The following is a 55,426-nucleotide window of genomic DNA, read 5'->3' on the forward strand; positions in this document are numbered from 1 at the left end:
GGGCTTGCAGGCGTCATGGCCCTCAGCGGGCCATATTCTGGAACGGGTCATACTCCGAGACGATCACGACCTCGTCGCCGTCGATTTCATCGGCGGGGACGGCACCGAAGGTTCCATCCCCGGCCTGGAAGACGACGATCGAGACCATGAGCGTGGCGGCGAGGGAGGCGGCGAAAGCGTGTGCATCTTTGCGGGACATCTGTTTGGCTCCTGTCTTGGAGGCGGGGGACCATCCCCCGCGCGACAGGACCCCGCAGGCCCGAAGACTGGCTGACATCACCGGGTGCGTTCGGCTCGCCCGAATCCACCCGGCGGCACGGGCTTGCCCGTAGTCCGACCCCTCGCGGGTTGATCTCGAAGACGGGATTCGGGGCAAGGAAGGGAATGGCGAGCGGGGGATGGTGCCCCAACGTCAGGAGCCGATTGTCCTGCTGATGCTTTGAACGCCGCCAGCCTCCCGGGCCATGCTCTTGGTCGAAGACCTCCGTATTGGGGGATGGATCCTTTGGCGCCCCGCGATTTCGCGGGACGAGGGTCTGGTCGGTGAGAGGCCCGCCTTTCGGAAGGCCCCTCACGCATTGTCAGGGCTCAGGCGGCCAGGTCTGCGTCCCCTGCCCTATCGCCGTCCTCGGCACCGACGATCTCGAGCCGCGCGTTTCGGTAGCCCTCCCGTGCGATCCAGAGCTCGGCCGCGGTGATCGATTCCGCCAGATGCAGGAGTTCGGTGTTGCCACCAAAGTCCAGAAGCACGCGGACCTGCCCCAGCTGTGGTTCCTCGGCGACCTCGAAGACCAACCGGCTGTCCGCTGAATGGCTGCGCATGATGGTGACGAGGATGACCCCGTCCGAGGAGAAGTTCCCTTCATGCAGCGTGAAGGAGGCCGGGGCCGTCCAGGTCGGATAGACCCGGGGCGGCTCCTTCTTCACAAGACGGCCGACGCCGTTCGAACGCTCCCAAGCCGCCAGCTTCTTGGAGAAACGTGCCGGCGGCTTGGGACTGCCGTCGGTGTAGCGGATAAGCGCCCCGAGGGGGGCTGTGTCGATGATGGTTGTTGCAGACATGATTCCTCATCCCGAATGCGAGCGTTCGCATTCATCATATTGATATTACTGTATTTTGTTGGAATGAGGGGCGGGATTCCCCGCCCCCAGATGGCTCAGATCACTCTGCGGCCATCATCGACGCATTGCCGTCGGGCAGATCAGCCGTCAGGAAAGCCGGGAGATCGACATGTTCGGGCTCGCCCGCGTCCTCCCCCTGCCCTGCTACGATCGGCTCGCCGTCGCCTGCCGCCAGATCGGCCCGGCGCAGGACCTCGGGCAACCAGCCGCTTCCCTTGAGGAGCCGCTCGGCTTCCGTGGCCATCTCGCCCTTCTTCAGGTGATCGAGGAGCTGCGCAGTCCCCTCCCCCTTCGCCTCGCGCACGGCCTCGAGGATCCGGGCTTTGGGCACACGGTTGAGGTAGCCATCAACTGTCGGCTCCCAGCCCGCTTCGACCATGTCGAGATCGACAGCTCGCGCCACGAAATCAGCATGGGCCATGCGGCGGGTCAGGCCGCTGGCGGAGATGCCCGCACCATAGGGGTTCACCTTCTCATGGAGCGCGTTGATGCCGAAGCTGAGGCAGTGCGCCAGGAGCGCCAAACGGCTGCCCTGATCGAGCGCCGTCAGATAATCCCAGAGCGCGGTATCATCGCCGAGGGGCAGATCGGCCTCCCACGCCGCGTGACGCTCATCGACCAGCTTTGCGACGACGCTGTCCTTGAGATCGGGCGCCTGCGCCGACATGTAGACATGCCGCACGGAGGCTTCGAGACAGCTGCCCGAGGCCGAGGAGGTACGGAAGGTATCCGTCACCAGCTTCAAGAGGAGAAGCGTGAGCGCAACGTCGGGCGAACGCCCGACGGCCTCGCGCAGCGCCAGGGTTCGGTGGGCAGTCAGTTCCATGACCAGCCGTTCGGGCAGAGGCTTTAGCGCGCCGTCATCTTCCTCCTCCGAACCGTCCGCGCCGATCGGCTGGCCACCCGAGGTGATGACGGTGCCCCCTGTAGAGGTCGCCGATGGCTTCCAGCTGGAAACACCGACATCATCCCCCTGCCCCATAGCATCCGCACCATCACCATCCTGGACCGCGGTCTCCTCGCGCGGCTCATCCTCGGGCCGGACATAGCCACGATACACCACAAGGCCGCCGTCCCGATCCAGCGTCACGAAGACACCCGCGCGCGCGACCTCGGCCTCATCGTAGATCAGCGGCCGCTGCTCGAGCGCTTCCATCGCCATTTCCAGCCGACCAAGCCGCGCATCGATCTCCTCGGGGTATTCGTCTTGGCCGGAGTATTCCTCCTCCAGTGCCCGATACTCCGTGAGGAGCGTCGCGTGGGTCGCGCTTTCCTCGTCGGTCATCGGGGCGGGATCACCGGCCAGACGCCGTAGACCGTGGCTGTAGCCATAGGGCAGGTCGGTCGCCACTTCGATCCACTTCCAGCCTTCGGATCCCAGAGCCTCGGCTTCAGCCTGAAGCTTCTCGGCCACCAACCGGTCCAGAAGGGCAGGGTCCTCGAGCCAGCCGCCGTCATCGCCCTGGAAGAGATCGCGCAGCACGATACCGCCTGCCGCCTCATAGGCATCGACACCGACAAAGACCGCGCGACGATCAGACGCCCGGACCGAGGTCTCGGTCAGCATGCGCCGGATGGCATAGGGCTCCTTGTTCCACGAGTTCTTCACAGCCTCCCAGACCTGCGCCTGACGCGCATGATCGGGGTTCACGGTGAAGGCCATCAGCTGTTCCAGCGTCATGCCATCCTCGGCATAGACCTCGAGCAGGGCAGGGGCCACGGATGCAAGTTTCAGGCGCTGCTTCACGATCTGCGGCGTGACGAAGAAGGCCGCCGCAATCGCTTCCTCGCCCTGACCTTTCTCGCGCAAAGCCACGAAGGCGCGGAACTGATCCAGGGGATGCAGGGCAACGCGCTGCATGTTCTCGGCCAGCGAGTCATCCTCGGCGAGGATCTCCGACGCCGCATCCCGCACGATGCAGGGGATCGGCGCGGCCTTCGCCAGTCGCTTCTGCTTCACAAGCAGCGACAGCGCCTGGAAGCGACGCCCACCGGCCGGGATTTCGAACATGCCGGTCTCGACCCCATCAGCATCAACCACGGGCCGGACGTTCAGACCCTGCAGTAGACCTCGCCGTGCGATGTCCTCAGCCAGTTCCTCGACCGAGACGCCCGCCTTGATCCGCCGTACGTTGGATTGGCTCAGCACGAGCTTGTCGAAGGGGATGTCCCGCGATGGGGACAGGGTGACTTTCTGGGCAAGTTTCGCCATCAGATCTTCTCCGCGACGGGCGCCAGGAGCCACTCTCCCGATCTCACTTCCCGTCACCCCTCCAACCACCAACCTTTTCCTCTCTTCTGCTACCGACGCATCGCCGCGTGACTTAACAGCTGTAAAGTCGCGCCGAACTTGATGATCGCTCCAAGAGACTTAACAGCTGTTATGCAGCATTTCGCCGGGACATCAGCGCCATGACCATCGGCCCACAGGAGAACTCGCCCGCCGCTGCCTTGGATGTCAGCGCACGGAGGTAGCCACCGGGCGACCGGATGTCCGCAAAGCGTTCCAGCATAGCGACGACAACGATCGATGCCTGCTCGGGGCCCATGAACCGTTGCGCTTCTTCCCAAGCGGACGCGCTGATCCCCATGGCGGGCCGTACATGGCAAGCCGCGTCGAAAAGCTGATGCCAATGGCGGATGTCGCCTTGGTAAAAGGTTTTGAGCGACGGGCAGCCAGCGATCACCAGATGGAGCGGGATCTTTGGCACGCGTCTTATGTCCGCTTCTTCCACGTCAGCACCAGGTGCATCCGTTTCAACATCTGGCGCGGCGGCCGCCGCCTCGCCTTTTTCTAAGGCAGGCTCAAGATCTATAGATTCTTTGTTTGAATTATGATGGTGGCGCTCAAAACTGGCATCATTGGTGTTCATTTCTTCTGTTTCAGGGCCATCAATGACGTTGCGTGCGCGATCGAGAAGGGCTTCAAGGTCGGTCCGATATGCGGAGAGCTCCTCAAGCGTGAGCTTGCGGCGCAGGGCGCGCGCTGTGAGGACAGCCTTGTCGCGAAACTGATCCCACAGGCCAAGGCCGGGCTGGATCTCCTCTCCAAACTCCGCGAGGGCAGCGAGATCGCGCCGCATCAGGCTCACGACCTCCCGCAGTCGCCGCACACGGTCCTCGGCCTCACGCACGGCCTCTGCGGCCCGTGCCACCTCTTCGGACCGGCAGTAGAGTGGCGAGAGATCGAAGCCGAAAGCCACGCGCTCTTCGCCATGCTTGCGGACATACCTCTTCCCGTTGGGGCTATCGCGGCGCATGAGCAAGCCAGCGTCCACCAGGCGGGCAATGTGCCTGCGCATGGTGGAGCAGGGCATGCCATTCAGCCGCTCGCAGATCGCCTTGTTGGACGGGAAGACGACCATTTCAGCGTTCCCGCCAAGCGCATCGTCCGGGAAGAAGCTGAGAAGACCCTGCATGACCGTCAAATCACGTTCTGTGACCCCAAAGGCCGCTTGCGCCTTGGATAGTTCGCGCAGGAGTTCCCACTTGTTGATGGGCTTACCCGGAACAGATACCTCAGGCCGCTCGACCACGCGCAGATGGGCGTGCGAGATCGGCCGCATAAACGGCGAAATCGGTGTGTACTCCATGATGTCATTCACGAAGGCAAAATTTCCCTGGCCCGCGAATCGCTTTGCGCTTGCGGGAAAGGGGCCAGATCGCTACATTCAGAGGTGCGAAAACTGAGTTTTGTAGCGGGCTGGTCCCGTGCGAAACCTAAGAAAGGTCTCGTGAAGCTTGCTTCTCGGGGCCTTTTTCTTTTCTGCCTGTCTCGTGCCTCCTTTTTGGTTGTTGCTCTTCCTCAGTCTTCCTTGCGCTTCCAGCGCTCGTGAAGCTCGGCGATCAGCTGCGGGGCCTTGCCCTCAAGCCAGCTGACAAAATCTCTGTCCTCGGCCTTCAGCTCGAGCTTGAACTGTCGGCCGCGGCGCCCTGTCGCGATGGTTGCAGCCCCGACACCCGGAATGGCCACACTAGGTGCCCCTCGGGGGCTTGATGGGCGGGTCGGCCGCTCTGCCTGCACCACTGCGGCGAGGACGGCCAGGAACGCGGCGTCCGACTTTTCGTCAGGTCCACCGGAGTGAGAGGACCTGGTCTCTGCCGCTACTGCAGCGAGGTTCTCGCGGTCCACAGATGCATCGCCCAGTGACTTCTTGAGTTCCTCCCAACGAGGCCGGCCGATACCTGGCGCAGCACCTATCGCTAGGACGAGGCTCTCGCCAACCGCGCGGACGACGCTTAACAGCTGCGACACACCAGCTTCGGTAAGACCTAGAACCTCTGCCACGCCCTTGTTGGTGCGTTCCGCCTCTCCCAGGTGATCGCCATTGAGCAAGGCTGCCGCCACCAAGGCACGTTCGATGAAGCTCAGGTCGCGGCGTTCTTGGTTCTCGAGCAGCTGATCCCGAAGCGCCTGATCCCCGTCCATTTCGGTGACGATCGCACGGACCTTGATCCCGAGATCCCGGCAGGCTTCAAGCCGACGCCGCCCGTAGATCAGGCTGTAGCGATCCCCTTCGAGAGGTCGCACGAGGATCGGCACCCGTTGGCCACTTCTGGAGATCGATGCCTTCAGCCCCGCAATCTCGATTTGAAGACGGTCATCCAGCCTGCCCACGGTCTCGACATGGTCAGGCTCGATCTCGAACACGCCGCCCCGCAGCCTGCGCCCCTCAAGAGCGTCGGGGGCATTGCGCAAGGTCTGCAAGGGCAGTCCCAGTTTAGGCTTTCTTGCCATTGCGTCCCCACGTGCTTTGGATGATCGCAGCGATCTCGTCGTTGACGGCATTCATGGACTCGATGGCGCGGTCGAAGGTCTGGCGCGTGAAGTCCTTCTTGTCCGCCTCATACAAGGTCTGCTTGGTCAGCCCGGCATCCGATATCGCCGTCGACTCGACCATGTGGTTGGTCAGCACCGAACGCCCGAAGAGCCCGCGGATGAAGGCGATCACCTCGGTTTGCGGGGCGTCGCCCACCTTGTAGCGGGTCGGCAGGAACCGGAGCCAATCGAACCGCAGGTTGGCGCCTGCATCGCGGATCACGCCCAGCAGGTCGGCCGTCATCCGCAGGAACTGCGACATGGACATGAGGTCAAGCATCTGCGGGTGGACCGTCACCAGGACGCCCGAGGACGCGGAAAGGGCAGACATGGTCAGGAAGCCCAGTTGCGGAGGGCAGTCGATCACGACGACATCGTAGTCACTTTCGACGCTGTCGAGGGCGTCTCGGACTCTCGCGAAGAAAGCGCGGGCGCCGCCACGCTGGATCGCGGCCGGGGTCTCGTGCTCGAACTCCATGAGCTCGAGATTGCCCGGAATGAGATCCAGGCCACGGATGTAGGTCTTCCTGATGACCTCGGAAACCGGAACAGGGTCGTCATACCGGACTGCGTCGTACAGCGTCCCGCCTTCCATGAGGTCCAGTTCAGGCTGGATCCCATGCAAGGCGGACAACGACGCCTGCGGATCCAGATCAATGGCCAGCACACGATAACCCTTGAACGCGAGTCTCTGCGCAAGGTGCGCTGATGTGGTGGTCTTGCCGCTTCCACCCTTGAAATTCACAACGGAAATGACTTGCAGCTCGTCGCCCTTACGACGGCCCGGCACGTACGTTCCCGGCTTCTTGGCGTTGGCCTCAAGGCTTTGTCTGATCTCCCAGACATCGTCGAGGGTGTAGCGGCGATGGCTACCGGCCGTCGTCTCAACGTCGGTGATCTTGCCTTCCCGATGAAGTTTGCGAAGGTAGGTATGATCGACACCGAGCAACTCGGCCGCCTCACCGCTCGTCAAGCTGCGCATCACCTTCTTCGCATCGGGTGGGAAGTGCGCTGCACGTTGTGCATGCAGGTTCGAAGCCAAGAGTTCGGCGTAGTGGCCAATGGCGACGTCCAGGTCTTTGTCTATCTCGGTCATGCCCCGCTCGATCCGTGGGCGCGATTTTTATGTGACCGCGCGTTATTTTTCGAGACTATTGCCTGACGGATCAGATTCGCGCAAGCACTTTCTAAATCTGGTGTCAGCCACTGCGTGACGCACAAGAGTAGCCCAAGCTCGCGGACAGGCTTGCCCATGTAGCTAGTGTGATATACATTACTGATTGTATATCCACGCAGGAGGCCAAAATGCAGGTCGCGAAATGGGGCAACTCGCTTGCCGTCCGCCTGCCCGCCGAGCTTGTTCGGGAGCTTGGCCTCAAGGAAGGCGATCAGATCGACCTGGTCAAGGACGACGGCCAGGTCAGAGTCCGTCGTCTGGCGCGCGCGGATGAGGTGCTGACGGGTCTGCGCCGGTTCCGGGGCAAGCTGCCCGCTGCAGAGCGCCTGAGCCGCGATGACGCGCATGAGCGCTGAGTTCGCGGATACGAATGTCGTTCTTTACCTGCTCGACGACGGCCCGAAGGCCGATCGCGCCGAGGTCATCCTGGGGCAGGGGCCCCGGATCAGCGTTCAAGTCCTGAACGAGACGCTGGTCAACTGTCGCCGCAAGGCTGGCCTGAGTTGGGAGGAAGCAGGGGCGTTTCTCGAGGGCGTGCGCGCCTTGTGTCCCGTCGAAGACCTGACCCTTCAGACCCATGACGTCGGCCGCGCCTTGGCGGAACGCTACGGCTTCTCGATCTACGACGCGATGATCGTGGCCAGCGCTTTGGTTGCAGGCTGCACCACGCTGTGGAGCGAGGACATGCAAGATGGCTTGCTGGTGGAAGGCCAACTTCGCATCATCAACCCCTTTGCGCGAGCGGACAGTTTCTGAGCTTGGCGTCTGCCAAAGTCTTGTAATCCTTCCATGTCATAGAGGATTCGCAAGGTTGTTAGGCTACTCAAGCAGACCCAACCTCTCCGCCCGCTCCAGCAGCATCTTCACGGATGACGGCTGCCAGCTTGTCCGCCCACGGGGTGTTCGCTCACGCATGGCTTCCAGCCGGCTGCAGATCGCCTGAAGCGTGATGTCCGGATCCGCGCCCTTGATGGCGGCGACGATGGCGGGCAAGCGATCATCCGTCTCGCGCCGCCCGGCGCGGCCCAGCACCGTTTCGGGCAGGAAGCCGTCGCGGACATAGGCATTCACGGCGCGCAAAAGGCGGCTTTGCGTCCATTGGCGCTCGCGGGGCAGGGGGCCGTTGACGATGCGCAGCACGTCCTCCCACGCCATGTCGGGCCGCAGGCGGCGCACATGCGGCACCCAGTCCTGCGCGGTTTCATTGAGCCGCTCCATATAGCCGTCCTGTCGCGCAAGCCGCACCTTTCGCAGCGCCGCCGGATCCCGGGCGCGCAGGCCCGGATTGCCGCCAACCCGGCCTTTGGTTCGTGCACTGGCCAGCCCGGCCTTGGTCCGTTCGCGGATCAGGGCCCGCTCGAACTCGGCCGCGGCACCCAGGACTTGCAGGGTGAACTTGCCCTGCGGCGAGGATGTGTCGATGGGATCAGTCAGCGAGCGGAAAAAGGCACCCTTGGCCTCCAACCGCTCGATCACCTCCAGCAGATGCGAGAGGGACCGCGCCAGACGGTCGATGCGCACGACGACCAGCGTGTCGCCCTTGCCGATCCGCTCCAGCACCCGCGCCAGCACCGGCCGGGCGCGGCTCCCGCCCGAGGCCTGCTCCTCATGGATCTCGGCGCAGCCCGCGGATTTCAGGGCCTGCGACTGGGGCAGGGGGGTCTGATCCTCGGTAGATACGCGCGCATAGCCAATCAGGGGCATAAAATCCTGTCTTTTGCAGTTGCGGATACGACCACTAAACGACCGTTTTCAAACAACTTTCTACGATTTTTCGGAGGCTGAGTGTTAAACTTCTTGCTTGGACAGCCATACAGCCGGCTCAGGTCGTGGAATCCTCCGCATGGCTTCAAACTTGGCCATGAATTCATCGGCAGGGATGCCAGGCCGCGGATCATCGGCTGCGCTCAGAATTCGGCGCTTCAGCAATTCCTGTCGCAGATCCAGATGTGGCTCCAGCTCCCGAGCCTCATCGAGAAGAACGAAGACAGCCTCCGACGGATCGAGAAACAGGCCCTGCTCGATCCGATCAAGAAGCCACAGAGCGACAGCAGGCGGCAAATACGCCTGAAATCGAAGACCGCCTTCTGTCGCAGCGTCCCGAACAGTCTGGGCCTGCTGGTTTGACCACTCCCTCAATTCTTTGGATGGCCAAGTTCGATCCGGCTCATCTGTCATTTATGGCGCCCCTTGCTTCGACAATTTGTTCAGGTTGATTTTCCTGCCGGGATCAGATGAAGGGCGGCCCTGCCGTTCTTGACCGCGTCCACGGACAAACGGCGATCAAAGGTTGCCAGCACACCGCCACGCAGCTTTGCCAGTGCCAGAAGGTAGGTATCCGTGACCTGTGCAGAGGTCAGGATTCGGCTTGCGTCAACACCTTCAGACCCGACAAGGCTGACGTCTTCGGCCCAGAAGCAGTGGCCTGGCAAGACGCGCAGTTGCTCGACGATCCCGGCAACGGCCGCGGGTGAACCGGGCGAATTCGGATACTTCGGGTTGCCGAGAATCCGCATGACGCCGTTTTCTGTGATCGGGCAGGTGGCCCAAGAGGCGTTGCCTTTCCCGGAGAACCAGGCATGTGCGTCGTCATGCGCGACGTGGCCGGGATCGATCAAAGCAATCAGGACGTTTACGTCAAGAAGATAGGTCACGGGGCGTCATCCCGCAGAGCGTTGACGAGATCCATGGTCACGGGAGGGGATCCCGGGCGGGATGCGAGCAAGGGAATCCCGTTGCGTTCGGCTTTTGCGACAGGCCGTTGCAAGGAGCGTCGCGCAAGCTCGGAAACCACCTCTCCCAGGCTGCGGCCTTGTTGACCCGCGATTGCCTTGGCTGCGAGCAGAACATCATCGTCGAGGGAAAGGGTTGTTCGCATGTGAGCACCTCTGCGCATCAATCATCACGCATCATATGGGACGTCGGCCGGGTTCATCAAGGGCTGAATGCCGGCTCGTGAAGCCAGGAGTCCTAAAGCCCCGCTGCCTTGGTCAGGTTGATGCGGAAGCGGTCGCGGCGGCGCTGATAGCGGCGGGTCATTTCGGCCGAGGCATGGCCAAGTTGCTTTTGGACATAGCGCTCGTCTACCTCGGCGCTGCTGGCCAGGCCCGCGCGCAGGGAATGGCCCGAGAAGAGGCGGATACGCTCCGCTTCGGGCAGGTCGGGGCGCAGGCCGGCGTCGCGGACGCAGGATTTGATGAGGCGGGCGACATGCTTGTCGGAGAGCCGCTCGGCGGTGGCCTTCAGCCCGTTGCGCGAGACGGCCGTGAAAATCGGGCCGAAGTCGATCCTGGCGAAGTGCAGCCATTGCGTCAGCGCATGGACGGGACAGGTCTGATCAGAGGAGCCCCGGGCAATTTCCACCTCGCGCCAGCCGGTCTTGCCGCGCAGGGCAATCAGCACGCCGTTCTCCAGGATTTCCACCCAGCCGCCACTGTCAGGCGTGTTGTCCTTGCCGTGATCAAGGCTCACAATCTCTGACCGCCGCAGGCCGCCCGCGAAGCCGATCAGCAGGATGGCGCGGTCGCGCAGGCCGCGCAGATCGTGGGGCAGGGTGGCCAGCATGTCTCGCAGGTCTTCCGGCAGGATGGCCTCTTTCTGTGCCGGTGGCCGTGCGTGCTTTCGGCGGATGCCAGCCAGGACGCTGGCAATGTGGCGGTCCTTGCGGTCCAGTCTCTCGCCGCGCTGCGCGTAGCCCCAAGTCAGGCCGGACAGCCGCCGCTCTATTGAGGAGACCGAGAGGGGTCGGGCCGCCGACTGCGATGGGGCCTTGCCGCCCGGCGCTGCCAGATCGGCGATGTAGAGCCCGATCAGCTGGGGCGACGGGGGCAGGGGGTCCGCGCCGCGCATCCGGCACCAGCGGGCGAAATGGGCCCAGTCCTTTGCGTAGGCGTATCGCGTGTTCTCCGACGCCGCTTGAAGCGCATAGTCCCGCGCAGTTTCTACGAGACGGTCCAGCGCGCCAGAGCCAGCGACGTGCGCGGGCAGGGCGATCGTGTCGCGCGCCCTATCAGCTCGCTCGTCCCCTTCGTGGCGATCGGGACGTTCCGGGGGGTTTGAAGGCGATTTCTCGGGTGTTTCGGTCATGCCTCTGAGCATATCTTCTTTATGTCCGATAAGGCAAACTTATTGGACATTGTGTCTTTCAGAAAGATGCGGCGCTTCTGGCGCAGAAGGCTAGCCAAAAGCGCCGTTGTGGAATAGCGTGACCGCATGAGAAGTCCCCGCGCCAAGCCATCCAAACCCTTGCCGATGCTGGCACCGCTGCCGGACTGGATCATCGCCACGCCTGCAGAAACCCTTGAGGCCGCGACGTTCAAATCAGGGGCCGCGTTGGCGCACCTCACTCTGGCGTCGGCCGATGATCCTGTGCCTCAGGCGCTTTGGCGTGATCGTCAGGCGCTGGCGGCGGCAGAGGTTTCTGCAAGAATTTCTGGTCGGCGCGAAGGGGCCGCTGTGATGCGTGATGCCCTGCTTCTGACCAAGCCGGGCGATGATCCCGGTCCTGCAGGAAGCATCTTGCGGCAGTGGTCGCGCGCAGTGTCACGGCCAATCTCGGTCACAAATCTGGGCCGCGCGCTGGAGGGTATCGCGCCAGAGCGGATTGCGCTGAGCCTTGATGCCAACGGACCAACCCCGGTCGACCGCGCAGCGCAGGTCCTTGAAGCCGTTCTAACCGACAATCCACGGGACGAGACTCTGGCCCTGATCCTTGCGGATGCGGTGCTGTCGCAGGCCTTGGGGCGGGATCATCTGCTGCCGCTTCTGGGTCCGGTGATGACGGCGCGCGACCTTCGCCAGCGGGGCGACGACCTGCGCCTTGCCTGCCACCGTTCCGCGGCAAAGGGGGTCGGCCAGGCGCTACCCCTGGCGAACACGCTGGCGCGGGCGGCAGCACGGCTGCGCGGTGCGGTGCCGAAGCTGCGGGCCAAAGGGGCCGTGCGGGCGGTGGAAATGATCCTGTCGCAGGATGCCTTGACCCCTGTTGCGCTTGCCCGGGCGATGCCGGAAATCCTCTCGGAGCGTGCCGCGCGGCGGCTGTGTGAGCGGCTGGTGAACCTGGGTGTGCTGCGGGAACTGACCGGGCGCGACACCTTCCGCCTGTATGGGGTCTGACCATGGCGCGGCGCGAAGACAGCAGTCTTGACCGGGAACTGGCAGACCTGCCGCCCGATCTGCGCTGGCGGGAATGGATGCGCCGGATCGAGGCGGTGCTGTTTGCCAGCGGCACCCCGGTGGCGCGAGACGATCTGGCGCGAGTGGTGGGGCAGGGGGCCTCGGTCGATCTCCTGATCGAGGATCTGGCCGTCGATCTGGAGGGCCGCCCCTATGATGTGGCGCAGGTGGGTGCCGGGTGGATGCTGCGGACCAGATCTGCCTATGCACCCGCGATCCGCGCGGCGGCGGATGTGGACGGACAGGCCCTGAACCTGTCAGAGTTCGACCTCGCCGTGCTGGCGGCGATTGCCTTCCACCAGCCGATCAGCCGCGATGGGTTGAAGGAGATCTTCGGGCGTGAGATCAGCCGTGACCTGATCGGGCGACTGGCCGAGCGCGAGCTGATCGGCACCGGCCCCCGTGAGCCGCGACGCGGCGCGCCCTATACCTTCGTCACCACCGATGCCTTTCTCGCCGCCTTCGGGATGACATCCCTGCGCGACCTGCCCGATCCTGAGCAACTCGCCGATGCCGGCCTTGCAGGATCTTCGCAAGCCCATGACGTGTAAAAGGCAGCTTGAGATGAGCTGCAAGCGGTGTGCCGATCACACCGCTTTAAGCGCAATTCCAGGGGAGGAGATCGTCGATCCGGCTCTGCTTGTGGCCCCGGACGATGGCGGAGAGCGTGGCTGACAGCCAGGCGTGGGGATCGACGACGTTCATCTTGCAGGTCTCGATCAGCTTGCGGCGAGCATGGGCCAGCAACAAGGGGGCCTGACCCTGGGATCTCAATTGCCCTTTCCCGCCAGCCCGTATCCACGAACAGCCGCAACCAGAATTTCCGCAAGACGAAGGAAGGGACGGGAGGCACGGATCGAATTGCGGTAGGTGATCCCCGTCATGATCGACCAGTGGTAGCCGGGCACTTGCAGCGCGCTCAGACCCGAGGCGAGGCGCGGGTGAAGAAGCGGCTCGGGCAGGCTGGTCAGGAAGCCCTCGTTGCGGACCAGATCCAGCGCAAGTGACAGCGAATGCGTGGCCACCGTGCTCCGCGGCGGGGCGACGCCGGCCGCGGCGAACATGCGGTCCAGATGGTCGAGGGCCATCGTGTCGTAGCTCAACTGAACCCAGGCGCGCCCCGCCAGCGCGGCGACCGGCACCTGCGGGCAGGCGGCCAGCGGATCGTCCGCGGCGGCGACGATCCGGTTGAGCTGTTCGTAGAGCGGGATTTCGGCCAGGCCCTCCAGCGGCTTGTCCGTCGCGCTGCGCAGCCCGCCGATATAAAGCCCGATCTCGCCCAGAACCAGCTTCGGCAGCAGGACCGAGCCGACACCGGTGCGCACCGTCAGGCGCAGGTTGGGAAATTCGCCGGACAGCACCGACAGCACGCGCGGCATGAAGGCGGCCTCGTAGGTCGGCCCCACACCGATGTGCAACTCGCCGCGGGCGCCGTCGCGGGTGGCGTTCAGGTCGATCAGCGCGCCGTCCCACTGCGCCTCGATCTCGCGCGCCCGGGACAGCAGCACCTGTCCGGCCTGGGTCAGCACCACACCGCGCGAGGAACGCTCGAACAGCGCAGATCCCAGGAAGTTTTCCAGTTCGCGCAGCGACTTGGTCAGCGCGGGCTGGCTGGTGTTGAGCTGCCGCGCGGCCGCCTGAAGGCTGCCCAGCTCAGCGGCGGCCAGAAAGTGCCGCAGGCGCCAGACCTGATCCATTGCGATAACTTCCGTTCATATCACTGATCGAAAACAGTATTACCTGTTGCGGTCGAGGGTGTCTAGCATGACGGACTGAAGCTACCCGAAAGGCACCCATCCGATGCGCGCGGTCTTTGTCCTGTTCGATTCGCTCAACCGCCATGCGCTCGGCTGCTATGGCGGCACGGGTATCGCCACGCCGAACTTCGACCGCTTCGCCGCCCGCGCGGTGACCTTCGACAACCACTACGTCGGCTCGCTGCCCTGCATGCCGGCCCGGCGCGACATGCACACCGGGCGGCTGAACTTCATGCACCGCTCATGGGGCCCGCTCGAACCTTTCGACAACTCGATGCCCGACCTGCTGCGCCAAGCGGGCGTGCACAGCCACCTGATCTCGGACCATTTCCACTATTTCGAGGACGGCGGCGCGACCTATCACAGCCGCTACAAGACCTGGGAATTCATCCGCGGGCAGGAATACGACCCCTGGATCGCCATGGTCGAGCCGCCGCTCGACCGCTTCAAGGCGATGTATTCGGACAAGCACTACAACGTGCCGACCGAACCCAAGCGCCGCCAGCACCAGATCAACCGCGAGAAGATCCGGCTGGAGGAGGATTTCCCCGGCCCCGCCTGCTTTGCCCGCGCCTTCGCCTTCCTCGACGACAACCGGGATGCCGACAACTGGTTCCTGCAACTGGAATGTTTCGACCCGCACGAGCCCTTCTTCGCGCCCGAGAAATACCGCGAGCCCTACCGCACCGGCTACAACGGCCCGATCCTCGACTGGCCGAAATACGCCCCCGTGAAGGAAAGCGCCGAGGAGATCGCCGAGATCCGCGCCAATTATGCCGCGCTGGTGGCGATGTGCGACGCCTGGTTCGGCAAGCTGCTGGATTATTTCGACGAACACGACCTGTGGCGCGACACCTGCCTGGTGCTGACCACCGATCACGGCTTCCTGCTGGCCGAGCACGACTGGTGGGGCAAGAACCTGACGCCCTATTACGAGGAGATCTCGCATATCCCGCTGATCCTGCACCACCCCGGCCATGCCGGGCGGGCCGGGCAGCGGGTGGCAGCGCTGACCCAGACCACAGACCTGATGCCGACCTTCCTGGAAATCTTCGGCCAGCCGGTCCCGGCAGAGGTCACGGGCCGGTCGATCCTGCCGCTGATCGAGGGCGCGCCGGGGCCCTCGGCGCTAGCCTTCGGGATGTTCGGCGGGCCGGTCGGCGTCACCGACGGCGAATACAGCTACTTCCGCTATCCCGCCGACCTCTTCGACGAGCGGCTGGGGGAATACACGCTGATCCCCACCCACATGACCGGCTTCTTCACGCTCAAGGAACTGGCCACGGGCCGGATGGCCGGCCCCTTCGACTTCACCAAGGGCCAGAAGCTGATCCGCTACGACGCGCTGAACGAGGCGCGCCGCCCGCCGGGGCTGGACGGGACGAAGTTTGCCGCCTTCGAATCGGCGGTCTATCACAACGCGACCGATCCGCATCAGTTGCACCCGATCCGCGATGCGGCGGTGGAGGCCCGGCTTTCGGCCGAGATCCTGCGCATTCTGCGCGCGCATGACGCGCCGCCGGAATATTTCGCCTGGATGGGGCTGGAGGCCCCGCGCGGGCATGACTGACACGAAACCCAGGGGAGGAGAGGCAAGATGATGAAGTTCCTGATGGCAGGCGCGGCGGCGCTTGCCCTGGCCGGCGGTGCGGCTGCCGCCAAGGACCAGCCTGACATCACCATGGCGATCAACCAGTCGCCCTGGCTCAACGCCTTCGTGGCGATGGTCGATCGCTACGAGGCGGAGACGGGCAATGTCGTGACGCTCGACGTGACGCCCTTCGGCGGGCTTCTGGAAAAGATCCGCAATTCGGTCCGCGACAGCACCGGCACCTATGATCTGGTCAACATCAACTCGCTGTGGCTGGCCGAGATCTATGCCGGCGGCTTCCTCGCGCCGCTCGACACGCTGCGGCCGGGCTACGGGTTGCAGGACGGGGTGCTGACCTACGGCATGACCACCAACTGGGATGCCGCCACGGGCTCCTTCGCCGAGGGGGGTGCGCTGATGGGGGTGCCGGTCAACGGCAACGTCCAGGTGCTCTATTACAACCAGGAAGTCTATGACCAGCTCGGCCTGAAGGTGCCGACGACCTGGCCCGAGCTTCTGGCCAATGCCCGCACCATCACCGATAAGACCGACCTTTACGGCTTCGTGCCGCGGGCGGCGCGGGATTCGATCGTCTACAACTTCACCCCCTACCTGTTCAGCCAGGGCGGCGCCTTCTTCCGCATCACCGGCGCGGGCGAGGCGGAGGTCATGCTGAACAGCGCCGCCGGCCTTGCCGCGCTCGAGACCTATCTGGCGCTGGCGGGCCCCGATTCCGCCCCGCCGAACCCCGGCGCCATCGCCCAGGGCGAGCTGATCCAGCTTCTGTCGGCGGGCCGCGCGGCGCAGGCGATCGCGGTGATCGCCGCCTGGGGGTCGCTGGAGAACCCCAAGGATTCGCTCGTGGTGGGCAAGATGTCGGCGGCGCTGCTTCCGGCCGGCCCGGACGGAACTGTGGCCTCCTCGGCCGGGCACTGGGTCACGGGCATCCCGAAGAACGTGCCGGCCGAACGCCAGCAGGCGGCGCTGGCCTTCCTCGACTGGTTCCAGTCGCGCGAGGTGCAGATCGCCTATGTCAAGGCCGGCGGGGTGCCGGTGCGCGGCGACCTCGCCTCGTCCGAGCTCGGCTCGGACAGCGCCTTCCGCTTCATCGACGCCTATTCGCAGAACGCGTCGCACGCGGTGATGGGCCTGCCCTTTGCCGCCGCGGCCGAGGCTTCGGACGCGATGGCGCTGCACCTGAACCGCGCGGTGATCGGCGAGCTTGCGCCTGCGGCGGCGCTGAACGCGGCGGCGGCGGATCTGGCTGCGATCCTCGAACGCAACGGCTACAAGGTCACCCGCGGCCCCGATCTCTGATCGGGCACGGGCGGCGCGGACATCCCGGAGGCAGGGCGATGGGACAGGCACAGACTGGGGCGGGGCGGGGGCGCGCGGCGGATCGCCGCTGGCTCTGGCTGTCGCTCGGGCCGGTGGCGGCCTTCTTCGTGCTGCTTTCGGGATTTCCGGTGCTGAACCTGCTGGGGCTCAGCCTCTTCGACGTGAAGTGGAGCGAGGGGGCGGCGCAGTTCCACTATCTCGGCCTCGACAACTACCGCCGGCTGTTCACCCAGGAGACGGTCTATTGGGCCGGGGTGCGCAACACGGTGATCTTCGCCGTGACCGTGGTGGTCTGCCAGATGGTGCTGGGTTTTGCCATGGCCCTGGCGGTGAACCGCGCGGGCGCGGCGGGGCGCACGGTGCTGACCGGCATCTTCCTCTTGCCGATCGTGATCCCGCCGATCGTCATCGGCACCATGTGGCGGCTGATCCTGGGGCGCGAGTTCGGGCTGGCCAACGCGGTGCTGTCCGCGCTGGGACTGCCGGCGGTGGACTGGCTGGGCAACCCCGATGTGGCGCTGGCGGCGGTGATGTTCGTCGATGTCTGGCACTGGACGCCCTTCGTCTTCCTGCTGATGCTGGCGGGGCTCGAGTCGCTGGACGGCGAGGTGCTCGAGGCCGCGCGGATGGATGTGCGCGGCTTCTGGCAGGAGGTGCGCCACATCATCCTGCCGCTGATGATGCCGACCATCGCGATCACCGCGCTGTTTCGCATCATCCTGTCGTTCAAGGTCTTCGACGAGGTCTATCTGCTGACATCGGGCGGACCCGGCACCTCGACCGAGGTCATCAACTTCTCGATCTACCGCACCTTCTTCCGCCAGGATCAGGTGGGCTACGGCTCGGCCATGTCGGTGGTGACGCTGTTTGCGGTCGCGCTTCTGGTGATCCTGGCGCGGGGGCTGCTGGCGCGGCGGCGGAGGGATGCGGCATGAAATTGCGCAGACAGGCAGGCCGGATCGGCGCCAGCGCCGTGGTGTGGTCCTATGCGGCGCTGATCGTGCTGCCCACGCTCTGGGTGCTGTCGAACGCCTTCAAATACAAGATCGCCATCATCACCGGCCAGGTGCTGGCGACGCCGACGCTCGACAACTTCCGGGAACTCTTGTTCTCGCGCCAGTCGCATTTCCTGTGGAACCTGTGGAACAGCGCGGTGGTGGCGGTGGTCTCGACCGCGATCGTCATCGTGCTTGCCACCATGGCGGCCTTCACGCTCGACCGGCTGCGGGTGCCGGGCTGGATCCGCTGGGCGGTGCTGGGCTGGGCGATCCTGTTCCAGATGCTGCCGACGCTGACCTTCGTCGGCTCGTGGTATGTGATGTGGGCGGCGGCGGGGCTGCACGGCACCTATCTCGCGGTGATCCTGACCCATGTCGTCCACAACCTGCCGATGGGGCTGTTTTTGATGCTCAGCTTCATGTCCGCGCTGCCGAACGAGCTGTTCCAGGCGGCCCGGATGGACGGCTGCACCCATGCCCAGACCTTCTGGCGCATCGCCTTTCCGCTGGTGCGCGGCGGGATGATCGCAGCCACCGCGCTGATCTTCATCTTTTCCTGGAGCGATTTCGCCATCGCGCTGGCGCTGACCTCGCCGCGGACCATGACCGCGCCGGTCGCGATCTCGACCTTCGCGCAGGAATACGACATCCGCTACGGCGAGATGGCGGCGGGAACGCTGCTGTCGATCGTCCCCGCAATTGTGCTGATCCTCGTCGGGCAGCGCTTCATCGTCCGCGGCCTGCTGGCCGGCGCGGTGAAATAGCCCGGCGCCCCGAAGGAGTTTCCCATGGCCACCGTCACGCTTCAGGGCGTCCGCAAAAGCTTCGGCCGGACCGAGGTGATCCCGCCGCTCGACCTCGAGATCCGCTCGGGCGAGTTCGTTGCGCTGGTCGGCCCCTCGGGCAGCGGCAAGTCCACGCTTCTGCGCATCATCGCCGGGCTTGAGGAGATCGACGCGGGCCGGGTGCTGGTCGATGGCGATGACGTGACCGGGGTGGCGCCGGGCGAGCGCGACATGGCGATGGTGTTCCAGTCCTACGCGCTTTATCCGCACATGAACGTGGCCGAGAACATGACCTTCGCGCTGCGGATGCGCGGCGCGGACCCCGCCGAGATCGACCGCCGCCTGCAAGGCGCGCTGAAGATGCTGGGGTTGCAGGACTATGCGCAGCGCCGGCCGGGGCAGCTTTCGGGCGGGCAGCGCCAGCGCGTGGCCATGGGCCGCGCGATCGTGCGCCAGCCGCGGGTGTTCCTGTTCGACGAGCCGCTGTCGAACCTCGACGCCAAGCTGCGCGCGGCGACGCGGCTGGAACTGCGGGCGCTGCACGACCAGCTGGGCGCGACCTCGGTCTTCGTCACCCACGACCAGATCGAGGCGATGACCATGGCCGACCGCGTGGTGCTGCTCGACCGCGGCCGGATCCAGCAGATCGGCACCCCGCGCGAGATCTACCGCGCGCCGCGCAACCGCTTCGTCGCGGGCTTCATCGGCTCACCCGAGATCAACATCCTGCGCGGCAGGCTGGAGGCGGGGCAGGGCGGCGGGGCGGTGTTCGAGGGGCTGGCGCTGCCCGGGGCGGCGGCGCCCTCTGCGGCGCGGCTGGTGGACCTCGGCATCCGGCCCGAGCATATCGGGGTGGCCGGCCATGCCGCGCCCGACCGCTGGCCCTTCGAGGTGCAGGCGGTCGAGTTCACCGGGCAGGACGCCTTCCTGACCGGGACCGCCCCGGTCGGGCGGCTGACCATCCGGCTGGACCTGCGCGACGAGACCGGGCTTTCCGAGACCGTCGCGCCCGGCCAGCGCCTGCACGTCTTCCCGCGCGAGGGGCACTGGCTGCTGTTCGATCCCGAGACCGGCGCGAGGATCGGCGATGCCTGAGCCGGCGGCGCTGCGCCAGCTGCGCCTCGATGGCGGCCCCGCCGACGGATCGCGGCTGATCGAGGTCACTAATGCCGCCGGGCTGAGCGTCGATCTTCTGCCCGACCGCTGCCTTGATCTGGGGCAGGTGCGGCTGAACGGCGTGCCCTTCGCCTGGGTCGGGCCGAACGGCCTGGCCCCCGCCGCCCCCGGCGAGATGGATCTGGCGCTCGGCGGGCTGATGTGCACCTGCGGCTTCGATCACATCCGCCAGCCCGAGGCGCATAGGGGCGGACGCTATCCGCTGCACGGGTCGATGTCGTTGCGCAGGGCGCAGGTCGAGGCCGCCTGGGTAAGGCCGGACGGCAGCGCCAAGATCCGGGCGCGGGTCGTCCACGGCGTCGCCGGCGGCGCATCCTGGACGCTCGTGCGCCGCATCACCATCCCGGCCGACCGCGCCGAAATCGCCATCGAGGATGAGGTCGAGCTGCGCTCTCCCGCCGACGGGGACCGGGTGATGGCCCTCTATCACGTCAACCTGGGACCTCCGCTCATCGGCCCGGACACCGTGGTGACCGTCGCCGGACAGCCGCGCCCCGACCTGCCGGGTTCGGCCCCCGGCACCTTCTGCGAGCCGGCACCCCCTGGCGCGACGGTGGTCGAGGTTGGGCGCGGGATCGGCGATGCGCGCGTCCTGTTCCGGCTCGAGGCTGCGGCCGACCAGCTACCCTGGCTTCAATTCCACCGCCGGATCGCGCCCGATGGCGGCCTCTTCTGCGTCGAGCCTGCAACGCACGACCGACGACTGCGGACAGAGCTTGCGCCGGACGGGCCCGGACCCGAGGGGACCGTCCTTCGCCGGTTTCGGCTGCTCTTGCGCTTCGGTCGCGGGGTGCCGTCTGCCCCGAAACGTTCGGGACAGAAGTTGTCCGGACCATGAGCGGGACGGCATCGGCTGCCGGTTCCCGTAGCCCGCGCCCCAGACCCGCAGGCCGACCGATCAGTCGCCCCGCCACGGCGGGGTCAAACAGCCCGAAAGGCACCGGCCGGGTGCGTGGGACGTCTGCGCGCCCGAAACGTCATGCTTCCGCGCGGGCAGCGGGGGGTCCGGACATGGCGCCCATCGACCTTGACGCCGTCGGCAAGGGCGGCGTCGCCGGACAAGCAGCAAACGATCATCCCGCGAAAAGGCAGCGCACCCTCATTCTGCGGCCCGAGCGTTACAGGCAAAGGCACCTTCGGCCTCCCAGCGGCGCGCGATGGCGCCAAGCGTGTCCAGCACCCCGCGCAGTTCCGCACCCCGGTCGGTCAGCCCGTAGCTGACTGCGGGCGGAATGGTCATGGTCTGCTCGCGCCAGACGACGCCGGCATGTTCCAGCATCCGCAGCCGTTCGGTCAGGACCCGCGTCGAGATTCCCGGCACCAGGCGCTTGATCGCGCCGAAGCGCTGCGGCCCCTGCTCGGACAGGACCCACAGGATATAGATGGTCCACGGGCCGGTGATCACACGCAGCAGGCCCTCCATCGGGCAGGAGGGGGGCAGGGCGGTCTTCATCGCGGGCGCTCCTTGCGGCAGGAGAAGGCTGGTTACTTTTCGGTGCCTACTTATATTTGGTCAGTAAGACTGCTAGGGAAAGCTACATCTGAAATCATCAGGTTTCAAGCAAAGCGCAAGCGGCGGCGTGCCGCCCGGGCTTGAAAGGACGACGACATGACGGACAGGCAACCTGCGGTATTTCTTCCGCATGGCGGGGGACCGTGCTTCTTCATGGATTGGGATCCGCCCGACACCTGGCTGCGGCAGCGCAGGTTCCTCGAGGCGTTCCCGGCAAGCCTGCCGGCAAGGCCGCGGGCGCTGCTGGTGATCTCGGGCCATTGGGAGGAACGGGTGTTTACCGTGCAGACCAACCCCGCGCCGCCGCTGCTGTTCGACTATCAGGGATTTCCGCCGCATACCTATCGGCTGACCTGGCCCGCGCCGGGCAACCCCGCGCTGGCGGCCCGTGTGCGCGACCTGCTGGAAGGGGCCGGGTTCTTGACCGGCGAGGACCCGGCGCGCGGCTACGATCACGGCGTGTTCGTGCCGCTGAAGGTCGCCTTCCCCGAGGCCGACATCCCGACCGTGCAGCTGAGCCTGCGTGCCGACCTCGACCCTCAGGCGCATCTGGCCGCGGGCCGGGCGCTGGCCCCCCTGCGCGACGAGGGGGTGCTGATCATCGGGTCGGGCAACACCTATCACAACATGCGGGTGATGATGCAGGCCATGCGCGGCGGGGCCCGCGGCCCGGTCGCGGGGGGCGATTTCGACCGCTGGCTCACCGACGCGGTGACGCAGGACGATCCCGCCCGCCGCGACGCGATGCTGGCGGCCTGGGACCAGGCCCCCGGCGCGCGCGACGCCAACCCGCGTGAGGAACACCTCATCCCGCTGCATGTGGTGGCGGGGGCGGCCGGGGCGGATCGCGGTGCCAAGACGCTTGAGGATCATGTCATGGGCGCGGTGGAAAGCGCCTTCCGGTTCGGGTGACGCCATGGGTTTCGAACTGCCAACGCGCCCAGGTCCGCGCCCCGAGACCACCGAGTGCGCCCCGCACGAACAGGTGTCGCAGAATTCGACCCCCGAGGTTCATGCGCTCTTCAAGCGCCGCGCCTTCGAGCTGCCCTTTGTCGAGCGCCGCCCCTCGGGCATTTCGGTTCCGGGCGCCGAGGCGCTGGTGCTGCCCGCGCCCCATGCCTGCGGCCCGCGCGAGGCCTTCATGGTCGGGCGCGAATTCGCCCATGTCCACCCCGCCCATGACGGCTCGTCGCATCTGATGCTGCCCTTGCCGGCGGTGGAGGAACTGATCGCCAAGGGCTGGGGCGAGCCGCACCCGATGGCGCGGCTGGGCCATATCCCCGCGACGGCGGTCATGGCCTTCGCCCCGCGCGACGCGGCCGAGGTCGATGTGATGCTGCGCCTGCTGACCACAAGCTTCGAGTTCGCGCGCGGCAAGCTGGCGAACCCCGCCCCCATCCACCTCCACGATTGATCGCAAGAACTTCTCAAGACACCAGGACAGGAGACTTACCATGACCAGCATCCAGAACGGCCCTTTCATCGTCACCGGCGCCTCCGGCCAGCTTGGCCGGCAGGTGGTCGATCTGCTGGTTCAGGCGGGCGCCGGCCCGGTCATCGCCATCTCCCGCACGCCCGAAAAGCTTGCCGATCTGGCGGGAGAGGGTGTCGAGGCGCGCAGGGGCGATTTCAACGACCCGGCGTCGCTCGAGGCTGCCTTTGCGGGCGGCAAGCGCCTCCTCATCATCTCGACCGACGATCTGGAACCGGGCAAGCGGCTCGCTGCCCATTCAAACGCCATCGCGGCCGCCAGCGCGGCGGGCATCGGCCATATCGTCTATACCTCGCTGACCAACCCGGTATCCGACAGTCCGATCGGTTTCGCCCCGGACCACGCGGAAACCGAAAAGCTGATCGTGGCAAGCGGCGCCGATCACACCATCCTGCGCAACAACCTTTACGCCGATCTTCTGCTGATGGCAGGTGCCCAGAGCATCGCCTTGGGCCAGCACTTCGCCGCCGCGGCTGACGGCAAGACCGGATATGTGACGCGCGCCGATTGCGCCCGTGCCGCAGCCGCGGCGCTGATGACGGGTAGGGGAAAGCAGACCCTCGACATCACTGGCCCCGCGGCCGTGAGCCAGGCCGAGATCGCGGAGATCCTGTCCGGGATCGCGGGCAAGCAGATCTCCTATGTCGCCCTGCCCTCCGAGGATCTGGTGCAGGCGATGATCGCGAATGGCCTGCCGGAATTCATGGCGCGGGTCTTCGTCTCTTTCGACGAGGCGATCGCGCAAGGCTATCTCGACGTGGCCAGCGCCGATCTGAATGCCCTGACCGGCCAGCCGGGACAGTCCGTTCGCGACTTCCTGCTGGCAAACAGGGCCGCACTGCTGCGCTCGCAGGGCTGAGGGCGGCAGGATGCGCCTGTAAAGCGCCACCTTCCCGCCCGATGCCCTGCGTGTCCGCGCTGTGGCCTTCGAACTGGTGACCGACCTCGACACCGTCGAGGTCGGCCTCCGCGCCGGGGATGTCCTACGGCGCAATCCGAATGCCAGGGTGCCCTTGCTGGAGGACGGCGATTTCGTCTTGTGGGAATCGCGGGCGCTCCGTGGCTATCGCGCCAGCCTGCATCCCGAAGCGGGGCTAGTCCCGCACGATTCCGCCACACAGGCCCCGATGGACCAGTGGGCCTGGCGGCAGGCCATCCCTCCGGGACCGGCCATGCAGAAACTGTCCTTCGGGCTCTTCCTGAAGGGAAAGTTCGGCATGGGCGATGCCGATCCGGCGACCGTCGCTTCCGAGCGCAAGGCCTGCGATCGGTTTCCGGACGTTCCCCAAAAAGGGGCTGGCAGGCAAGGCCCGGATCGTCGGCGCCCCGAGCCTTGCCGCCTTCTGCATCGCGACAAGCTTCATGTATCGCGCTCGGAGCCGGGATTTCGCCCGATGCCCGGCCCGCCCCCTGCGCCGAACCTTTCCCGCCGCCCTGCCGCCTCGACTCCGTGGGACTTTGCCGGTGATGCGTCCCGCGACCGGGTCTCGGCAATACGTTTGACGGCATCAGATCGTCCGGGACGAAAGCTCCGTCATCGCCGATCCGGTCCTCCTGCCCCGATTTGCGTCAGGTTGCGGCCCTTCGATGTCCGACAAGTCCGCAATCATGCGGACAGGCGAAGCCGCCCCGCAAGGCAGCTTCGAAGCGGTCATGTCGTGGCACCGGAGGGGATTTCCCGTGCCGAAGCGGCGTTGGGTCGCCGGATGCGGAACAAGATCGCATAGAGCACTGGAACTGCCAGCAGCGTAAGAACCGATGCGAAGGCAAGGCCCCCCATGATCGTGACCGCCATCGAGGCGAAGAAGGCGTCCGGCAGCAGCGGCAGCATGCCGAAGATCGTCGTCCCCGCCGCCAGCACCACCGGGCGCAGACGGCTGACCGAGCCATCCACCACGGCGTCGTAATCCGCCGCCCCGGACGCGCGCCTGAGGTCGATCTCCTCGACCAGAACGATGGCGTTCTTCATCAGCATCCCCGACAGCGACAGGAAGCCCAGCAGAGCCGTGAAGGTGAACGGCATCCCACTGGCAAGCAGTCCCAGCACCATCCCTGTGACCGACATCGGCACTACAAGCCACAGGATCAGCGGCTGGCGCACCTTGTTGAACATCAGGATCGAGATCGTCAGCATCACGAGGAAGCCCAGCGGCAACTGCTTGCCTAGCGATTCTTGAGCCTGCTGCGAGCTTTCGAACTCGCCGCCCCATTCCATCCGGTAGCCGGGGGGCAGTTCCATCGCCTCGATCTGCGCCCGCACGCTGCGGAAGGCCTGGTCGGCCGTCAGATCGGGCCGCTTGCCGCCCTGGGCGGTGATCGTGCGCTCGCGGTCGCGCCGGTGGATCAGCGCCTCGGCAAGCTCGACCTCCATCCGGGTCACCATGTTGGACATCGGCACATAGGCACCGGCCCCCGGCGACCACACCGGCAGGTCCTGCACGCGGTCGATGCCGTCGCGCTGGGGTTCGGGCAGGCGCAGGTAGATCGGCACCTCGGCGTCGCCTTCGCGCAGGGCGGCCACGCGCAGGCCCGAGGTGCCGAACTGCACCGTGTCGGCGATCGCCTGGCGGGTGGCGCCGGTCAGGCGCATGCGCGATTCATCGACGATCGGCACGACGCGCAATTCGCGCTGGCGCCAGTCGGTGCGCGGCTCGATAATCGTGCCGGCCGCCTCGTAGATCTTCAGCGCCTCGTCGGCCAGCTGGCGCAGGATCAGCGGATCGGGCCCCGAGAAGCGCACCGCCACCGCAGCCCCCGCCGGCGGGCCGAAGACCAGTTCCTCGGTGCGCACCAGCGCGTGGGGGAACTCCATCGCCAGCTCGCGGTTCAGCCGGGCCGCCAGTTCCGGGATCACCAGGGCGTCACGCGTTCGCACGATCAGCTGGCCATAGCTGGGGTCGGCCTGTTCGGGGTTGTAGGTCAGCATGAAGCGGCTGGCCCCGCGCCCGACCAGCGTCGTCACGGCCACCACATCGGGCTCGGCCATAACAATCTGCTCCAGCCGCTGCATGGCGCGGTCGGTGGTGTGGATGTCAGTGCCCTGCGGCATCTGGAACTGGACGTAGAACAGCGGCGTGTTCGAGGCAGGGAAGAAGGCCTGCTTGACCTGACCGAAGGCCATGATTGAGGCGACTGTGATCCCCACGATCACCAGCATCACCAGCCAGCGGGCGCGCAGCGAGCCGTGCAGGATCCCGCGGTAGGCCCGATACATGAGCCCCCGATAGGGATCGGCCGACATGTCTCGCGGGGCCTTCAGCAGAAGCTTGCCCAGGTAGGGCGTGACCGTGACTGCCAGAACCCAGCTGAGCAACAGCGAGATCCCGATGACGGCAAAGAGCGAGAAAAGGAACTCGCCCGTCGCATCCGGCGACAGGCCGATACCCGAAAAGGCCATGATGCCGATGACCGTGGCGCCAAGCAGCGGAATGCTCGTCGCGCTCTCGGTCTCGGCGGCAGCGTCCTCGGGCGTCTGGCCGCGCGCCATGCCGATCACCATGCCCTCGGCGATGACGATGGCGTTGTCCACCAGCATCCCCATGGCGATGATCAGCGCTCCCAGGCTGATACGCTCCATCTCGATCCCGAGGACCGCCATGAAGAAGACGGTGGCCAGCACCGTCAGGCCCAGAGTGGCGCCCACCACAAGGCCCGCGCGCCAGCCCATCGTAAGCATCAGCGCGCCGACCACGATAACCACCGACTGCAAGAGACCAACAAGGAAACTCGACACCGCTTCATCGACGACCTTGGTCTGTTCGTAGATCGGAACCAGTTCTGTTCCTTCGGGAAGCTGCTCGCCGAGTTCGGCGAGGCGCGCCTCGACCGCCTGGCCGACAGCCACGACGTTGCGGTCGGTCAGTGCGGAAATGCCGATGGTGAAGGCCCGGACACCATTCTGGCGAATGATCTGGGAGGGTTGCTCCACCTCGTGGCGGCTGACCGCGGCAATATCGAAAACCGTGGCCTGCCCGACCTCGCCAGCTGCGCCGAGGCGCAGCGTCTCGATCCCTTCAACCGTGGCATAGCCTTGCGGCACGGATAGCGCGATGCGCGCGGTGTCGGCGGTGACCTCGCCATTGGCGAAAACCTGGTTCTCGCTGGCGATCACGCCGATCAACTGGTCGGGCGGCAGGCCCAGACCGGCCAAGCGGGCCGGGTCGATCGCGATGGTGATCTCTTCCTCGATCAGGCCCTGGACCTCGACCTTGGCCACCCCGTCCACCGTCACCAGCCCGCGCCGCAAAAGCGTGGCAAGATCGCGTTGTTCGGTCGGCGTCAGGCCCTGGGTGGTCACGGCATAGAACAGCCCGTAAACATCGCCGAAATCATCGTTGACGATCGGAGCGCGGGCGCCGGCGGGCAGTTCGCCGCGCACGTCACCGATGCGCCGGCGCATCTCGTCCCAGATCTGCGGGATCTCGTCGGGCCCGTAGCGCATGTCGATCTCGACCGTGATCTGCGCCATACCGGGCATGGATTTCGACTGCACGCGATCAAGCTGCCGCATCTGCTGAAGTGCGGTTTCGATGACATCGGCGACTTCTTCCTCTACCTCCTCGGCGGTCGCGCCGGGATAGGGCACGAAGACAAGCGCGGTCTTGAGCGTGAAGCTCGGGTCCTCGAGACGGCCGACATTGGCAAGCCCCCAGAGCCCGCCAAGCAGGCAGAACAGGATCGCAAGCCAGACGGCGACGGGGCGGCGAATGGCGCCGCGCGCGATGCTCATGCGTGCTGCATCAACCGTCTCAGATGCCATGGCGGTCATTCTCCCGTTCCGCAGTGTGTTGGACGGCGGTCAAAGCGCCTGCCGTCAAAGGCCGACGACCGCAACTCGTGCCCCGTCGCGCAGGCGCCACCAGCCGGTTGCGACCACCGTTTCGCCGGGCTCCAGCCCCTCCAGCACGACGATCCAGTTGTCGCGCGGCAGGCCCAGCCGGACATCGCGGCGCGAGACCGTGCTGTCCTCGGCAGTGTAGATCCAGACCGTCGGATTGGCCCGGCTGGTCGTGTCCACTGCCGAGACGGGAAGCGTCACCGCCTGCGAAGGACGGCTGCTTTCGATTTCGCCCACCGCAACGTTCGCCGTCATGCCCGGCAGGATGCGCGGGTCGATATCGCCTGCGATCCTGAACTCGACATCGAAGGTCCGGGTCGAGGAATTGGCCTCGGCCGCGAAACTGCGCGGCTCCAGCGTCGGACGATAGCCCGGCGCGGCCGGAAAGGTGGCCGTCACCGAAAACAGATCGGGCTGGACGCGGGCCACGGCGGCCAGATCCTCGGGCAGCGAAATGCGGATCAAGAGTTCGGAGACGTCCTGAAGGCGCACCACCGGCTGGGCGGGCGTCACGTTGGCATAGGCTTCAACATAGGTGCGGGCAACGATGGCATCGAAGGGGGCGCGCACCTCGGTCTGGGTCAGACGCCGTTCCGCCTCGCGCAGCGCCGTCTCGGCCTGGGCAAGCTGCGCGCGCACCGCGTCGAGCTGCGCGTCGGTGGCGACCCCGCGATCCGACAGGGCGGAGGCGCGGGTAAACTCGCTGCGCGCCAGATCGTACGAGGCACGCGCGCGGTCCAGCGCAAGCTGGAAATCGGCCTTATCGAGCTGTCCTATCAAGTCGCCGGTCGTCACCCGATCACCGGCAATGACTGGAAACTCGACAAGCTGCCCGGAAACCTGGAAGGCGAGATCCACCGTTTTCAGCGCCTCTACTGTCCCGGCAAAGGATCGGGTTCTGGCCTCGGAATACGCGACAGCCTGAGTGATCTCGACGGGCATGGGCAACGCAGACGCTTCAGCACCTGACGGAGGGCCGGCAACGTCACTGCTGCTCGCCGCTTCCCGATCCTGCGCATGGATCTGCCAACTCGGCACGGCAAACAGGAGCGCACAGACGCAGCCTGCGACACCAAGTCCAAGCAGCGCTCTCGCTTTGCCTTCAATGGGCATTGTCGATCATCTCCTCAATTTTCTGTGCAAGCTCGTTGCGAACCGATGGCCCACCATCTGGAAGTGCCAAGAGCGAATGGAAACGTAGTCCTTGCAGCGCGAAGAAGATCAGACGCCCTAGGCTTGTGTCCTTCATTTCCGCCTCGATGCAGGAAAGATCGACCTCAAGCGCGTCACGCAGCGGGTCAAGAAGGTCCGGTTCGGCCGCCGCGACGGCTAGGATCGCCATGGAAACGTCGGAAGCCGCTGCGTCGAGGGTGCGGAGCGAGCAAAGGTGGCGACGAAGGGTGCGTTGTCGCGAGTCCTGCGGCAGGCGCGCTTCTAGGGACTCATGCTCGGAGAGCATGTCCCTCAGCAGCGCCGCCATGAGGTCGCGCTTGGTCGGAAAGTTGTAAAGAACACCGCCTTTGCTCAGTCCTGCTTCCCGCGCAATCGCATCGAAGGAGATATGTGAAACACCCTCGCGCGCGGCGATTGCGCGCGCGGCCGTTAACACGCGCGCACTTGCGTTTTTCCGTCGGCTTTGCGATCCATTCTTCAAGACTGTACCATCCGGTCGGTAAACTCCGGTGGGAGGTAGAGCCGCCGTCCAATATGGTCAAGGCGTTGGGTTGGCAGAACAGCCCCCGAACTCTGGGCAGGTGAGAGTAAGATGAAGAAGGTCAAATCCTATCTGGCCATAGCCGCAATGCTCGCTTTAGTTGCGATAGGATTCTTGATCTGGCGTGGCGATGGTGCCCAGTCGATTCCGGACGGTTTCGCACTGGGAAACGGGCGGATCGAGGCGGTTGAGATCGACGTTGCCGCCCCTAGGCCAGGGCGGATCGCGCATATTATGGTACGCGAGGGCCAACTTGTCGCAACCGGCGATCCGCTGGCCGAACTGGATGTCCGGCAGTTGCAGGCTGCGCGTCATCAGGCCGAGGCCGAGCGCCAGCGAGCAGAGATCGCGGTCGAGAATGCCAGGCTGCTGGTCGAACAGCGTGCGGCCGAGGTACGTGCCGCCGAGGCGGTTCTGGCCCAGCGAGAGTCGGCGGAGGTTGTGGCCCGGCGCCAGCTGGAACGGTCCGAGGCGCTGACCGCTGGAAACGTCACGTCCGAGCGCGCCCTGGAACTTGATCGCTCGAACGCGCTGGGTGCGCAGGCGGCTGTCGCCTCGGCCGAGGCCGCACTGGCAGCGGCGCGGGCCGGCGTGACCTCTGCCGAAGCCTCGGTCGTCGGCGCCGAGGCGGCGGTCGCGGCGGCGAAGGCCGCCATCGAGGCGATCGACGTCCAGATCGAGGACAGCACCCTGAGGGCGCCCAGGGATGGCCGGGTACAGTTCATCGTGGCACGCGCGGGCGAGGTCGTCGGCGCGGGCGGCCGGATCGTCAACATCGCCGATCTGGGCGATGTCTACATGACCTTCTTCTTGCCGACGGCTGCGGTCGGCCGGATCGGACTGGGCACCGAGGTGCGCCTCCTGCTGGATGCCGCCCCGGGCATCGTCGTGCCGGCCGAGGTGTCCTTCGTTTCGGACGTGGCGCAATTCACGCCCCGCACCGTCGAGACCGAGGTCGAGCGCGAGAAGCTCATGTTTCGCGTTCGAGCCCGCATCGCCCCGCTCCTGTTGGCGAAATATGCCGACTACGCCAAGACCGGCCTTCCCGGTGTCGCTTGGGTCCGGCTCGACCCCGCTGCACCCTGGCCCGCCGCAGCCGAAGGGCGCGTCCTCGAATGACGCCGACTCCCCCCGTCGTGCGGGCCGACGGCTTGTCGCTTCGCTATGGCCGGGTAATGGCACTTGATCGGGTGACGCTTGATCTTCCAGCAGGCAGCGTTGTCGGTCTGATCGGCCCGGACGGGGTGGGCAAGTCCAGCCTGCTTGCGCTGATCGCGGGGGCCCGCAAACTTCAGGAAGGGCGGCTCGAGGTTTTGGAGGGCGACATGGCGCGCGCGCGCCACCGGGCGCGCATCTGCCCACGCATCGCCTACATGCCGCAGGGTCTGGGGCGGAACCTCTACCCGACGCTTTCCGTGCGCGAGAACGTGGAGTTCTTCGGGCGCCTTTTCGGCGAAGGCCGAGCCGAACGGGACCGCCGGATCGCCGACCTGCTTCAGGCGACCGATCTCGACGCCTTCGCCGACCGCCCGGCGGCCAAGCTGTCAGGCGGCATGAAGCAGAAGCTGGGCTTGTGCTGCGCACTGATCCACGAACCCGACCTGCTGATCCTCGACGAGCCGACCACAGGCGTCGATCCGCTGTCGCGGCGGGAGTTCTGGGCGCTGATCGGCCGCATCCGTGCCGGCAGTCCCGGCATGAGCCTGATCGTGGCCAGCGCCTACATGGAGGAAGCCGCGAACTTCGATCACCTCGTGGCAATGGACGAAGGGCGGGTGCTGGCCACCGGCAGCCCTGCCGACCTGCTGGCCCAGACCGGCTCGGAGGATCTCGACGCGGCCTTCATCGCGCTTCTGCCCGAGGAACGGCGCGCCCGCCATCATGAACTGGTCATCCCGCCGCGCAAGTTCGAAGATGCGAACGGCCCTGTGATCGAGGCCGAGAACCTTACCGTCCGCTTCGGCGACTTCACCGCAGTGGACAACGTCAGTTTCCGCATTCAGCCGGGCGAGATCTTCGGCTTCCTCGGGTCGAACGGCTGCGGCAAGACGACGACGATGAAAGTCCTGACCGGGCTTCTGGAACCGTCCGAGGGCAGCACGCGTCTCTATGGCCACAAGATCGATGCCCGCGACATGGAAACGCGCAAGCGCATTGGCTACATGACGCAGTCCTTCTCGCTCTATTCAGAACTGACGGTGCGGCAGAACCTCGACTTGCACGGGCGGCTGTTCGACATGGCCCGCGCCGAGATCGCCCCGCGCATCGCCGAACTTTCGCAGCGCTTCGATCTGGCGGACGTGCTGGACAGCCTGCCCGCCGCCCTTCCGCTCGGGGTGCGGCAGCGGCTGTCGCTGGCGGTCGCGCTGATCCACCGGCCGAAGATCCTGATCCTCGACGAGCCGACCTCGGGCGTCGATCCGGTGGCGCGCGACCAGTTCTGGCAGGCGCTCGCCGACCTGTCGCGCAAGGACGGGGTCACGATCTTCCTGTCCACGCACTACATGTCGGAAGCCGCGCGCTGCGATCGCGTCTCGTTCATGCACGCCGGCCGTGTGCTGGTATCGGGCACGCCCGAAACGATCCGGCAGGAGGTCGGCGCGGCAACACTGGACGATGCCTTTGTCCACCATCTTCGTCGCGCTGCGGATGACGGTGCAGCCCATCCACCCGCGACCATTGTTGCACAGCCGAAGAGCCGCGCACCCCGACCGCCCGGGCGCTTCAGCCTGGCCCGGCTGTTCGGCTTTTCCTGGCGCGAGGCGCTGGAGTTGCGCCGCGACCCGATCCGTCTGACGCTGGCCAGCCTCGGCAGCGTGATCCTGATGATCGTGCTGGGCTACGGCATCTCGATGGATGTCGAGAACCTGAAATTCGCGGCGCTCGACCTCGATCAAACCGTTCTCAGCCAGTCCTATGTCAACGACCTTGCCGGATCGCGCTATTTCGACGAAGCGCCTCCCCTGACGGGCTACGACGATCTTGACGCGCGAATGCGCGCGGGCGAAATCAGCCTTGCACTTGAGATCCCGCCCGGCTTTGCCGCCGATCTCGCCCGGGGCCGTCCAGTCGAGATCGGCGCCTGGTTCGACGGCGCGATGCCGATGCGGGCCGAGACGGTGCGCGGCTACGTCCAGGGGATGCATGTGCATTGGCTGACGGACCAGCTCCGCCAAGCCTACGGAGAGGACGCCGTGGCCGGAGACTATGCGCTGGAGCTGCGCTTTCGCTACAATCCCGATGTGGAAAGCCTTGCCGCCATGGTCCCCGCGGTCATTCCGCTTCTGCTCATGCTGATCCCGGCCATGCTGGCCGTGCTGTCCGTCTCGCGCGAGAAGGAGACGGGCTCCATCGTCAACCTCTATGTCACGCCTGCCCGGCGGCTCGAGTTCCTGCTGGGCAAGCAGGTGCCCTATGTCGCCCTAGGCTTCGTCAACTACCTGCTGTTGCTGGCGCTGGCGGTCCTGGTCTTCGGCGTGCCGGTCAAGGGCAGCCTTCTGGCGCTGTCTGCCGGTGCGCTGGTCTATGTCGTGCTGGCGACCGGGTTCGGACTGCTAATTTCCGCATTCACCCGCAGCCAGGTGACGGCGCTGTTCTTCACTGCGCTCGCGACGCTGATCCCGGCGGCACAATATGGCGGCATCATCGACCCGGTGTCGTCGCTGGAAGGCATGGGCCGGGTGATTGGCGAGGTCTTCCCGACCAGCCATTTCGTCACCATATCGCGCGGAACCTTCGCCAAGACGCTCGGCTTCGGCGATCTGGGCGGATCGTTCCTGCCGATGCTGGCGCTGGTTCCGGTGATCGTCGCGCTCGGCGCGGTGTTCGTTCGCAAGCAGGAGAAATAGGCTATGCGGCCGAAACATGTGGCGCATCTGGCAATGAAGGAGCTGCGCGGCCTGTTGCGCGACCCGCTTCTCATGGTTCTGGTGGTCTATGCGTTCACGCTCGACATCTACACCCACGCCACCGCCATGCCCGAGACGCTGAACCGCGCCACCATCGCCATCGTGGACGAGGATGCCTCGCCACTTTCGCGCCGGGTGTCGGATGCGTTCCTCTCGCCCTATTTCGTGCCGCCAGCGCAGATCGGCCTGGCCGAGATGGATGCGCGGATGGATGCCGGGATCGACACGTTCTCGCTGGTGATCCCCCCCGATTTCCAGCGCGACCTGCTGGCGGGCGATCGGCCGGAACTGCAACTGAACGTCGATGCCACGCGGGTCAGCCAGGCCTTCACCGGCGCGGGTTATGTGCAGGCGATCGTCAATCAGGAGATCGCCGGCTGGGCCGCCCGCGATGCCGCTGCGGCTGCGCCTCCGGTCGATCTGGCAGTGCGGGCGCGATTCAACCCGGCGCTGGACCCCGGCTGGTTCGGCGCCCTGACGGCGGTGATCAGTGCTGTCACCATGCTTTCGATCATCCTGTCGGGCGCAGCCCTGATCCGCGAACGCGAACACGGCACGGTCGAACACCTGCTGGTGATGCCTGTCACGCCGGCCGAGATCATGACAAGCAAGGTTCTCAGCATGGGCGCGGTGGTGCTTGTGGCAACCGGGCTGTCGCTGAACTTCATGGTCCAGGGGGTGCTGGAGGTGCCGATAGCCGGCTCGGTCACCCTGTTTCTTGTCGGGGCGGCGCTGCATCTTTTCGCCACCACCTCTCTGGGCATCCTGCTGGCAACGATCTCCGGCTCGATGCCGCAGTTTGCCATGTTGCTGTTGCTGGTGCTCTTGCCGCTGGAAATCCTGTCGGGCGGCATGACCCCGCGCGAATCCATGCCCGAGGCGGTGCAGTACGCAATGCTCGCGGCGCCCAACACGCATTTTATCGCCCTTTCGCAGTCGGTCCTGTTCCGCGGCGCGGGGCTTTCGGTGGTCTGGCCGCAACTTCTGGCACTGGCGCTGATCGGCACCGCTATGTTTTCCATTGCGCTGCGTCGGTTCCACGGGCTCCTGAGGTGACCGGAAGGCGGCAGGGCATACCGACAAGGCGGGCGACGCTCGCACTGATGGGAGCTGCGGCGGTAAGCGCCTGCGGTGTAGAACCGCGCATCCCATACCGCCCGGATGACAGGGCCGCGACACCGTTGCTGGGTGCAGCCTATCGCATCCGCACGGACGCGGCGATAGAGGACTATCCACCGGACCTGGGCCCGAGGTTTCGCGAGAACGGACGGTCGCATTACCTGGCCATTTCCGGGGGTGGCGCAAACGGTGCCTTTGGCGCGGGTGTCCTGGCGGGCTGGACCGCTTCCGGAACGCGACCGACCTTCTCGGTCATAAGCGGCGTCAGTACCGGGGCGCTGATCGCACCGCTCGCGTTTCTGGGCCCCGAACATGATGTTACGCTGCGCAATCTCTATACCGGCGGCGTTGCCGAGGGCATCGGCGGCAAGCCCTCGCTGCTGGGGTTGCTTACGCGGGGTGCGCTTGTCGATCCCCAGCCGCTGCGCCAACTGGTCGAATTTTTCGTCTCACCCTCGCTGCTGCGTGGAGTCGCGCAAGAACATGCCCGAGGCCGACGCCTCTTCGTATTCACGACCGATCTGGACACCCAGCTCGGGGTGATCTGGAACATGGGTGCGATTGCGGGCAGCGGCGATCCGGGCGCTCTGTCCTTGTTTGAGGACGTCCTGATGGCCTCGGCCGCGATCCCGGGTGCATTTCCGCCGATCCGTATTCGCGGGCAGACCGCTGACGGCCGCACCTTCGAGGAACTGCACGGAGACGGTGCCGTCGTGTCGAACGTCTTCTCATTGCCCGAGACTGTGCTGTTCTCGTTCCAGGGACAGCGCGCGGTCGGGGCGGCGCTGACCGACATCCACATGCTGATGAATGTCAATCTCGAACCGGAATTCAACGTCGTGGCGGTGCGACCGAGCGCGATCACCGCCCGCTCGGTTTCGACGTTGCTGAAGTACCAAATGCTGCGCCAGGTCAACGCGACCCATGACTTTACACACGCTGCCGGAATCGGCTTCCATGTCACCTCTATTGACATGGTCGCGCCCGACGATGTCGACACCCTCGAGTTCAATACCGCCTATATGCGCGCCCTCTATGCCGGAGGTTTGCGGCGGGCCCGCGCCGGGTCGGCGTGGTCAGCGGCTCTGCCACCTCTGGAAGGGGGTGAAGCGATCGTGAGCACGGGTTAGGACCGCCAGATGAAGCACAAGCCGTAGCGGCGGCACCATCCTTTTCACGCCTTCCCAAAAAGTTCCGAATCCTCGACGACCTTCTGCGCCAGAAGCAGGCTGCACCCTAGACTGTCACTGAGTTCGGCCGCGATCGAGCGGCTCAACCAGCGCGTCCAGAAACCGTGCCGGTGGTGTCCGACAACGACAAGATCCGCCTCGGTCTCAACGGATACCCTGGTGATGGTTGCGACGGGATCGCCGAACTCGATCCGGACCTGCGGCGAAAGCCCCATCCCCGTCAGCCGCTGGCGGCCCTCCTCCAGGATTGCGTCCAGATCGGCCTTCTGCTGGCCCAGGGCAACGGTATCGGCCCCGATCGCGTAGACATTGCCCGAGGCTGTCTCGACCACCGCCAGAAGAGTCACGGCAGCGCCCGTGATCTGCGCAAGGCGCGCGCCCTCGCGTAGCGCCAATCGCCCTTCGCGAGAGCCATCATAGCAGAGCAGAATTCTGGAATACACGGCTTGGCCTCCACGCTCGAATTTAGTCTTGCAAGACGGTTGCTTGCATACTAATTAGCTTCCTATCTTTTTGCAAGACAACCAGAAGCAAGAGCTGATGACTGCTGCACCAGACATGGCGGAGACCTTCACGCGCGCTCTGGCAAGTGTGTCGCGCCAGTGGAAGCGCAGGCTCGACGTACAGTTTCGTCATCTGGGTCTGTCACAAGCACGCTGGGCCGTGATTTTAGAACTGTCCCGGCACGAAGATGCGACCCAGATCGAACTGGCGCGCGTCCTTGGCATCGAGGGGCCGACGCTGGTGCGCTTGCTGGACGGTCTTGAAAGGATGGGGTTTGTCGAGCGCCACCCAAGTGCCGAGGACCGACGCGCCAAGAAACTGGTCCTGACTGAAGCCGCGATTAGGATTCTTGAGAGGATGAAGTCGATCGCCGCAAATAGTCGCTTGGAAGTTCTTGAGGACATTCCTGCGGACGATCTTCGCACCGCGACCCGCGTCCTGGCGCAGATTGCATCCCGGCTGGAGAAGATGGGTAATGACGAAAATGGATGAGATCAAACCGGCAGCACCCGAAGCAAAGGAGACAGGCGAGACCTCCGTGTCGGATTTGCCAAAACCGGCTGCGCGGCGCAGCCGGGTTAAATGGACCCGGCTGTTGGTCGTGGCGGCAGTCCTTGGGGTCGTGGCCTGGCTGGGAACCCCATGGATCATAGCACGGTTCACTCAGGTCCATATCAACGATGCCCGCGTCGCAGCGAGCGTCGTGACCGTGTCCAGCGAAGTCGCTGGCCGCGTGACCGAACTTCCGGTGCTTGTCGGGGATTCGGTCGCTGCGGGAACTGTTCTAGCGTCGATCGACCAGGAATCGTCGCAGCCGCAACTCGATGCCGTCATCGCAAAGCTGGCGGCGACAGATGCCCAGCTTTCTGAACTCGAAAACCGCAAGGGCATGCTGACCGAGCAGCTCGCTGCGCGGCGAGAAGCAGCCAATGCCGGCATCGCGGCTGCCGAAGCCAACCATGAAGCCGCGCTTGCCGTGCTGCAGAATACGCAAACCCGCCACGACCGTGTGGTTAAACTGGCCGAGCAGAATGTTTCGTCGCAACAATCGCTCGACGAGGTGAACGCGGCCCTCGCCACAGCGACACAACAGGAGCGCGCAGCCTATGCCGCAACAGAAGCCGCACGGGCAAATCTTGCAATCGTCGAAGCAGACGCAGCCCAAATCGCTGTGCTGGACTCTCAGATCGATTCTGCCAGGGCAGGGCGCGTCGCGATCGAGGCGGAACGTCGGCTGAAGGAAATCGATCTCGCGCACCGTACGATTGACGCCAGCTTCGACGGTATTGTTGACGCGACCTTCGTTGATGTCGGCGAGTATGTAACCCCCGGAACAAGACTGGTGATGTATCACGCGCCCGAGAATGTCTGGATCGATGCCAACGTCAAGGAAACCGAGTTTTCCAGGTTGCGTGTGGGGTCAAGAGCCAGCATCACTGTCGATGCTTTTCCCGGTCGGACCTTCGAGGGCGAGGTGATCGGCATGGGCGGCGCGGCGACCAGCCAGCTTGCCTTGCTGCCCAGCCCGAACCCTTCTGGCAATTTCACCAAAGTCACCCAGCGGCTGCCAATCCGTGTCTCGATCGATGCCGATGGCGTGGAACTGCGGCCGGGCATGATGGTTGAGATCTATGTCGATGTCACAGGTTGATCGCTTTTTCGAGCAGTACGGGCCGGCGTACAAATGGTATGCCACCGGCACGATCATGGTGGCGACCATCTCGGTGGTGCTTTCGACCACAATCGTGAACGTCGCCATTCCGGCGGTGATGGGTGCCTTCGGGATCAGCGCTGTGCAGGCACAATGGATCTCGACTGGCTTCCTGGCGGCGATGACCGCCACAATGCTGCTGGCCGACTGGGCGGATCGCGCCTTCGGCATGCGGTTGACGATGAATGCGGCGATGGGCGTCTTTCTCGTCGGCTCGGTCGTCGGCGGTCTTGCTCCGAATGAAACCATCCTGACGTTGGCGCGCGTCGTCCAGGGTGCCGCAGCAGGCATTGTCCAGCCGCTGGCGATGATCATGTTGTTCAAGGTCTTCCCCCCTGACAAGCGTGGTGCGGCGATGGGTATCTACGGGGTGTGTGTGGTGCTCGCCCCCGCTCTCGGGCCCTGGATCGGCGGCGTATTGATGGACGCCTTCGACTGGCGCTTCGTCTTCTATCTGGGCCTTCCCTTCGCCGGGGTCGCCATCCTGCTGTCAAACCTTTTTCTGCCAGGTCGAGAGCAGACCGGGCCGCTTCCCGCTTTCGACTTCCCGGGCGTCGCGATCCTTGCGGTCTTTCTCGCAGTCATCCTCAGCACATTGTCGAATGCTCAGCGTCTGGGATGGGATTCGAACATGACACTTGTAGGCTTTATGGTGTCCGCAGCCTCGGCCGCAGGATTCATTCTATGGGAGCTTCACACCGACAAACCCATGCTCGACATGCGGCTCTTTGCCAATTTTGCCTTCGTTTCTGCTTCGGTGGTGTCCTTCATCATGGGGGCAGGGCTTTTTGGCTCGACCTATCTCTTGCCCGTCTTTGTCCAGCAGATCCAAGGCATGACGCCGACGCAAGCGGGTCTTCTGCTGATGCCGTCGGGCTTCGTGATGCTTATCGTTTTCCCGATCGCAGGGCGCCTGTCCGACAGGGTTCCAGCCGCAATCCTGATCGGCATCGGCATGGCGATCTTCGCTTGGTCCTCGTGGCTGATGGCGGATGCGAATATCAACACGACATTCTGGACACTTGCCTGGTGGACCGTGATTTCCCGGGTGGGTCTAGGACTGGTGTTCCCGGCAATTTCCTCAGGAGCTTTGAAAGTATTGCCCCGGCATCTCCTGGGGCAGGGCTCTGGGGCCTCGAACTTCATCCGCCAGCTCGGCGGCGCCTTCGGGGTCAACCTGCTCACTGTGTTCATTGAGCGGCGCACAGTCATGCACGCCGATGCCTTTGCAGCCACGCAAACCAGCGACAATACCACCACGATGGAACTTCTGCGCGAAGTCGCCGGCCTGATGCATTCGTCAGGGCTGCCAGACACGCAGCTCCTACCGGCCGCAGCCTCTTATCTGGGGCAGACCGTGGTGATCCAATCATCAAACGCTGCGTTTCAGGACGGCTTCATGGTAGTGTTCGCGATCTTCGTTCTGGCGCTCGCACCGACCTGGTTCATGTGGCGGGCCAGAACCTGAGCGCCCGCCGGACCGGCCGAGGTCAGACCGAGCACAGCGCCGCGGCCCGGCCCGCCGCCGCATGCGCGGCGATTACCGCGCCGTTCAGGTAGCCTGGATCGCGGGGCGCGGTCTCGCTGCCGGCAAGGGTCAGACGATCCGACCAGGGCGCAGGCAGGGCGAAGACCTGCGGCGCCGGATGGCCGGGGTCAGTCAGGTCGCCCGAGGTCGCGGTCAGGACGTCCGCCGCCCAGTCCTTCAGCCGCACCGACCGCGGCTCGGCGGCCGCCGATCCGAACAGGCGCACAAGCTGCGCGGTGCAGGCCGCGATCACCGCCGCCTCGCCGATCTGCTGACGCCCGGCAGCGGAAAGCCCGACGAAGCCGAACAGCGCCGCCTCGCCCGCGCTGCTCGTGGCGTCGTGGATCTCGGTCATCGGGCCGACCAGGCTTTGCGCCCCTCCCGAAAGGCCGGCCTCGCGCCAGAAGCGCCTCGGATAGACGGCGAGGAACTTGGCATGGGGAGCCATCCAGGTCGGCGTCCGGCGCCACAGATCGAGCACGCCTGGAGAGGGTGCCGGATCGAGCGTCAGGCCCTGCGCTATCAGCCGGGGTGGCAGTGCCAGGATGACGTGATCGGCCCGCACCTCGTCCTCGGGCAGGGTAAGTACGACCGCATCCTCGGCCCGCGTCAGTCGCCGGACCGGCGCTCCGAGGCGGATGCGGTCGCGCGGGATCACGGCGGCCAGCGCCTGCGTAAGCGCCCCCGTCCCGCCCGCGATCCGCCAGGACGCGACGCTACCGGGATGGGGCACGCGCAAAGGTGGCTCCTGCGGATGGCGCTCGAAAAGCATCTGCCCAGCCTCATCCTGCCTCTGGCAGGCCAAGCCGAGTTCCGCCACCAGCGCGGCGATCTCGGGCTGCATGTCGGGCCAGAACCAGGACGGGCCCAAATCGAAGCCGGCACCGGGTGCGCCATCTGCCCCGACGGTCAGGATACGCCCGCCAAGGCGCGGCCGCGCCTCGTAGAGCCGGACATCCGCGCCGGCCTGCCACAGTAGCCGGGCCGCGTTCAGCCCAGCGAGCCCGGCTCCAACGACAGCGATGCGGCCTTCGGTCATGCCGCCGCACCCGGCAGGGGCAGCAGATCGGCGTGTTGTAGCGGCGCATCCTTGAGCCAGACCCGCGCGCCCTCGGCCTCGGCCACCAGGGCATGCCCGGCAGGCAGGCGCAGCCAGCTCTGTGCGGTCAGTTCCTCGCCCCCGACGCGCAGGCTGCCCGACAGCACCATCATTTCCAGCCCGCGCGGGTTGTCGCGCCGGATCGTGCCGTCCCAGGTCTCGATGCCGACCCGTTCGAACCCGTCGTCGAAGAGGACACCCTCAGCCTGTCCGGGCGGCAACGCGATCTGCGCAGTGTCGCCAGCGCGGAACTGCCAGAGCCGCACGAAGATCTCGCAGCCTTCGGCAGCGGCGGGGCTGTGGCGAGTGCCCGGTGGGTTGCGGAAATAACTCCCCGCGGGATAGTCGCCGTGCTCGTCCTGGAAGGTGCCGACCAGCACCAGGATTTCCTCGCCGCCGGTATGGACATGTTCGGGAAAGGCGCTGCCGGGGGCATAGCGTACGATCGAGGTGGCGCGGGCGACCTCGGCACCGTCGCGATAAAGCATCTTGCGCTCGACCCCCGCGGCCGGGCTAGGCACCCAATCGAGCCGGCTGCCTTGGACAACCGTCGGGCGCGTGAAATCGGTGTTGAGCTGCATGATCTGCATCCGTGTTTTGGCATGAGAAGGAAGGGCGCACCCGGTCCGGGTGCGCCCGTGGCGTTGCGGCCCTACGACCGGGGTCAGGCCAGGCCGTGCCGCGAAAAGGGCAGCTCGCGCACCGCCTGCCCGGTCGCCCGGCGCACAGCATTGGCAACGGCGGGGCCGATCGGCGGGGTGCCGGGCTCTCCGATGCCGGTGGGGGCCTCGGTAGAAGGCAGGATATGCACCTCGACCTCGGGCATGTCGGTGATGCGCAGGGGCGTGTAGTCGTAGAAGTTCGACTGGTCCACTTCGCCCTCGGTCAGGGTGATCTCCTCGCGAAGGATCGCCGACAGGCCGTAGCCCAGACCGCCTTCGATCTGGGCGCGGATGTTCGAGGGGTTGATCGGTACGCCGCAATCGACCGCGCAGGTCACGCGCACGACCTTGACCTTGCCGTCCTCGCGCATCCTCACGTCGGCCACCTCGGCCACATAGGAGCCGAAACTCTTGTGCACCGCGATGCCGCGCGTCAGCCCCTCGGGCAGGGCGCCAGCCTTGTCGGCGGCCATTTCCAGAACGCCGCGCGCGCGCGGATCGGCAAGGTAGCGCAGGCGGAATTCCACCGGGTCGGCACCCGCCGCCTGTGCCAGCTCGTCCATCATAGTCTCGACGACATAGGCGGTGTGGGTATGGCCAACCGAGCGCCACCACAGCACCGGCACGCCGACGCGCGGATGATGCACGTCCGCCGTCCAGCCCGGGATCGCATAGGGCGAGCTTTCGCCCAGCCCCTCGACCGAGGAACTGTCCACCCCGTCCTTCACTGCGAAAGGCTCGAAGGCCGTTCCCAGCATTATCCCCTGACCCACTACCCGGTGCTGCCAGAAGGCTATGTTGCCTTCGGCGTCCAGTCCGGCGCGGACCCGGTGCATGTGCATCGGGCGGTAGTAGCCGCCGCGGATGTCGTCCTCGCGCGTCCATACCAGCTTGATCGGGCGCGCCTCGCCATGCGCGTCGAGCCAGGCCTTCGCCACCATCGCCGCCTCGGCGACGTAGTGGCTGTCATAGATCGCCCGCCGCCCGAACGACCCCCCGCCCCAGAGCGTGTTGATCGTCACCGCCTCGGGGGCGATGCCCAGGACCTGCGCGCCAATGTTCTGATCGAGGGTCTGGATCTGCGAGCCGGTCCAGAAGGTGGCTGCCGTGCCGTCGAAGCGGACCGTCACGTCGATCGGCTCCATCGGCGCATGGGCGAGATAGGGGAAGAAATAATCCGCCTCGATCACCTGCGCGGCTTCTCGGCCCGTGGGCTCGGCCGCGTGGAACTGCGTGCCCTCGCGGTCGAGAAGCGCCGCGTATTCGGCGCGCAGCTCCTCGGTGCCACGGTTCTCGGCCGTGCCGATATCCCACTCGGCCACCAGCGCTTCGCGCGCTTGGATTGCCTGCCAGGTGGTCTCGGCGATGACGGTGGCACGGTCGGGCAGGCGGATCACGTCGATCACGCCGGGCAGGGCGCGGGCGGCGCTGTCGTCGAGCGCGGCAAGGGTGCCGCCGAAGCGCGGGCTGCGCAGGCTGACGGCATGGACCATGCCCTCGATCCGCGCATCCATGCCGAACATGCCCGTGCTGCCTTCCGTCTTGCGCGCCACATCGACGCGGGGGAAAGACTTGCCGATATAGACCCACTGATCGGGCGATTTAAGCGTCAGCTCGCCGGGCACCGTCTGACGCGCCGCGGCCTCGGCCAGGTCGCCGAAGGTGGCGCTGTTGTTCCCGGCGCTGACCCGGCCGCCCGCCACGGTGACGGCGGCAGGATCCACGCCCCAGGTCTCGGCCGCGGCGGCCACCAGCATGGCCCGCGCGGTGGCGCCCGCCTCGCGATACTGCTGCCAGGAATTGGCCATGGCAGTCGAGCCGCCGGTGCCCTGCACCCCCATCAACGTGTTGGCATAAAGCGCGGTATTGGCGGGGGCGAATTCGGTCGTGACCTGCGCGGCATCGGCATCAAGTTCCTCTGCCACCAGCGTGGCAAGCCCGGTCGCCGTGCCCTGGCCCTTGTCGAGGTGCTTGACGATCACCACCACGCTGTTGTCGGGGCGGATATGGACGAAGGGCGTGGCTAGCCCTTCGGCGGCCCCCTCGGCGGCCGCCCGCCCTACGGGCAGCGCCGCGCCCAGCATCAGCCCGCCCGCGGCACCGGCGGAAAGTTTCAGGAAGCCACGGCGCGACAGCGGCGCGGCGCGAACGGCGGGAACGGCCCCCGCGATGATCCGGTCCAGCATGGTCAGCCCTCCATGATCTCAGCGGCGCGGTGGACCGCCTTGCGGATCCGCGCATAGGTGGCGCAGCGGCAGAGGTTGCCCTCCATCGACGCGTCGATGTCGGCGTCGGTCGGCTTCGGCGTCCCGGCCAGAAGCGCCGCGGCCGACAGGATCTGCCCGGACTGGCAATAGCCGCATTGCGGCACCTCGAGCTCGACCCAGGCGGCGCGGACCGCCTTTGCGGCGGCATCGGACGCGCCCTCGATCGTGGTGATCTCCACCCCCTCCAGATCGCCCACCGCGCTCTGGCAGGACCGCGCCGGCACCCCGTCCAGATGCACCGTGCAGGCGCCGCAGGACGCCACGCCGCAGCCGAACTTGGTGCCAGTCAGGCCCAGTTCGTCGCGCAGCACCCACAGAAGCGGCGTGTCCGGCGCGCCAGATACCTCGCGCCGCGCGCCGTTGATCGTCAGCGTGATCATCATAACCTCCTTGGTCGGTTCAGCCCAGGTTCGGAGCGGTGGCCGTGAAGGCCGCATCGGCGGCCAGCTGCGTCCACCAGTCGGACATGCCCGGCACCGCCATCAGCGCGCCGCCATCCTCTGTCATCGTGGCATAGGCGACCAGCGGGCCAAGCAGATAATCAGCATAGCCCGGAGCATCCCCCGCGAGCCAGAGCGAACCGCCCCGGTTCTCGATCACAAGCCCGGCAAGGCGCACCGCGGCGTCAACGTTCTGCCGCCGCGCATCTTCGTTCTTGCCGCCGACCAGATCAGGGAACAGATGGTAGGCGACAAAGCCAATGATCGCGCCATAGCCGTAGTTGGCGATCAGCGCGGCCGTCTCGTCGGCCTTGGCGCGGCGCTTGGGATCGGCCGGCCACATCGCCGGATCTGGATTGCGCACCTCGAGATAACGGGCGATCGTCTCGGTCTCGCGCAGGCGCATCCCGTCGATGTCCAATACCGGCACCTTGCCGAAGGGATGGCGGGCCAGATGCTCGGGCTGGCGCGTCTCGCCGGCCAGCACGTTCACCGGAACCTGGTCGTATGCGATGCTCTTGCGCGCCAGGATGCAGCGGATCGTGCGCACATAGGTCGATCCGTCGAAGCCGTAGAGGGTCACGTTGGTCATGATGAACCTTTCTTGATGCCGGGGTGGTTGGGAAGATCGGAGCCCGGCGCGGATCGGACCGCGCCGGGACTCGGGGCGATCACATCCAGGTAGCGGGCCGGTAGCGGTAGGCCGGACCCTCGGCGAGGATGCGTCCGAAGCCGGGGAAATGGATGTGGCTGCCCGCGACCAGCATCTTGTCGGCCGCTACCATGTCGAAGATCCGCCGGCGCGAGGCTGCAGCCTGCGCGGGATCGGAATCGAAGCCAAAGCCCACATCCGGTAGGGCGGTGTGCACATCGGCCGAATGCAGCGTGTCGGCGATCATCAGAAGCTGTCGGTCGCCGCCGTCGATGCGCACCACGCAATGCCCAGGCGTGTGGCCGGGCGACAGCATCATGGTAAGGCCCGGCGCGGCCTCGGCCCCGTCCACGATGCGGGTGATGCGGTCGCCGTAGGCCGCAAGCACCGTCTGCGCGAACTGGAAGGTCGGCTGCGCCTCGGCCGGGGCCTGGGCCATGATGGCGGCATCCGTCCAGAACGCCGCCTCGACCTCGCCGATCGCCAGTTCGGCATTCGCGAATACCGGCGCGCCGTCGCGGATCAGCCCGCCGACATGGTCGGGATGGGCATGCGTGACCACGACCATGTCCACATCCTCCGGCGCGACGCCTGCGGCCGCAAGTCCCGCCGTCAACCGCCCGAAACCCGGACCCAATGTCTCCTGCTGGCCCATGCCGGCATCGATCAGGATCGTCCGGTCAGCCGATTGAATCAGGAAGGCGGACACGGGGGCGGGCACGGCATCCGGCCCGATGCCGGCGGCCGCGAGCACCTGATCGACCTCGGCACCGCCGAAGAAGAAGCCGCGCCCCAGCGGCGCCATGCCGTCCAGCAGCGCCGTGATGCGGAACGACCCCAGCGGCGCCGTGTAAAGCGCAGCGCCCGGCGTCGTGCCTTGTCCCGGTGCCATGCCGTGCCCGTCAGCCATGGCGGGACGCGCGCCGCCAGCGACGGCGCTTACCACGGGCAACAGGGCGGCTCCCGTCAACAGGGTGCGGCGGTTCAGTCTGCTCATGTGGGTATCCTTCTATTACGAACTATTCGTGTTCGCAGCAAATTAGCACGCCGGTTTGATTTCTCAATGGCAGCCCGCTAGATAAAGCTCATGAAAAATACATTCTCCCTAGACGACATGGCCTGTTTTCAGGCCTACCGGCTGCACCACGCCTTCGGCCGCTATTATCAAGTGGTCTTTGCAGGCACTGGTCTTACCTATGCCAAATATGTCGTGCTCAAGGCCTTGGGGGAGCACGGCGAAATGTCTCTGTCGGATCTGTCGGCGCGGCTCGGCGTGGAACCCAACACCCTGTCGCCGCTGGTCAAGAAGATGGCGAACTACGGAGTGGTCGAACGGCTGCGCGATCCGGAGGACGAGCGGCGCATTGTTCTGCGGCTTGCCTCGCGCGGAGTGACCGCCCTGCGAGAGGCAGACGCCATCATAGCGAGCGGTTTCAGGTCTCTCGACCTTGGCGAAGAAGAGGTGGCCGAGACGATCCGGCGGATTTCCAGCTTGCGATCAGCTGTCGAGCGCGCGGCCAACAACGATGAAAACGTTGATCTCGGCAAATCCTCATAGGCGGCTGTCCTTACCAATGTTTCCCGTGGTCACCCCTCGAGATTCGCGCTGGTTCGTTCATGATCACAAGGGACGAGGACTGTCGGTGCACGGCATGGGCCCCGCGTACAAAGCACACCTGTAACTATCGGCAGGTCGAAGCCAGCGACGTGCAGTTCCTGCTCCTTCGGCCCGACCATGCGCATCTGTGCAGCTTTCTGGTTGAGGGCGCGCAGGCATATCTGCTGGCCACTTCAGCAAGAATTCCGAGCAATCTTGCGGTCTCGGCCACATAGCCGTCGCTCGATCATCGCGCGATCTCGCCTGCCATCACAGCACGCCCATGAACGGCGAGCGTCGCCGTGAACCTCGGGCATCCGAACTGCCGGATGACCTCGAGGATGCGCGCGTCGTAGGCGGCCTGCCCGATGAGCCGACACAGGTCTGAAGCATGAAACTGCCGGTTGCCACTGGGTGCAGCCTTGATCTGGTCGTGCAACTCTCGCTCTCGTGGATCAGGAGCTCGTTCCGGCGCAGACGCTGCCTCCGGTCGGCTCACCGTACCGGGTGAGGTGCGCCAACGGCGCATGAAGCCGAGGAGGAAGCCGGCCGGAACCCTATCGTTCCCGCGCGCCCGGTTGAAGGCTAGGAAGCGGTCCCAGATTACCTGCGTGTCGACGTTCCAGCAGGGCAGGGCCTTCTTTGCCGCCTTGATCAACTCGGCCCAGCAGGTTTGGAAGACGTTCGAGCCAGCGCCAATAGTGATCTGTCCGGAGAATACAGTTTTGTTATCTTTATCTCTAGATAGTGATGTGTCGCCTGTGCCTGACTCAACATCCTGATCTTCCCCCTCTGCGTCAAAGGCGGCGAACCGGAAGAGCCAGGGGGCGAACTTGCCGTTTGGCTTCTCTCGCCTTAGCTCCAACTCGGACGCCTCGAGTTCCGCCAGCAGTTCGGTCAGGTACTGGCGCGAGATGTTCATCTTGGACGCGAGGCCCGCGAGCGTGAAAGCGGCTGTCCCACGCGGCAGCCCGTTGTAGCCCTCCTTCCACGCGATGGCGTCGAGGATGACGGTTGCCAGCTTGTGGGCGGAAACGGATAAGTCTGTCTGGGTGATCCGTCGCAGGATCAGGCCGGTCGTGGGTTCCATGGTTGGTATCTCCTGTGAGAGACGACCCCATGCCGAGAGCAAACAACATTCTTGCCAGCAAAACCACTTTGCCGGTTGCAGAGGTTCGGACGGTGCGCTAGAAGATCCTTGTTCACGGGTTCTTCTAGCGCGGCGTCAGGCTTTACGGTCTGGCGTCGTTTCCCTTTTTGGGTTCGGTGCACGGTCTCCGGTGCAAGGTGTATTGGAAGCGGGCCCGCCAGATGGAGGCCCGCACAGGTTCAGTAGTGGACCTCTTCGAAGCCGTAGTTGCCTTGATGATCGCGCCAGTCGACGAAGACCGAGCGGTAGTTGACCTGTCCGCAGCCGCTTGGGCGAGGAAGGTCAGATGCTGTAGGCACGGCGGCTACGCTCGAACCTCGCCAGTGGTAATCACCTTGCGTGCCGTAGGAACCAAGACGTGTGCCGTCGGATCGTATGCAATCGCCATCTCGATTTTGGCGCTGGCTGAACTGGATGTGAAAGACCCGGATGCTGCGAACGAAGTCGAAGGCATCACCCGAGATGTCGATATCAGCGCGCTCGTAAGACTGGACCTGGACCAAGGGCAAGGGAGCTTGCGGCACGCTGACCTGAGGCGCATCCCGGAAGGCAATGTCGTACAACCGTTCCATTGGCGACTTCACGGCAGGGGCGCTGAACGACGCCCCCATCGGGCAGCGCCAGATCTGCAAGGGCGGCTCGATCGGCCAGGGCGTGATCCTGCGGATGAAGACCGCCCTTGCATGGGCACAAGGCGCCGATGCGGGCCAGCCGCCTGCCAGACAGAGCAAGATGGCGCAGTCCACCTGATAGGCTTGCGCCGGCTCGACCGACCCGACGAGGCTCGATATTGTGATGGCTACGGCAGTCGCCGCGGTTCGGACCCTGTGCTTCATGACGCCGACTCCCACTATAATGGTTCGGCGATACAAAACAACACTAACGATAGCAAGGATATTTCATCGCATGAGTTGCGGTGTGACCCCCAAAGGGCTGGTCGCAGATGTCGGTCTGACGCGTGACGTGGCTTCAGGGCACCGATTGGGCAATGGGATCCCTGAGCCAAGCATAAGTGGACATCGAACCGGCCAAACCACCGGACGTGATCTCCGTAGCCTGTAGCGCACTACTATGATAAATAGCCATTTTATGGAGAATGCGTACGGCCAAGAAAGCGGCCAGCGGGAAGGTCATGTGATGGTCCGTGATGACGGCGAAACGGTAGGCTTGTTCGAGCCCCTCATGGTCTCGGAGGGCTCTCCTGTCCGCTCAGGCTTGAATGATCTTGTGCTCGAGTTGGCGGAGAAATCCGCCGCCTTCCGCAGCAGCTTGCCCGTTTCAATCGCAGAGCCGCTTGCCGATCTCGTGCGGGCGATGAACTGCTACTACAGCAACCTCATCGAGGGGCATGACACCCATCCCATCGACATCGAACGCGCGATGCGGAACGACTACAGCGCCGATCCGAAGAAGCGAAACCTTCAGCTCGAAGCCAAGGCGCATGTCTCCGTCCAGAAATGGATCGACGAAGATGGCATGGCGGAACCACCGACCGCGCCTGCGTCGATCACTGAACTGCATCGCCGATTTTGTGAACTCTTGCCGCCCGAACTTCTCTTCGTCGAGAACCCAAAGACAGGCGAAAAAATCCCGGTTGTGCCCGGGGAATTGCGCACACGATACGTTGAAGTCGGACGGCATATCGCCGTCAGCCCTGGAGCCGTCCCCCGCTTCCTCGACCGAATGCACAAAGCCTATAGCCTGCCCGGCAGGATCGAACCGATCCTTGCCGCCGCTTGCGCCCATCACCGGCTTCTCTGGGTGCACCCCTTCCTTGACGGGAATGGGCGCGTTGCACGTCTCATGTCCTACGCCATGCTGCGCAAGACCCTGGACACGCGCGGCCTTTGGTCAGTGGCGCGCGGGCTGGCGCGGCAGGAGGCGGCCTACAAGGAACACCTCGCCGCCTGTGATGGGCCGCGCTGTGGCGACCGTGACGGCCGCGGCACGCTCAGCGAGGCTGCGCTTGCCTCCTTCGCGCAGTTCTTTCTGCGCATCTGCATCGACCAAGTGGAGTTCATGGCAGGGCTCATGCGGCCCGACCGGCTGAGGGACCGCATTTTGATCTGGGCGGAAGAGGAGATGCGTGCCGGATCCCTGCCTGTGAAATCCGATACTGTTCTGAAAGCTGTTCTTTATCAGGGACAGATCGAACGGGGAGAGGTCGAGTCCATCCTGGGTACGAGCGACCGCACGGCGCGACGCGTGACCTCCGCGCTTCTCGAGGCTGGCGCGCTCTCCTCAGTATCGACACGTGCCCCCCTAAAGCTGGCGTTTCCCGCCAAATATGCAGGTCGATGGATGCCGGGGCTCTTTCCTGACCGGGAAGAGTGAGGACTGAAAGCTCGCTTGAAACAGGCAGGGCATGAGCTGGTTCGCCGTTTCAGGGTCTCAGGACCGAGCGGGGACCACTACTCCACTGCGTCGAGAAACCGCCCGTACTCCTCGCTCACTTCCCTCGCTTCGATAAAGGCCCGCGCCCGTTCCTCGTCCAGGCACCGGAAGTACTCCTGCACATCGGCGATGTAGGCCTCAAAGTCCCCCCGGATCAGATCCGCATAGGTGCGCATGTCTTCGCGTGACGCAGGCAGGAACGGCCGCTCCGGCGGGGTGCAGGCATGGACCGGACCTGCCACCACGACCGCGGTGATCAACAGCACTAGGGGGATGTTGCGCGCACAGGTCATGTGCAGGGCAAAACTCCTTTGCTGCCTTTAAGATCACAAGTTTGTCAGCTATCACCGTTATCGGAGCAAGACGATCTTCGTCAAGTCGTTTTAATTGTCTTGCTATCATTCATGTTGTCTTGTATCGCCCACGGTGTTGCGACCCCGTGGGCCTGAGACTGCACCCAGGCAGAAGAAGGACCCAAGGGAAGGCCATGATAGAAGAAGCCCCGAATGTGGTTACAGAAGACGGACTGCGCGGCCTCCTTGCCGAAGGCTACCTCATCGAGGTGGTGTGCAAGGAAGGGGCCGAGAAGCGCCATAACAGTTGGTACGGCGCCTGGGTCATCCGGGCCGTTGCCCCGGACGGGCGCGACGACAAGATGCTCGTCACCAGCCGCAGCGTCCTCAAGCTGCGCGATTTCAAGACCATCGTCGGCCTTGTCAGCTTCCTTGCCGAAATGGGCTGCACGACCGCCAGCATCCCGCTCGTCGAAGGCGCTCGCGAGCGTCACGCCGCCCCCGGACGCACGTCCGAGCCACGGACCGGCCCGGTTCTGGTCAAGGACAACTGACCGCGCGTTTGCGCTCGTCGTTGCATTGGGTACAGGCGTTTGTTCCGCGCCCTTGGCCCTTGCCGACGGTTTCGTCTTCCAGGTCAGTTCTGATGGCCGACTGATCGACACCGCCGAGACCACGAGCAGCCTGCGCTCGTTCACCGGTGACGACGACGCCCAGACTGGACCCCTTCCAGATCGTCTCTTTCTCTTCGCTGCACCGCAGTCCCGTGGGGATGATGATCCCCTGAACGATGTGACGGCTGCCGCAGCGGTTACCCCGCGCGCCGTCCGCGCCGCCCCCGAAATCCTCCAAGCCATCGAGACCACGGCGCTGCGCTACGGTAGCCATGACGCTTTGCGTCAGGCAGGCCTGTCGGTCACCGATTGGGCGCTGTTCTACCGCGCCAATATCGAGGTCGAGAGCGCGTACAATCCCGGCGCGCGCAGTCCGGTCGGGGCCATCGGGCTCGGCCAGTTGATGCCCGACACCGCGCGCGATCTCGGTGTCGACCCCCATGACATCGCGCAGAACCTCGACGGCTCTGCCCGTTACCTTCTGATGATGCTCGAGCAGTTCGGCGATCCCGCGCTGGCGCTCGCGGCCTACAATGCCGGCCCCCATGCGGTCACCCGCCATGGCGGCATTCCCCCCTTTCGTGAAACCCAAGGCCATGTGGCCCGTGTGACAGCCGTGTTCCAGCGGCTGAGAGGAGACCTTTCGTGACGTCCAAATCTTCTATTGTCGCGCTCGGCGCGATGGCCCTCATCGTACTGGCCGGCCCCGCTCTGGCCCAAAGCATCGACCTCTCGCCCGTACAGACCCTGCTTCAGGGCATCGTCGATGCGATCACCGGTCCCTTGGGCATCGTGATCGGCACGCTCGCGCTGATCGGCGTGTTCCTCTCCTGGCTCTTCGGCATCCTCGATTTCCGCCAGGCGCTCTGGGTCGTGGTTGCGATCGCGGGCATTGCCGCGGCGCCCACCATCGTCGCCGCCATCTGGACGACCTGAGAAGTACCCATGTCCGACCAGTCCCGCGTCTTCATCGGCCTTCTCAGGCCGCCCAAGCTGATGGGCCTGCCGATCATGTACGCCATGGTCTGGCTCTTCGGCTCGACGCTCCTGTTCCTCTGGGTGCAGAGCTGGGTGGTGGCTGTGTTCGCGGGGCTGGCCTGGCCGGCGCTTTGGAAAGCCGCGGACTGGGATCCGAACTTCCTCGATGTCCTGGTGATCACCTTGCAGGAAACCCCGCCCACGGCGAACCGAAAGCTTCACGGGGGCGACAGCTATGCCCCGTGATGGATTGGCCGATGATGTGGAGGGCGCTCTCGATCCGCTGACGGCACTGCCCGCATGGGTCAAGGGCGAGAAACGGCTCTCGTCGATGCTGCCCTATGTGAGCCTTGTCACCGACCGGACGATCCGGACGCGGGGCAACGAGCTGATGCAGTGTATCCGGCTGGAAGGGGTGAACAGCACCACGAGCGAGGACGCGCATCTCGACCGGATCGGCGGGCTCCTGGCAGGCATCGTCGCGCAGGTCGGAACCGAGTTCTCCTTCTACCTGCATAAGGTGTCTAAAGCGGTCGACGTGACCCTGCCGCCCATCGCGGGCGAAGGCTTCGCGGCCACCGTCGATCAGCGTTGGCGCGCGCATCTGGGTCAAGCGGGCCTGCGCGACAAGACGCTGACGCTCACGGTGCTGAAGCGCCCGGAGGCGGGGAGCCGCTTGCCCTTCGGTCTGGGGGCGTCGCGTGCGCGACATGCAGCGGACACGACCCGCCGTTTGCGCAAGCTCGATGAGGTGGTGGGGTTTCTCCAGTCGTCCTTCGACGAGTTGAAGCCCCGCCTGCTTGCGGCCAGCACTGGCGAGCTTCTGGGGTTTCTCGGCTCCCTCAACACGGGCGAGGAGCATCCGCTCTTCCCGCGGTCACGCTTGGGCGTGATCGCCGAGGATGTGGCCAATACCCGCGTCACCTTCCGCGGCACGACCATCGCCCTTTCCGACGGTGCCGTCGGCGACAAGCTCGGCGTGATCTTCGCGGTGAAGAACTATCCCGCCAAGACCGACAGCCTGATGCTCGACGAGCTGAACCTGCCCGTCGACATGGTGGTCACCCACTCTTTCGTGCCGATCAACGCCAACATCATGGCAGGCCGGATCAAGCGGCAGCTGCGCCTGATGCAGGCCGCCAATGACGGGGCCGTCAGCCTCGCGCAGGAACTGGAACTCGCCCAGGACGATCTGGAATCGAAACGCCTTATCTTCGGCGAGCATCACATGACGGTGGCGGTCTATGCGCGCACCCAGACGGCGCTTGACGATATCGCAGCCGAAATCCGCAACATCTCCGCCACTTCCGGCATCAACCTGATCTCGGAAGCCTTCGGGGCGCGGGCGCATTTTATGGCGCAGCACCCCGGGAACACCGGGGCGCGCAGCCGCAAGGCCGCGATCACGAACCACAACTTCGCCGATCTCGCCACCTTCCATCGCACCCCGCTCGGCAAGACCGGGCGCGAAGTCCCTTGGGGCGTGCCGATCACGCTTTTCCCGACGCCCGAGCGCAGTGGCTTCCGCTTCAACTTCCACGAACAGGGCACGCCGGATCGCGAACCCACGGGCGGCCACACGCTGATCCTCGGCCGCCCCGGTTCGGGCAAATCCGTGCTGGCGGCGTTCCTGATGACCATGGCCCGGCGCGCAGGCGCGCGACTCTTTGTCTTCGACTATCGCGCCGGCATGGAAATGGCCGTCCGCGCGCTTGGCGGCAGCTATTCGACGGTACGTGCCGGACGGCCCACGGGGCTCAATCCCCTGCAGACTGAGATCGACGCCCGCGGGCAGGCTTGGCTGGCCGATTGGCTCGCAAGCCTTCTTGAGCGCCGCGACCGGCCGCTGACCCCGGTGCAGACCAACCGCCTGCAGGAGGTCGTGCGCCAGAACGCCAGCGCCGGGAACGCAGGTCTTCGTAACTGGTCGGACTTCGCCTCGCTCCTCGTCTCGACCGATGACGAGGGCGATCTTTTCGAGCGGATGCAGGAATGGACCGCCGACGGACGCTATGGTTGGATCTTCGGGGCAAATGCCGAGGACAGTTTCAGCATCGACGGGGACGTCGCGGGCTTCGATTTGACCGGCATCCTCGATTCCGAGAGCGAGCGGGAACGCATGGCGGTCCTGTCGTACCTCTTCCGCCGGGTCGAGCGGGTGATCGAGGACCGCAAGCCCACGATCATCGTGATCGACGAGGCGTGGAAGGCGCTCGACAACGCCTACTTCGCGGAGCGGCTTTCGAACTGGCTGGTGACCGCGCGCAAGCAGAACGCGGTCGTCGTGATGATGACCCAGTATGCCAGCCAGCTCGAGCGTACGCGGACCGGCAAGACCATCGTGGAAGCCGTTCCAACCCAGGTGCTCCTGCCTAACATCCGCGCCTCGGCTGCCGATTACGCCATGTTGGGCCTCAGCGAGAAAGAGCTCGACGTGCTTCTGGGCGTCGGCTCGGCCTCGCGGCTCGCCCTTGTCCGCGACGACCGGGGTTCCGTCGTGATCGACGCCGATCTCAGCGCCCTCGGCCCCCTCGTGACCATCCTTGGCGGCATGGAGAAAGGCGAGGCCCTTGTCGGCCCCGACTACCGAGACCGCCCTGATTTCTGGAGAGTGACATGACCCGTACCATCATCCGCAGCGCCGTGCTGCTTGGCCTCGGCCTGACCCTGACGGCTTGCGCGCAGCATAACCCTGCGCAGGCCAACTGCTTCAACTTCCGCGATGCGCCCGCACGAGGTGCAACCGCAACCACCACGATCTCGACGATGGGTGCCGCAGTCACGCGCCGCGACACGGCCTGCGATTTCGTGATGCTTGGAGCGGGCGGCTAAGCCCATGCGGAGCTGGCTTCCCCTCTCGATGGTCAGCCTTGCGCTGACGGGTGCCTCGGTGGGACCGGCCGTCGCCCAAGGCGTGCCGACCTTCGATCTGCGCCTGTTTGCCGAACGACAGGCGATCCTCGAACAGACCGATCAGGATCTCGCACTGCAGCAAGGCCGGCTGACCCGCGAAGAGGAACTGGCAGAGATCGAGCGCCAGCAACTCGCCTCGCTCGAAGGGCTCATGGATGCCATGTCCCTCGGCTCGGGCGATGTGGCTGGCACCGTGGCCGGGCTCGAGGCGGGGCAGGGCGCGGTTGACGATGTCGAAAGCGCAGCCGCCAGCCTCTACGCGCCCGAGGACAACAATCCGGCCGCAGCCCGGATGTTCGGCGATGCCCGGGAAGGGATCGAGGAACTGATCATCCGCGCCGCGCGCCACACCCATGGCCTGCCCGGCGTGAGCCGTGCGGGCCTGTCGCTCGTCCAGTGGCGCTGCCTTCTGCAGGCGCTGATCTGGCAGGAAAGCCGCTTCCAGATTGGGGCGCGCTCTCCCGTGGGGGCCTTCGGGCTCACCCAGATCATGCCCGGCACGGCGGGCGATCTCGGGATCTACCCGGCCTATTACGACGACCCCTGGCTGCAGGTCACCGGCGGCGCGCGGTACCTCGCGCAGATGCTGAACATGTTCGATGGCAATATCATCCACGCGCTTGCGGCCTATAACGCGGGCCCGGGCAACGTGCAGAACTATGGCGGTGTCCCGCCCTTCGCGGAGACGCAGCACTACGTCGTGGTGATCCCGCAGCAGTACAACAGCTATCTCGCCGCCGTGGGCGGCATCGATGCGCTCGGCACCATTGACCCGGTCCTTCTGGCGAATGCGAGCTTCAGCCTCTCGGCCCATGGCGCAGGGGTCTATGGGGATTATTCGTTGGTCTCAGTCCGTGCGGCCGCTTTGCGCGTTCAGGACATCATCACCCGCATCGGCGAGACGGAAGACCTG

General features: G+C 65.4%; 55 protein-coding genes and 1 pseudogene (1 of these 56 cut by a window edge). 31 read left to right on the top strand and 25 right to left on the bottom strand.

Going from position 1 to position 55,426, the window contains the following annotated elements:
• Positions 1–22: 22 nt before the first annotated feature.
• The 6 genes from ACFQXB_RS18250 to repA form a co-directional block, all read right to left on the bottom strand.
• A complete protein-coding gene (locus tag ACFQXB_RS18250) occupies positions 23–199 on the bottom strand; it encodes a hypothetical protein (RefSeq protein WP_377406672.1) in 177 nt (58 codons plus the stop codon).
• Positions 200–588: 389 nt separating this feature from the next.
• Positions 589–1,062, bottom strand: coding sequence for a hypothetical protein (locus tag ACFQXB_RS18255; protein ID WP_377406674.1), 474 nt, complete (start codon positions 1,060–1,062; stop codon positions 589–591).
• 100 nt (positions 1,063–1,162) lie between these two features.
• A complete protein-coding gene (locus tag ACFQXB_RS18260; protein ID WP_377406676.1) occupies positions 1,163–3,334 on the bottom strand; it encodes a ParB/RepB/Spo0J family partition protein in 2,172 nt (723 codons plus the stop codon).
• 169 nt (positions 3,335–3,503) lie between these two features.
• Complete coding sequence (gene repC, locus ACFQXB_RS18265) at positions 3,504–4,715, bottom strand: plasmid replication protein RepC (protein ID WP_377406728.1); 1,212 nt, start codon at positions 4,713–4,715, stop codon at positions 3,504–3,506.
• A 212-nt stretch (positions 4,716–4,927) separates the two neighbouring features.
• Positions 4,928–5,860 carry a plasmid partitioning protein RepB gene (gene repB, locus ACFQXB_RS18270; protein ID WP_024845490.1) on the bottom strand — a complete coding sequence of 311 codons (933 nt, stop codon included), beginning with the start codon at positions 5,858–5,860 and terminating at the stop codon, positions 4,928–4,930.
• Positions 5,844–7,037, bottom strand: coding sequence for a plasmid partitioning protein RepA (gene repA, locus ACFQXB_RS18275; protein ID WP_010400282.1), 1,194 nt, complete (start codon positions 7,035–7,037; stop codon positions 5,844–5,846). Before repA ends, repB begins: the two co-directional genes overlap by 17 nt.
• A 209-nt stretch (positions 7,038–7,246) precedes the next feature.
• Between repA and ACFQXB_RS18280 the strand changes: the two genes are divergently transcribed.
• Together ACFQXB_RS18280 and ACFQXB_RS18285 are read left to right on the top strand one after the other, a co-directional pair.
• Positions 7,247–7,474, top strand: a complete 228-nt coding sequence (locus ACFQXB_RS18280; protein WP_018065893.1) for an AbrB/MazE/SpoVT family DNA-binding domain-containing protein — start codon at positions 7,247–7,249, stop codon at positions 7,472–7,474.
• The gene (locus ACFQXB_RS18285) at positions 7,464–7,874 is read left to right on the top strand and encodes a PIN domain-containing protein (protein WP_078530595.1); all 411 of its coding nucleotides are present in this window, start codon (positions 7,464–7,466) and stop codon (positions 7,872–7,874) included. The genes ACFQXB_RS18280 and ACFQXB_RS18285 overlap by 11 nt, the downstream gene beginning before the upstream one ends.
• Before the next feature lie 63 nt (positions 7,875–7,937).
• Here the strand turns inward: ACFQXB_RS18285 and ACFQXB_RS18290 are convergent, their stop codons facing one another.
• A complete protein-coding gene (locus ACFQXB_RS18290; RefSeq protein ID WP_377406680.1) occupies positions 7,938–8,822 on the bottom strand; it encodes a recombinase family protein in 885 nt (294 codons plus the stop codon).
• A gap of 81 nt (positions 8,823–8,903) precedes the next feature.
• On the opposite strand from ACFQXB_RS18290, the gene ACFQXB_RS18295 reads away from it, so the two are divergent.
• On the top strand, positions 8,904–9,245 hold the full coding sequence (locus ACFQXB_RS18295) for a hypothetical protein (protein ID WP_377406682.1): 342 nt from the start codon (positions 8,904–8,906) through the stop codon (positions 9,243–9,245).
• Between the two features lie 80 nt (positions 9,246–9,325).
• On the opposite strand, the gene ACFQXB_RS18300 is transcribed toward ACFQXB_RS18295, so the two are convergent.
• Both ACFQXB_RS18300 and ACFQXB_RS18305 read right to left on the bottom strand, forming a co-directional pair.
• Complete coding sequence (locus ACFQXB_RS18300) at positions 9,326–9,772, bottom strand: TA system VapC family ribonuclease toxin (protein ID WP_377406684.1); 447 nt, start codon at positions 9,770–9,772, stop codon at positions 9,326–9,328.
• 316 nt (positions 9,773–10,088) lie between these two features.
• A complete protein-coding gene (locus ACFQXB_RS18305) occupies positions 10,089–11,204 on the bottom strand; it encodes a tyrosine-type recombinase/integrase (RefSeq protein WP_377406685.1) in 1,116 nt (371 codons plus the stop codon).
• A gap of 165 nt (positions 11,205–11,369) precedes the next feature.
• On the opposite strand from ACFQXB_RS18305, the gene ACFQXB_RS18310 reads away from it, so the two are divergent.
• Complete coding sequence (locus ACFQXB_RS18310; protein WP_377406729.1) at positions 11,370–12,233, top strand: DUF1403 family protein; 864 nt, start codon at positions 11,370–11,372, stop codon at positions 12,231–12,233.
• 2 nt (positions 12,234–12,235) lie between these two features.
• Positions 12,236–12,844: an SMC-Scp complex subunit ScpB gene (scpB, locus tag ACFQXB_RS18315; RefSeq protein WP_377406686.1), complete on the top strand. Its 609-nt coding sequence runs from the start codon at positions 12,236–12,238 to the stop codon at positions 12,842–12,844.
• Positions 12,845–12,890: 46 nt separating this feature from the next.
• On the opposite strand, the pseudogene ACFQXB_RS18320 reads toward scpB, so the two are convergent.
• Together ACFQXB_RS18320 and ACFQXB_RS18325 are read right to left on the bottom strand one after the other, a co-directional pair.
• Positions 12,891–13,016 (bottom strand): annotated as a pseudogene (locus tag ACFQXB_RS18320) (transposase domain-containing protein); the annotation flags it as partial.
• Positions 13,017–13,063: 47 nt separating this feature from the next.
• The gene (locus tag ACFQXB_RS18325; protein WP_377406687.1) at positions 13,064–13,990 is read right to left on the bottom strand and encodes a LysR substrate-binding domain-containing protein; all 927 of its coding nucleotides are present in this window, start codon (positions 13,988–13,990) and stop codon (positions 13,064–13,066) included.
• Between the two features lie 103 nt (positions 13,991–14,093).
• On the opposite strand from ACFQXB_RS18325, the gene ACFQXB_RS18330 reads away from it, so the two are divergent.
• Genes ACFQXB_RS18330 through ACFQXB_RS18355 form a run of 6 tightly spaced genes read left to right on the top strand, consistent with a single transcriptional unit; the run spans position 14,094 to position 20,776 of the window.
• Positions 14,094–15,620 carry a sulfatase gene (locus ACFQXB_RS18330; RefSeq protein WP_377406688.1) on the top strand — a complete coding sequence of 509 codons (1,527 nt, stop codon included), beginning with the start codon at positions 14,094–14,096 and terminating at the stop codon, positions 15,618–15,620.
• Positions 15,621–15,647: 27 nt separating this feature from the next.
• The gene (locus ACFQXB_RS18335; protein ID WP_377406689.1) at positions 15,648–16,958 is read left to right on the top strand and encodes an ABC transporter substrate-binding protein; all 1,311 of its coding nucleotides are present in this window, start codon (positions 15,648–15,650) and stop codon (positions 16,956–16,958) included.
• Positions 16,959–16,996: 38 nt separating this feature from the next.
• On the top strand, positions 16,997–17,914 hold the full coding sequence (locus ACFQXB_RS18340; protein ID WP_377406690.1) for a carbohydrate ABC transporter permease: 918 nt from the start codon (positions 16,997–16,999) through the stop codon (positions 17,912–17,914).
• Positions 17,911–18,741: a carbohydrate ABC transporter permease gene (locus ACFQXB_RS18345; protein ID WP_377406691.1), complete on the top strand. Its 831-nt coding sequence runs from the start codon at positions 17,911–17,913 to the stop codon at positions 18,739–18,741. The genes ACFQXB_RS18340 and ACFQXB_RS18345 overlap by 4 nt, the downstream gene beginning before the upstream one ends.
• A 24-nt stretch (positions 18,742–18,765) precedes the next feature.
• Positions 18,766–19,857 carry an ABC transporter ATP-binding protein gene (locus ACFQXB_RS18350; RefSeq protein ID WP_377406692.1) on the top strand — a complete coding sequence of 364 codons (1,092 nt, stop codon included), beginning with the start codon at positions 18,766–18,768 and terminating at the stop codon, positions 19,855–19,857.
• Complete coding sequence (locus ACFQXB_RS18355; RefSeq protein WP_377406693.1) at positions 19,850–20,776, top strand: DUF4432 family protein; 927 nt, start codon at positions 19,850–19,852, stop codon at positions 20,774–20,776. Before ACFQXB_RS18350 ends, ACFQXB_RS18355 begins: the two co-directional genes overlap by 8 nt.
• A gap of 261 nt (positions 20,777–21,037) precedes the next feature.
• Here ACFQXB_RS18355 and ACFQXB_RS18360 read toward each other — a convergent pair whose 3' ends face one another.
• A complete protein-coding gene (locus tag ACFQXB_RS18360; RefSeq protein ID WP_377406694.1) occupies positions 21,038–21,391 on the bottom strand; it encodes a winged helix-turn-helix transcriptional regulator in 354 nt (117 codons plus the stop codon).
• Between the two features lie 156 nt (positions 21,392–21,547).
• Between ACFQXB_RS18360 and ACFQXB_RS18365 the strand changes: the two genes are divergently transcribed.
• From ACFQXB_RS18365 to ACFQXB_RS18380, 4 genes are read left to right on the top strand one after another with little or no spacing between them, the layout of a single operon-like run.
• On the top strand, positions 21,548–22,363 hold the full coding sequence (locus ACFQXB_RS18365) for a DODA-type extradiol aromatic ring-opening family dioxygenase (RefSeq protein WP_377406695.1): 816 nt from the start codon (positions 21,548–21,550) through the stop codon (positions 22,361–22,363).
• A gap of 4 nt (positions 22,364–22,367) precedes the next feature.
• Entirely contained in the window at positions 22,368–22,865 is a 498-nt protein-coding gene (locus tag ACFQXB_RS18370) for a luciferase domain-containing protein (RefSeq protein WP_377406696.1), read from the top strand.
• Positions 22,866–22,905: 40 nt separating this feature from the next.
• On the top strand, positions 22,906–23,802 hold the full coding sequence (locus tag ACFQXB_RS18375; RefSeq protein ID WP_377406697.1) for an NAD(P)H-binding protein: 897 nt from the start codon (positions 22,906–22,908) through the stop codon (positions 23,800–23,802).
• Between the two features lie 46 nt (positions 23,803–23,848).
• Entirely contained in the window at positions 23,849–24,670 is an 822-nt protein-coding gene (locus tag ACFQXB_RS18380; protein ID WP_377406730.1) for a glutathione S-transferase family protein, read from the top strand.
• On the opposite strand, the gene ACFQXB_RS18385 is transcribed toward ACFQXB_RS18380, so the two are convergent.
• The 3 genes from ACFQXB_RS18385 to ACFQXB_RS18395 form a co-directional block, all read right to left on the bottom strand.
• Positions 24,595–27,702: an efflux RND transporter permease subunit gene (locus tag ACFQXB_RS18385; RefSeq protein WP_377406698.1), complete on the bottom strand. Its 3,108-nt coding sequence runs from the start codon at positions 27,700–27,702 to the stop codon at positions 24,595–24,597. The two genes, ACFQXB_RS18380 and ACFQXB_RS18385, sit on opposite strands and share 76 nt — an antisense overlap.
• 54 nt (positions 27,703–27,756) lie before the next feature.
• A complete protein-coding gene (locus ACFQXB_RS18390; protein WP_161905878.1) occupies positions 27,757–28,722 on the bottom strand; it encodes an efflux RND transporter periplasmic adaptor subunit in 966 nt (321 codons plus the stop codon).
• Between the two features lie 160 nt (positions 28,723–28,882).
• Positions 28,883–29,434 (bottom strand): TetR/AcrR family transcriptional regulator, encoded by a 552-nt coding sequence (locus ACFQXB_RS18395; protein ID WP_065169882.1) that lies wholly within the window; start codon positions 29,432–29,434, stop codon positions 28,883–28,885.
• A gap of 111 nt (positions 29,435–29,545) precedes the next feature.
• On the opposite strand from ACFQXB_RS18395, the gene ACFQXB_RS18400 reads away from it, so the two are divergent.
• The 4 genes from ACFQXB_RS18400 (at position 29,546) to ACFQXB_RS18415 (ending at position 35,651) form a co-directional block, all read left to right on the top strand.
• Positions 29,546–30,613: an HlyD family secretion protein gene (locus tag ACFQXB_RS18400; RefSeq protein ID WP_377406699.1), complete on the top strand. Its 1,068-nt coding sequence runs from the start codon at positions 29,546–29,548 to the stop codon at positions 30,611–30,613.
• On the top strand, positions 30,610–33,342 hold the full coding sequence (rbbA, locus tag ACFQXB_RS18405) for a ribosome-associated ATPase/putative transporter RbbA (protein WP_377406700.1): 2,733 nt from the start codon (positions 30,610–30,612) through the stop codon (positions 33,340–33,342). Before ACFQXB_RS18400 ends, rbbA begins: the two co-directional genes overlap by 4 nt.
• 3 nt (positions 33,343–33,345) lie before the next feature.
• Entirely contained in the window at positions 33,346–34,458 is a 1,113-nt protein-coding gene (locus tag ACFQXB_RS18410) for an ABC transporter permease (RefSeq protein ID WP_377406701.1), read from the top strand.
• Positions 34,459–34,583: 125 nt separating this feature from the next.
• The gene (locus tag ACFQXB_RS18415) at positions 34,584–35,651 is read left to right on the top strand and encodes a patatin-like phospholipase family protein (RefSeq protein WP_377406702.1); all 1,068 of its coding nucleotides are present in this window, start codon (positions 34,584–34,586) and stop codon (positions 35,649–35,651) included.
• Between the two features lie 44 nt (positions 35,652–35,695).
• Here ACFQXB_RS18415 and ACFQXB_RS18420 read toward each other — a convergent pair whose 3' ends face one another.
• Positions 35,696–36,154, bottom strand: a complete 459-nt coding sequence (locus ACFQXB_RS18420) for a universal stress protein (RefSeq protein ID WP_027264282.1) — start codon at positions 36,152–36,154, stop codon at positions 35,696–35,698.
• A gap of 97 nt (positions 36,155–36,251) precedes the next feature.
• Here ACFQXB_RS18420 and ACFQXB_RS18425 point away from each other — a divergent pair, with 97 nt between their 5' ends.
• The 3 genes from ACFQXB_RS18425 to ACFQXB_RS18435 are packed head-to-tail and all read left to right on the top strand — an operon-like array spanning position 36,252 to position 39,394.
• Positions 36,252–36,707, top strand: a complete 456-nt coding sequence (locus ACFQXB_RS18425) for a MarR family winged helix-turn-helix transcriptional regulator (protein ID WP_377406703.1) — start codon at positions 36,252–36,254, stop codon at positions 36,705–36,707.
• Positions 36,691–37,866 carry an HlyD family secretion protein gene (locus tag ACFQXB_RS18430; RefSeq protein WP_377406704.1) on the top strand — a complete coding sequence of 392 codons (1,176 nt, stop codon included), beginning with the start codon at positions 36,691–36,693 and terminating at the stop codon, positions 37,864–37,866. Before ACFQXB_RS18425 ends, ACFQXB_RS18430 begins: the two co-directional genes overlap by 17 nt.
• Positions 37,853–39,394, top strand: a complete 1,542-nt coding sequence (locus ACFQXB_RS18435; RefSeq protein WP_377406705.1) for a DHA2 family efflux MFS transporter permease subunit — start codon at positions 37,853–37,855, stop codon at positions 39,392–39,394. The genes ACFQXB_RS18430 and ACFQXB_RS18435 overlap by 14 nt, the downstream gene beginning before the upstream one ends.
• Before the next feature lie 22 nt (positions 39,395–39,416).
• Here the strand turns inward: ACFQXB_RS18435 and ACFQXB_RS18440 are convergent, their stop codons facing one another.
• The 6 genes from ACFQXB_RS18440 to ACFQXB_RS18465 form a co-directional block, all read right to left on the bottom strand.
• Positions 39,417–40,493, bottom strand: coding sequence for a flavin monoamine oxidase family protein (locus tag ACFQXB_RS18440; RefSeq protein ID WP_377406706.1), 1,077 nt, complete (start codon positions 40,491–40,493; stop codon positions 39,417–39,419).
• The gene (locus tag ACFQXB_RS18445) at positions 40,490–41,134 is read right to left on the bottom strand and encodes a cupin domain-containing protein (protein WP_377406707.1); all 645 of its coding nucleotides are present in this window, start codon (positions 41,132–41,134) and stop codon (positions 40,490–40,492) included. The genes ACFQXB_RS18440 and ACFQXB_RS18445 overlap by 4 nt, the downstream gene beginning before the upstream one ends.
• Positions 41,135–41,217: 83 nt before the next feature.
• Positions 41,218–43,401, bottom strand: a complete 2,184-nt coding sequence (locus tag ACFQXB_RS18450; protein ID WP_377406708.1) for a xanthine dehydrogenase family protein molybdopterin-binding subunit — start codon at positions 43,399–43,401, stop codon at positions 41,218–41,220.
• A gap of 2 nt (positions 43,402–43,403) precedes the next feature.
• Positions 43,404–43,862, bottom strand: coding sequence for a (2Fe-2S)-binding protein (locus ACFQXB_RS18455; RefSeq protein WP_377406709.1), 459 nt, complete (start codon positions 43,860–43,862; stop codon positions 43,404–43,406).
• A gap of 19 nt (positions 43,863–43,881) precedes the next feature.
• On the bottom strand, positions 43,882–44,514 hold the full coding sequence (locus ACFQXB_RS18460; RefSeq protein WP_377406710.1) for a glutathione S-transferase family protein: 633 nt from the start codon (positions 44,512–44,514) through the stop codon (positions 43,882–43,884).
• Between the two features lie 79 nt (positions 44,515–44,593).
• Positions 44,594–45,571, bottom strand: coding sequence for an MBL fold metallo-hydrolase (locus tag ACFQXB_RS18465; protein WP_377406711.1), 978 nt, complete (start codon positions 45,569–45,571; stop codon positions 44,594–44,596).
• A gap of 90 nt (positions 45,572–45,661) precedes the next feature.
• Between ACFQXB_RS18465 and ACFQXB_RS18470 the strand changes: the two genes are divergently transcribed.
• Entirely contained in the window at positions 45,662–46,132 is a 471-nt protein-coding gene (locus tag ACFQXB_RS18470; RefSeq protein WP_377406712.1) for a MarR family winged helix-turn-helix transcriptional regulator, read from the top strand.
• 286 nt (positions 46,133–46,418) lie between these two features.
• Here the strand turns inward: ACFQXB_RS18470 and ACFQXB_RS18475 are convergent, their stop codons facing one another.
• A complete protein-coding gene (locus tag ACFQXB_RS18475) occupies positions 46,419–47,261 on the bottom strand; it encodes a hypothetical protein (protein ID WP_377406713.1) in 843 nt (280 codons plus the stop codon).
• Between the two features lie 239 nt (positions 47,262–47,500).
• Complete coding sequence (locus tag ACFQXB_RS18480; protein ID WP_377406714.1) at positions 47,501–48,157, bottom strand: hypothetical protein; 657 nt, start codon at positions 48,155–48,157, stop codon at positions 47,501–47,503.
• A gap of 301 nt (positions 48,158–48,458) precedes the next feature.
• Here ACFQXB_RS18480 and ACFQXB_RS18485 point away from each other — a divergent pair, with 301 nt between their 5' ends.
• Positions 48,459–49,655, top strand: coding sequence for a Fic family protein (locus tag ACFQXB_RS18485; protein ID WP_377406715.1), 1,197 nt, complete (start codon positions 48,459–48,461; stop codon positions 49,653–49,655).
• Between the two features lie 77 nt (positions 49,656–49,732).
• Here ACFQXB_RS18485 and ACFQXB_RS18490 read toward each other — a convergent pair whose 3' ends face one another.
• Positions 49,733–49,981 carry a hypothetical protein gene (locus ACFQXB_RS18490; RefSeq protein ID WP_377406716.1) on the bottom strand — a complete coding sequence of 83 codons (249 nt, stop codon included), beginning with the start codon at positions 49,979–49,981 and terminating at the stop codon, positions 49,733–49,735.
• A gap of 221 nt (positions 49,982–50,202) precedes the next feature.
• On the opposite strand from ACFQXB_RS18490, the gene ACFQXB_RS18495 reads away from it, so the two are divergent.
• The 7 genes in view from ACFQXB_RS18495 to ACFQXB_RS18525 are tightly spaced (at most 52 nt apart) and all read left to right on the top strand, a layout consistent with a single transcriptional unit that may run on beyond the window.
• Positions 50,203–50,562 (top strand): hypothetical protein, encoded by a 360-nt coding sequence (locus ACFQXB_RS18495; RefSeq protein WP_377406717.1) that lies wholly within the window; start codon positions 50,203–50,205, stop codon positions 50,560–50,562.
• Positions 50,563–50,614: 52 nt separating this feature from the next.
• A complete protein-coding gene (locus ACFQXB_RS18500; RefSeq protein ID WP_377406718.1) occupies positions 50,615–51,271 on the top strand; it encodes a lytic transglycosylase domain-containing protein in 657 nt (218 codons plus the stop codon).
• Positions 51,268–51,558: a TrbC/VirB2 family protein gene (locus ACFQXB_RS18505; protein WP_024811680.1), complete on the top strand. Its 291-nt coding sequence runs from the start codon at positions 51,268–51,270 to the stop codon at positions 51,556–51,558. Before ACFQXB_RS18500 ends, ACFQXB_RS18505 begins: the two co-directional genes overlap by 4 nt.
• A 9-nt stretch (positions 51,559–51,567) precedes the next feature.
• On the top strand, positions 51,568–51,846 hold the full coding sequence (locus ACFQXB_RS18510) for a type IV secretion system protein VirB3 (RefSeq protein WP_045682577.1): 279 nt from the start codon (positions 51,568–51,570) through the stop codon (positions 51,844–51,846).
• A complete protein-coding gene (locus ACFQXB_RS18515) occupies positions 51,836–54,220 on the top strand; it encodes a VirB4 family type IV secretion/conjugal transfer ATPase (protein ID WP_377406719.1) in 2,385 nt (794 codons plus the stop codon). Before ACFQXB_RS18510 ends, ACFQXB_RS18515 begins: the two co-directional genes overlap by 11 nt.
• Positions 54,217–54,432 carry a hypothetical protein gene (locus tag ACFQXB_RS18520; protein WP_377406720.1) on the top strand — a complete coding sequence of 72 codons (216 nt, stop codon included), beginning with the start codon at positions 54,217–54,219 and terminating at the stop codon, positions 54,430–54,432. The genes ACFQXB_RS18515 and ACFQXB_RS18520 overlap by 4 nt, the downstream gene beginning before the upstream one ends.
• A 4-nt stretch (positions 54,433–54,436) precedes the next feature.
• Positions 54,437–55,426, top strand: the 5' portion of a protein-coding gene (locus tag ACFQXB_RS18525) for a lytic transglycosylase domain-containing protein (RefSeq protein WP_377406721.1). Its footprint extends 177 nt past the window's final position; only the first 990 of its 1,167 coding nucleotides appear in the window; its start codon is at positions 54,437–54,439; its stop codon lies off the right edge, out of view.

The organism is Halodurantibacterium daqingense (assembly GCF_042666235.1).
GTDB classification, from domain to species: domain Bacteria; phylum Pseudomonadota; class Alphaproteobacteria; order Rhodobacterales; family Rhodobacteraceae; genus Halodurantibacterium; species Halodurantibacterium daqingensis.

Excerpts from the sequence above, each read along its gene's own strand:
- ACFQXB_RS18250 (WP_377406672.1), bottom strand. The coding sequence starts at position 199 with ATGTCCCGCAAAGATGCACACGCTTTCGCCGCCTCCCTCGCCGCCACG.
- ACFQXB_RS18255 (WP_377406674.1), bottom strand. The coding sequence starts at position 1,062 with ATGTCTGCAACAACCATCATCGACACAGCCCCCCTCGGGGCGCTTATC.
- ACFQXB_RS18260 (WP_377406676.1), bottom strand. The coding sequence starts at position 3,334 with ATGGCGAAACTTGCCCAGAAAGTCACCCTGTCCCCATCGCGGGACATC.
- repC (WP_377406728.1), bottom strand. The coding sequence starts at position 4,715 with ATGGAGTACACACCGATTTCGCCGTTTATGCGGCCGATCTCGCACGCC.
- repB (WP_024845490.1), bottom strand. The coding sequence starts at position 5,860 with ATGGCAAGAAAGCCTAAACTGGGACTGCCCTTGCAGACCTTGCGCAAT.
- repA (WP_010400282.1), bottom strand. The coding sequence starts at position 7,037 with ATGACCGAGATAGACAAAGACCTGGACGTCGCCATTGGCCACTACGCC.
- ACFQXB_RS18280 (WP_018065893.1), top strand. The coding sequence starts at position 7,247 with ATGCAGGTCGCGAAATGGGGCAACTCGCTTGCCGTCCGCCTGCCCGCC.
- ACFQXB_RS18285 (WP_078530595.1), top strand. The coding sequence starts at position 7,464 with ATGAGCGCTGAGTTCGCGGATACGAATGTCGTTCTTTACCTGCTCGAC.
- ACFQXB_RS18290 (WP_377406680.1), bottom strand. The coding sequence starts at position 8,822 with ATGCCCCTGATTGGCTATGCGCGCGTATCTACCGAGGATCAGACCCCC.
- ACFQXB_RS18305 (WP_377406685.1), bottom strand. The coding sequence starts at position 11,204 with ATGACCGAAACACCCGAGAAATCGCCTTCAAACCCCCCGGAACGTCCC.
- ACFQXB_RS18310 (WP_377406729.1), top strand. The coding sequence starts at position 11,370 with ATGCTGGCACCGCTGCCGGACTGGATCATCGCCACGCCTGCAGAAACC.
- scpB (WP_377406686.1), top strand. The coding sequence starts at position 12,236 with ATGGCGCGGCGCGAAGACAGCAGTCTTGACCGGGAACTGGCAGACCTG.
- ACFQXB_RS18325 (WP_377406687.1), bottom strand. The coding sequence starts at position 13,990 with ATGGATCAGGTCTGGCGCCTGCGGCACTTTCTGGCCGCCGCTGAGCTG.
- ACFQXB_RS18330 (WP_377406688.1), top strand. The coding sequence starts at position 14,094 with ATGCGCGCGGTCTTTGTCCTGTTCGATTCGCTCAACCGCCATGCGCTC.
- ACFQXB_RS18335 (WP_377406689.1), top strand. The coding sequence starts at position 15,648 with ATGATGAAGTTCCTGATGGCAGGCGCGGCGGCGCTTGCCCTGGCCGGC.
- ACFQXB_RS18340 (WP_377406690.1), top strand. The coding sequence starts at position 16,997 with ATGGGACAGGCACAGACTGGGGCGGGGCGGGGGCGCGCGGCGGATCGC.
- ACFQXB_RS18345 (WP_377406691.1), top strand. The coding sequence starts at position 17,911 with ATGAAATTGCGCAGACAGGCAGGCCGGATCGGCGCCAGCGCCGTGGTG.
- ACFQXB_RS18350 (WP_377406692.1), top strand. The coding sequence starts at position 18,766 with ATGGCCACCGTCACGCTTCAGGGCGTCCGCAAAAGCTTCGGCCGGACC.
- ACFQXB_RS18355 (WP_377406693.1), top strand. The coding sequence starts at position 19,850 with ATGCCTGAGCCGGCGGCGCTGCGCCAGCTGCGCCTCGATGGCGGCCCC.
- ACFQXB_RS18360 (WP_377406694.1), bottom strand. The coding sequence starts at position 21,391 with ATGAAGACCGCCCTGCCCCCCTCCTGCCCGATGGAGGGCCTGCTGCGT.
- ACFQXB_RS18365 (WP_377406695.1), top strand. The coding sequence starts at position 21,548 with ATGACGGACAGGCAACCTGCGGTATTTCTTCCGCATGGCGGGGGACCG.
- ACFQXB_RS18370 (WP_377406696.1), top strand. The coding sequence starts at position 22,368 with ATGGGTTTCGAACTGCCAACGCGCCCAGGTCCGCGCCCCGAGACCACC.
- ACFQXB_RS18375 (WP_377406697.1), top strand. The coding sequence starts at position 22,906 with ATGACCAGCATCCAGAACGGCCCTTTCATCGTCACCGGCGCCTCCGGC.
- ACFQXB_RS18385 (WP_377406698.1), bottom strand. The coding sequence starts at position 27,702 with ATGGCATCTGAGACGGTTGATGCAGCACGCATGAGCATCGCGCGCGGC.
- ACFQXB_RS18390 (WP_161905878.1), bottom strand. The coding sequence starts at position 28,722 with ATGCCCGTCGAGATCACTCAGGCTGTCGCGTATTCCGAGGCCAGAACC.
- ACFQXB_RS18400 (WP_377406699.1), top strand. The coding sequence starts at position 29,546 with ATGAAGAAGGTCAAATCCTATCTGGCCATAGCCGCAATGCTCGCTTTA.
- rbbA (WP_377406700.1), top strand. The coding sequence starts at position 30,610 with ATGACGCCGACTCCCCCCGTCGTGCGGGCCGACGGCTTGTCGCTTCGC.
- ACFQXB_RS18410 (WP_377406701.1), top strand. The coding sequence starts at position 33,346 with ATGCGGCCGAAACATGTGGCGCATCTGGCAATGAAGGAGCTGCGCGGC.
- ACFQXB_RS18425 (WP_377406703.1), top strand. The coding sequence starts at position 36,252 with ATGACTGCTGCACCAGACATGGCGGAGACCTTCACGCGCGCTCTGGCA.
- ACFQXB_RS18430 (WP_377406704.1), top strand. The coding sequence starts at position 36,691 with ATGACGAAAATGGATGAGATCAAACCGGCAGCACCCGAAGCAAAGGAG.
- ACFQXB_RS18435 (WP_377406705.1), top strand. The coding sequence starts at position 37,853 with ATGTCACAGGTTGATCGCTTTTTCGAGCAGTACGGGCCGGCGTACAAA.
- ACFQXB_RS18440 (WP_377406706.1), bottom strand. The coding sequence starts at position 40,493 with ATGACCGAAGGCCGCATCGCTGTCGTTGGAGCCGGGCTCGCTGGGCTG.
- ACFQXB_RS18445 (WP_377406707.1), bottom strand. The coding sequence starts at position 41,134 with ATGCAGCTCAACACCGATTTCACGCGCCCGACGGTTGTCCAAGGCAGC.
- ACFQXB_RS18450 (WP_377406708.1), bottom strand. The coding sequence starts at position 43,401 with ATGCTGGACCGGATCATCGCGGGGGCCGTTCCCGCCGTTCGCGCCGCG.
- ACFQXB_RS18455 (WP_377406709.1), bottom strand. The coding sequence starts at position 43,862 with ATGATCACGCTGACGATCAACGGCGCGCGGCGCGAGGTATCTGGCGCG.
- ACFQXB_RS18460 (WP_377406710.1), bottom strand. The coding sequence starts at position 44,514 with ATGACCAACGTGACCCTCTACGGCTTCGACGGATCGACCTATGTGCGC.
- ACFQXB_RS18465 (WP_377406711.1), bottom strand. The coding sequence starts at position 45,571 with ATGAGCAGACTGAACCGCCGCACCCTGTTGACGGGAGCCGCCCTGTTG.
- ACFQXB_RS18470 (WP_377406712.1), top strand. The coding sequence starts at position 45,662 with ATGAAAAATACATTCTCCCTAGACGACATGGCCTGTTTTCAGGCCTAC.
- ACFQXB_RS18475 (WP_377406713.1), bottom strand. The coding sequence starts at position 47,261 with ATGGAACCCACGACCGGCCTGATCCTGCGACGGATCACCCAGACAGAC.
- ACFQXB_RS18480 (WP_377406714.1), bottom strand. The coding sequence starts at position 48,157 with ATGAAGCACAGGGTCCGAACCGCGGCGACTGCCGTAGCCATCACAATA.
- ACFQXB_RS18485 (WP_377406715.1), top strand. The coding sequence starts at position 48,459 with ATGGTCCGTGATGACGGCGAAACGGTAGGCTTGTTCGAGCCCCTCATG.
- ACFQXB_RS18495 (WP_377406717.1), top strand. The coding sequence starts at position 50,203 with ATGATAGAAGAAGCCCCGAATGTGGTTACAGAAGACGGACTGCGCGGC.
- ACFQXB_RS18510 (WP_045682577.1), top strand. The coding sequence starts at position 51,568 with ATGTCCGACCAGTCCCGCGTCTTCATCGGCCTTCTCAGGCCGCCCAAG.
- ACFQXB_RS18515 (WP_377406719.1), top strand. The coding sequence starts at position 51,836 with ATGCCCCGTGATGGATTGGCCGATGATGTGGAGGGCGCTCTCGATCCG.
- ACFQXB_RS18520 (WP_377406720.1), top strand. The coding sequence starts at position 54,217 with ATGACCCGTACCATCATCCGCAGCGCCGTGCTGCTTGGCCTCGGCCTG.